Origin of the sequence: Streptosporangium sp. NPDC050284 (assembly GCF_044459525.1) — a bacterium.
Taxonomy (GTDB): domain Bacteria; phylum Actinomycetota; class Actinomycetes; order Streptosporangiales; family Streptosporangiaceae; genus Streptosporangium.
Genome location: NZ_JBITIZ010000005.1, coordinates 378,338 through 434,410 on the forward strand (window position 1 = coordinate 378,338; position 56,073 = coordinate 434,410).

General features: G+C 70.7%; 52 protein-coding genes and 1 tRNA gene (1 of these 53 running past the window's edge). 27 read left to right on the plus strand and 26 right to left on the minus strand.

All coding sequences use genetic code 11. The annotated features are described in order from the left end of the window. Positions 1-12, plus strand: partial view of a hypothetical protein gene (locus ACIBH4_RS15030; protein ID WP_350945315.1) — the end only. 213 nt of this gene lie to the left of the window's left edge; the window shows 12 of its 225 coding nt (coding positions 214-225); its start codon lies beyond the left edge, outside the window; it ends in the stop codon at positions 10-12. A 107-nt stretch (positions 13-119) separates the two neighbouring features. On the opposite strand, the gene ACIBH4_RS15035 is transcribed toward ACIBH4_RS15030, so the two are convergent. From ACIBH4_RS15035 to ACIBH4_RS15050, 4 genes are all read right to left on the minus strand, one after another. Further along, positions 120-1,259 (minus strand): XRE family transcriptional regulator, encoded by a 1,140-nt coding sequence (locus ACIBH4_RS15035; RefSeq protein WP_362766219.1) that lies wholly within the window; start codon positions 1,257-1,259, stop codon positions 120-122. An 84-nt stretch (positions 1,260-1,343) separates the two neighbouring features. Then, positions 1,344-1,793 (minus strand): DUF779 domain-containing protein, encoded by a 450-nt coding sequence (locus ACIBH4_RS15040; protein ID WP_362766222.1) that lies wholly within the window; start codon positions 1,791-1,793, stop codon positions 1,344-1,346. Beyond that, positions 1,793-3,310: an aldehyde dehydrogenase gene (gene adh, locus ACIBH4_RS15045; protein ID WP_362514615.1), complete on the minus strand. Its 1,518-nt coding sequence runs from the start codon at positions 3,308-3,310 to the stop codon at positions 1,793-1,795. Before adh ends, ACIBH4_RS15040 begins: the two co-directional genes overlap by 1 nt. A 98-nt stretch (positions 3,311-3,408) precedes the next feature. After that, on the minus strand, positions 3,409-4,674 hold the full coding sequence (locus tag ACIBH4_RS15050; protein ID WP_362514618.1) for a GAF domain-containing protein: 1,266 nt from the start codon (positions 4,672-4,674) through the stop codon (positions 3,409-3,411). A gap of 143 nt (positions 4,675-4,817) precedes the next feature. Between ACIBH4_RS15050 and ACIBH4_RS15055 the strand changes: the two genes are divergently transcribed. Continuing rightward, the gene (locus tag ACIBH4_RS15055) at positions 4,818-5,039 is read left to right on the plus strand and encodes a hypothetical protein (RefSeq protein ID WP_350945322.1); all 222 of its coding nucleotides are present in this window, start codon (positions 4,818-4,820) and stop codon (positions 5,037-5,039) included. Positions 5,040-5,183: 144 nt separating this feature from the next. Further along, on the plus strand, positions 5,184-7,421 hold the full coding sequence (locus ACIBH4_RS15060; RefSeq protein ID WP_362514623.1) for a family 2 encapsulin nanocompartment cargo protein terpene cyclase: 2,238 nt from the start codon (positions 5,184-5,186) through the stop codon (positions 7,419-7,421). Here the strand turns inward: ACIBH4_RS15060 and ACIBH4_RS15065 are convergent. The 4 genes from ACIBH4_RS15065 to ACIBH4_RS15080 all read right to left on the minus strand — a co-directional run bounded on the left by ACIBH4_RS15065 (position 7,392) and on the right by ACIBH4_RS15080 (position 11,340). Next, positions 7,392-8,648, minus strand: coding sequence for a YihY/virulence factor BrkB family protein (locus ACIBH4_RS15065; RefSeq protein ID WP_362766225.1), 1,257 nt, complete (start codon positions 8,646-8,648; stop codon positions 7,392-7,394). The genes ACIBH4_RS15060 and ACIBH4_RS15065 overlap by 30 nt on opposite strands. A gap of 224 nt (positions 8,649-8,872) precedes the next feature. Continuing rightward, positions 8,873-9,490 carry a TetR/AcrR family transcriptional regulator gene (locus ACIBH4_RS15070; RefSeq protein ID WP_362766228.1) on the minus strand — a complete coding sequence of 206 codons (618 nt, stop codon included), beginning with the start codon at positions 9,488-9,490 and terminating at the stop codon, positions 8,873-8,875. A 15-nt stretch (positions 9,491-9,505) separates the two neighbouring features. Then, entirely contained in the window at positions 9,506-10,216 is a 711-nt protein-coding gene (locus ACIBH4_RS15075; protein ID WP_362514638.1) for an ABC transporter ATP-binding protein, read from the minus strand. After that, on the minus strand, positions 10,213-11,340 hold the full coding sequence (locus ACIBH4_RS15080; protein ID WP_362514643.1) for an ABC transporter permease: 1,128 nt from the start codon (positions 11,338-11,340) through the stop codon (positions 10,213-10,215). Before ACIBH4_RS15080 ends, ACIBH4_RS15075 begins: the two co-directional genes overlap by 4 nt. Positions 11,341-11,514: 174 nt before the next feature. Between ACIBH4_RS15080 and ACIBH4_RS15085 the strand changes: the two genes are divergently transcribed. Next, positions 11,515-11,979, plus strand: a complete 465-nt coding sequence (locus tag ACIBH4_RS15085; RefSeq protein WP_362766231.1) for a hypothetical protein — start codon at positions 11,515-11,517, stop codon at positions 11,977-11,979. Between the two features lie 27 nt (positions 11,980-12,006). Here the strand turns inward: ACIBH4_RS15085 and ACIBH4_RS15090 are convergent, their stop codons facing one another. Then, positions 12,007-12,168: a hypothetical protein gene (locus ACIBH4_RS15090; protein WP_362766233.1), complete on the minus strand. Its 162-nt coding sequence runs from the start codon at positions 12,166-12,168 to the stop codon at positions 12,007-12,009. 186 nt (positions 12,169-12,354) lie between these two features. Here ACIBH4_RS15090 and ACIBH4_RS15095 point away from each other — a divergent pair, with 186 nt between their 5' ends. Further along, a complete protein-coding gene (locus ACIBH4_RS15095) occupies positions 12,355-13,869 on the plus strand; it encodes a family 43 glycosylhydrolase (protein ID WP_362766236.1) in 1,515 nt (504 codons plus the stop codon). Between the two features lie 231 nt (positions 13,870-14,100). Here the strand turns inward: ACIBH4_RS15095 and ACIBH4_RS15100 are convergent, their stop codons facing one another. Next, a complete protein-coding gene (locus ACIBH4_RS15100) occupies positions 14,101-14,412 on the minus strand; it encodes a hypothetical protein (protein ID WP_362766239.1) in 312 nt (103 codons plus the stop codon). A 455-nt stretch (positions 14,413-14,867) separates the two neighbouring features. Next, a tRNA-Arg gene (locus tag ACIBH4_RS15105) sits at positions 14,868-14,941 on the minus strand. Positions 14,942-15,297: 356 nt separating this feature from the next. On the opposite strand from ACIBH4_RS15105, the gene ACIBH4_RS15110 reads away from it, so the two are divergent. From ACIBH4_RS15110 to ACIBH4_RS15125, 4 genes are all read left to right on the plus strand, one after another. After that, the gene (locus ACIBH4_RS15110) at positions 15,298-16,104 is read left to right on the plus strand and encodes an aminoglycoside phosphotransferase family protein (RefSeq protein ID WP_362514665.1); all 807 of its coding nucleotides are present in this window, start codon (positions 15,298-15,300) and stop codon (positions 16,102-16,104) included. 49 nt (positions 16,105-16,153) lie between these two features. Continuing rightward, positions 16,154-17,122 (plus strand): cobalamin biosynthesis protein, encoded by a 969-nt coding sequence (locus tag ACIBH4_RS15115; protein ID WP_362514668.1) that lies wholly within the window; start codon positions 16,154-16,156, stop codon positions 17,120-17,122. Continuing rightward, positions 17,119-18,642, plus strand: coding sequence for a cobyric acid synthase (locus tag ACIBH4_RS15120; RefSeq protein WP_362766242.1), 1,524 nt, complete (start codon positions 17,119-17,121; stop codon positions 18,640-18,642). Before ACIBH4_RS15115 ends, ACIBH4_RS15120 begins: the two co-directional genes overlap by 4 nt. Positions 18,643-18,892: 250 nt before the next feature. Beyond that, complete coding sequence (locus ACIBH4_RS15125; protein WP_362514677.1) at positions 18,893-19,108, plus strand: SHOCT domain-containing protein; 216 nt, start codon at positions 18,893-18,895, stop codon at positions 19,106-19,108. Positions 19,109-19,272: 164 nt separating this feature from the next. On the opposite strand, the gene ACIBH4_RS15130 is transcribed toward ACIBH4_RS15125, so the two are convergent. Beyond that, positions 19,273-20,307: a 1-acyl-sn-glycerol-3-phosphate acyltransferase gene (locus ACIBH4_RS15130; protein WP_362514682.1), complete on the minus strand. Its 1,035-nt coding sequence runs from the start codon at positions 20,305-20,307 to the stop codon at positions 19,273-19,275. Between the two features lie 204 nt (positions 20,308-20,511). Then, positions 20,512-21,345: a patatin-like phospholipase family protein gene (locus tag ACIBH4_RS15135; RefSeq protein WP_362514685.1), complete on the minus strand. Its 834-nt coding sequence runs from the start codon at positions 21,343-21,345 to the stop codon at positions 20,512-20,514. A gap of 197 nt (positions 21,346-21,542) precedes the next feature. Here ACIBH4_RS15135 and ACIBH4_RS15140 point away from each other — a divergent pair, with 197 nt between their 5' ends. From ACIBH4_RS15140 to ACIBH4_RS15150, 3 genes are read left to right on the plus strand one after another with little or no spacing between them, the layout of a single operon-like run. After that, positions 21,543-22,475: an ABC transporter ATP-binding protein gene (locus ACIBH4_RS15140; RefSeq protein ID WP_362514688.1), complete on the plus strand. Its 933-nt coding sequence runs from the start codon at positions 21,543-21,545 to the stop codon at positions 22,473-22,475. Then, positions 22,444-23,247, plus strand: coding sequence for an ABC transporter permease subunit (locus ACIBH4_RS15145; RefSeq protein ID WP_362514691.1), 804 nt, complete (start codon positions 22,444-22,446; stop codon positions 23,245-23,247). The genes ACIBH4_RS15140 and ACIBH4_RS15145 overlap by 32 nt, the downstream gene beginning before the upstream one ends. Beyond that, the gene (locus ACIBH4_RS15150; RefSeq protein WP_362766245.1) at positions 23,247-24,356 is read left to right on the plus strand and encodes a helix-turn-helix domain-containing protein; all 1,110 of its coding nucleotides are present in this window, start codon (positions 23,247-23,249) and stop codon (positions 24,354-24,356) included. The genes ACIBH4_RS15145 and ACIBH4_RS15150 overlap by 1 nt, the downstream gene beginning before the upstream one ends. Positions 24,357-24,372: 16 nt before the next feature. Here the strand turns inward: ACIBH4_RS15150 and ACIBH4_RS15155 are convergent, their stop codons facing one another. The 7 genes from ACIBH4_RS15155 to ACIBH4_RS15185 form a co-directional block, all read right to left on the minus strand. Further along, complete coding sequence (locus ACIBH4_RS15155; RefSeq protein ID WP_362514700.1) at positions 24,373-25,335, minus strand: quinone oxidoreductase; 963 nt, start codon at positions 25,333-25,335, stop codon at positions 24,373-24,375. Positions 25,336-25,397: 62 nt separating this feature from the next. After that, positions 25,398-27,392 carry a protein kinase gene (locus tag ACIBH4_RS15160; protein ID WP_362766248.1) on the minus strand — a complete coding sequence of 665 codons (1,995 nt, stop codon included), beginning with the start codon at positions 27,390-27,392 and terminating at the stop codon, positions 25,398-25,400. Between the two features lie 37 nt (positions 27,393-27,429). After that, complete coding sequence (locus tag ACIBH4_RS15165; RefSeq protein ID WP_362514706.1) at positions 27,430-28,092, minus strand: HAD family phosphatase; 663 nt, start codon at positions 28,090-28,092, stop codon at positions 27,430-27,432. Next, on the minus strand, positions 28,082-29,221 hold the full coding sequence (locus ACIBH4_RS15170) for an ABC transporter ATP-binding protein (RefSeq protein ID WP_362514708.1): 1,140 nt from the start codon (positions 29,219-29,221) through the stop codon (positions 28,082-28,084). Before ACIBH4_RS15170 ends, ACIBH4_RS15165 begins: the two co-directional genes overlap by 11 nt. Further along, entirely contained in the window at positions 29,218-30,072 is an 855-nt protein-coding gene (locus ACIBH4_RS15175; protein WP_362514711.1) for an ABC transporter permease subunit, read from the minus strand. Before ACIBH4_RS15175 ends, ACIBH4_RS15170 begins: the two co-directional genes overlap by 4 nt. Continuing rightward, on the minus strand, positions 30,060-30,938 hold the full coding sequence (locus tag ACIBH4_RS15180; protein ID WP_362514714.1) for an ABC transporter permease: 879 nt from the start codon (positions 30,936-30,938) through the stop codon (positions 30,060-30,062). Before ACIBH4_RS15180 ends, ACIBH4_RS15175 begins: the two co-directional genes overlap by 13 nt. Continuing rightward, a complete protein-coding gene (locus ACIBH4_RS15185) occupies positions 30,935-32,053 on the minus strand; it encodes an extracellular solute-binding protein (protein WP_362514717.1) in 1,119 nt (372 codons plus the stop codon). Before ACIBH4_RS15185 ends, ACIBH4_RS15180 begins: the two co-directional genes overlap by 4 nt. 387 nt (positions 32,054-32,440) lie before the next feature. On the opposite strand from ACIBH4_RS15185, the gene ACIBH4_RS15190 reads away from it, so the two are divergent. Both ACIBH4_RS15190 and ACIBH4_RS15195 read left to right on the plus strand, forming a co-directional pair. After that, positions 32,441-33,196, plus strand: a complete 756-nt coding sequence (locus tag ACIBH4_RS15190; RefSeq protein WP_362514720.1) for a GntR family transcriptional regulator — start codon at positions 32,441-32,443, stop codon at positions 33,194-33,196. Between the two features lie 71 nt (positions 33,197-33,267). Further along, positions 33,268-33,534: a DUF6504 family protein gene (locus tag ACIBH4_RS15195; RefSeq protein ID WP_350945361.1), complete on the plus strand. Its 267-nt coding sequence runs from the start codon at positions 33,268-33,270 to the stop codon at positions 33,532-33,534. A 55-nt stretch (positions 33,535-33,589) separates the two neighbouring features. Here ACIBH4_RS15195 and ACIBH4_RS15200 read toward each other — a convergent pair whose 3' ends face one another. Both ACIBH4_RS15200 and ACIBH4_RS15205 read right to left on the minus strand, forming a co-directional pair. After that, positions 33,590-34,438 carry a DUF4328 domain-containing protein gene (locus ACIBH4_RS15200; RefSeq protein WP_362766251.1) on the minus strand — a complete coding sequence of 283 codons (849 nt, stop codon included), beginning with the start codon at positions 34,436-34,438 and terminating at the stop codon, positions 33,590-33,592. An 85-nt stretch (positions 34,439-34,523) separates the two neighbouring features. Further along, positions 34,524-35,174 (minus strand): response regulator transcription factor, encoded by a 651-nt coding sequence (locus tag ACIBH4_RS15205; protein ID WP_362766254.1) that lies wholly within the window; start codon positions 35,172-35,174, stop codon positions 34,524-34,526. A gap of 360 nt (positions 35,175-35,534) precedes the next feature. Between ACIBH4_RS15205 and ACIBH4_RS15210 the strand changes: the two genes are divergently transcribed. Both ACIBH4_RS15210 and ACIBH4_RS15215 read left to right on the plus strand, forming a co-directional pair. Then, the gene (locus ACIBH4_RS15210) at positions 35,535-36,053 is read left to right on the plus strand and encodes an RNA polymerase sigma factor (RefSeq protein ID WP_362766257.1); all 519 of its coding nucleotides are present in this window, start codon (positions 35,535-35,537) and stop codon (positions 36,051-36,053) included. After that, complete coding sequence (locus tag ACIBH4_RS15215) at positions 36,050-37,234, plus strand: hypothetical protein (protein WP_362766259.1); 1,185 nt, start codon at positions 36,050-36,052, stop codon at positions 37,232-37,234. Before ACIBH4_RS15210 ends, ACIBH4_RS15215 begins: the two co-directional genes overlap by 4 nt. Positions 37,235-37,314: 80 nt before the next feature. On the opposite strand, the gene ACIBH4_RS15220 is transcribed toward ACIBH4_RS15215, so the two are convergent. Continuing rightward, positions 37,315-38,334, minus strand: coding sequence for an LLM class F420-dependent oxidoreductase (locus ACIBH4_RS15220; protein WP_362766262.1), 1,020 nt, complete (start codon positions 38,332-38,334; stop codon positions 37,315-37,317). Positions 38,335-38,445: 111 nt separating this feature from the next. On the opposite strand from ACIBH4_RS15220, the gene ACIBH4_RS15225 reads away from it, so the two are divergent. Then, a complete protein-coding gene (locus ACIBH4_RS15225; protein ID WP_362514743.1) occupies positions 38,446-39,939 on the plus strand; it encodes a sulfatase in 1,494 nt (497 codons plus the stop codon). Here ACIBH4_RS15225 and ACIBH4_RS15230 read toward each other — a convergent pair. Further along, complete coding sequence (locus ACIBH4_RS15230) at positions 39,868-40,623, minus strand: FCD domain-containing protein (protein ID WP_362514746.1); 756 nt, start codon at positions 40,621-40,623, stop codon at positions 39,868-39,870. The genes ACIBH4_RS15225 and ACIBH4_RS15230 overlap by 72 nt on opposite strands. 70 nt (positions 40,624-40,693) lie before the next feature. Here ACIBH4_RS15230 and ACIBH4_RS15235 point away from each other — a divergent pair, with 70 nt between their 5' ends. From ACIBH4_RS15235 to cobA, 7 genes are all read left to right on the plus strand, one after another. Continuing rightward, positions 40,694-41,611 carry a heterodisulfide reductase-related iron-sulfur binding cluster gene (locus ACIBH4_RS15235; RefSeq protein ID WP_362766265.1) on the plus strand — a complete coding sequence of 306 codons (918 nt, stop codon included), beginning with the start codon at positions 40,694-40,696 and terminating at the stop codon, positions 41,609-41,611. Positions 41,612-41,735: 124 nt separating this feature from the next. Continuing rightward, positions 41,736-43,142, plus strand: a complete 1,407-nt coding sequence (locus ACIBH4_RS15240) for a lactate utilization protein B (protein WP_362766268.1) — start codon at positions 41,736-41,738, stop codon at positions 43,140-43,142. Beyond that, on the plus strand, positions 43,139-43,903 hold the full coding sequence (locus ACIBH4_RS15245; protein WP_362766270.1) for an LUD domain-containing protein: 765 nt from the start codon (positions 43,139-43,141) through the stop codon (positions 43,901-43,903). The genes ACIBH4_RS15240 and ACIBH4_RS15245 overlap by 4 nt, the downstream gene beginning before the upstream one ends. 231 nt (positions 43,904-44,134) lie before the next feature. Next, on the plus strand, positions 44,135-44,677 hold the full coding sequence (locus tag ACIBH4_RS15250; protein WP_362766273.1) for a GNAT family protein: 543 nt from the start codon (positions 44,135-44,137) through the stop codon (positions 44,675-44,677). A 407-nt stretch (positions 44,678-45,084) separates the two neighbouring features. After that, the gene (locus ACIBH4_RS15255; RefSeq protein ID WP_362514762.1) at positions 45,085-45,996 is read left to right on the plus strand and encodes a sirohydrochlorin chelatase; all 912 of its coding nucleotides are present in this window, start codon (positions 45,085-45,087) and stop codon (positions 45,994-45,996) included. Positions 45,997-46,071: 75 nt separating this feature from the next. Then, positions 46,072-47,154, plus strand: a complete 1,083-nt coding sequence (gene cobT, locus ACIBH4_RS15260) for a nicotinate-nucleotide--dimethylbenzimidazole phosphoribosyltransferase (protein WP_362514765.1) — start codon at positions 46,072-46,074, stop codon at positions 47,152-47,154. A 229-nt stretch (positions 47,155-47,383) separates the two neighbouring features. Beyond that, complete coding sequence (cobA, locus tag ACIBH4_RS15265; RefSeq protein ID WP_362514768.1) at positions 47,384-48,616, plus strand: uroporphyrinogen-III C-methyltransferase; 1,233 nt, start codon at positions 47,384-47,386, stop codon at positions 48,614-48,616. A gap of 22 nt (positions 48,617-48,638) precedes the next feature. Here cobA and ACIBH4_RS15270 read toward each other — a convergent pair whose 3' ends face one another. Then, positions 48,639-49,061, minus strand: a complete 423-nt coding sequence (locus tag ACIBH4_RS15270; RefSeq protein ID WP_362514771.1) for a hypothetical protein — start codon at positions 49,059-49,061, stop codon at positions 48,639-48,641. Positions 49,062-49,845: 784 nt separating this feature from the next. Between ACIBH4_RS15270 and ACIBH4_RS15275 the strand changes: the two genes are divergently transcribed. From ACIBH4_RS15275 to ACIBH4_RS15285, 3 genes are all read left to right on the plus strand, one after another. Continuing rightward, positions 49,846-52,293, plus strand: coding sequence for a dynamin family protein (locus tag ACIBH4_RS15275; protein ID WP_362766276.1), 2,448 nt, complete (start codon positions 49,846-49,848; stop codon positions 52,291-52,293). Then, positions 52,290-53,927: a GTP-binding protein gene (locus tag ACIBH4_RS15280; RefSeq protein WP_362766279.1), complete on the plus strand. Its 1,638-nt coding sequence runs from the start codon at positions 52,290-52,292 to the stop codon at positions 53,925-53,927. Before ACIBH4_RS15275 ends, ACIBH4_RS15280 begins: the two co-directional genes overlap by 4 nt. Positions 53,928-54,203: 276 nt before the next feature. Beyond that, positions 54,204-55,100, plus strand: coding sequence for a single-stranded DNA-binding protein (locus ACIBH4_RS15285; RefSeq protein WP_362514779.1), 897 nt, complete (start codon positions 54,204-54,206; stop codon positions 55,098-55,100). Positions 55,101-55,344: 244 nt separating this feature from the next. Here the strand turns inward: ACIBH4_RS15285 and ACIBH4_RS15290 are convergent, their stop codons facing one another. Next, on the minus strand, positions 55,345-55,872 hold the full coding sequence (locus ACIBH4_RS15290) for an ATP-binding protein (protein ID WP_362766282.1): 528 nt from the start codon (positions 55,870-55,872) through the stop codon (positions 55,345-55,347). Positions 55,873-56,073 lie beyond the last annotated feature (201 nt).

The following is a 56,073-nucleotide window of genomic DNA, read 5'->3' on the forward strand; positions in this document are numbered from 1 at the left end:
GAGGGCGAGTGAGCGGGTGGCGAGCGACGCGGGGTGGTCGCGGAGGGAGACTCCGCGAAGCGGTCGCGACGAGCGTCACCGCACGGCGCGACCGGCGGCCGGTGCCCGCGAAAGAGCGGTCAGGGCACCGGACGCAGCGCCGGGCGACGGTCGTCGAGCAGTTCGCGCACCCGTGAGACGGGCCAGGCCAGCTGGGTGGCGAGCAGCTCCATGGTCAGGCCGGTCTGCGAGACGGCCAGCTCGAAGGCCCGGTGCAGCAGCACGGGCTGCTCGTCGGGGTGGCCGCTGATCGGCTCGGCGGCGAATCCCGGTTGGTCGCGCAACGTCTTGAGCCGCTGGTGGGCGCGGCTCGCCGCAGAATCGGAGATCAGGCCGACCTCGCGGCAGCGATACAGCAGGGAGTCGACCGGCACGCCCCAGGTGCGCTTGAGCTCGACCAGCCTGCGCAGGTCGAGGCGGCCTGGCAGCTCCGGCAGGATGCTGTCGCGAGGGGTGAGGAACTCGGCGGCGAAGACGTCGGCCTCCCGCTCCTGCCGGACGTCTCCCGAGGCCGTGTCGCCGTGCAGCACCAGGTGGCCGAGCTCGTGGGCGGCGGTGAACCGGTAGCGGTGAACGTCGTCGCACCGGTTGGCGGTGAGCACCACGATCGGGCGGGGCAGCCGGGAGGTGGAGAAGGCGTCCACCGTGACGGCGTCCTCGTCGGGTGGCAGGAGGACCACGACGATCCCGTGGGCCTCCATGTGCCGGACGATGTGCGGCAGCGGGCCGGTGCCCAGCCCCCAGAGCCGCCGCAGCGCGCGGGCGGCCTGGGCGGGGTCGCCGGGTGGCTCCACGCCGGAGTGGACCTCGTCGCCGGAGAGACCGGGAAGGACGACGTGGGGCAGCCTGACCTGCCTCTCCAGTGCGTGGGCCAGCTCCCAGACCTGCTCGACGAAGGCCGCCGCCTTGGCCCGCTGGTACGCGCGGGTGGAGCGCGGACTCCCGAAATGCGGGATGGAACCGTCCAGCCTGCCGTGCGGGCGGCCCAGCAGGAAGAACGCCGGTGGCACGCCGAGAGCGTCGGCCAGGCGGGGAACGAGGTCGGGCCGGGGACGGCTCATGCCCGTCTCGTACTGTCCCACCGCCGCGGGGGTGACCCCGATCCGCTCGGCGAGGTCCTTCTTCGTCATCCCCGCCAGCTGCCTGGCCTGGGTGAGCCGCCCCTGGTCGAACGCGTCGACGACGGCCTGTGGGCTCTGTGGGGAGTTCCGCCGGTCCATGGGCGACCTCCGCTCACGCTTCGCCCGGTGTCAGGCGATCACCGCCGACACTTCATTTCCGTGCATCGTACTCCCGCTGTGACCCTATTTGATGTTGTATGTCCCCGTATCATCGTCGGCGCCGCTCGGCGGGGGAGGCTCCACCAGGATCCGCTCGGCCTCCTCGTCGGTGAACAGCCGGGAGCGGATGAGGAAACGCACCCCCTCGGGGGCCTCCAGGGAGAATCCGCTGCCGCGGCCGGGAACCACGTCCACCGTGAGATGGGTGTGCTGCCAGTAGGCGTACTGGGAGGCGCTGATCCAGAACGGGGTGTCCAGGGCCAGCACGCCCAGCAGCAGGTCCACGCCGCCGACCCGGAACTCGCCCCGGGGGTAGCACATGGGTGAGCTGCCGTCACAGCAACCGCCCGACTGGTGGAACATCAACGGGCCGTGTCGCCGGTGGAGCACGGTCAGCAGTTCCTCGGCGGCGGGGCTGAGCCGCACCCGCTCCACTCGGAGCGGGTGCGGCTCACCGGCGGGGCCGGTCGGCATCAGAAGAAGCCCAGTCTCTTGGGCGAGTAGCTGACCAGCATGTTCTTCGTCTGCTGGTAGTGGTCCAGCATCGCCCGGTGGTTCTCGCGGCCGATGCCCGACTGCTTGTAGCCGCCGAACGCGGCGTGCGCGGGATAGGCGTGGTAGCAGTTGGTCCACACCCGCCCGGCCTTGATCGCCCGGCCGAACCGGTAGGCGGCGTTCACGTCGCGGGTCCACACTCCGGCACCCAGGCCGTACAGGGTGTCGTTGGCGATCTTCAAAGCCTCGTCCTCCGAGTCGAAGGTCGTCACCGAGACGACCGGCCCGAAGATCTCCTCCTGGAAGACACGCATGTCGTTACTGCCCTTGAAGATCGTCGGCTCGATGTAGTAGCCGCCCTCCAGGCCGGGAACCGTGCGCGGGCCGCCGCCGGTGAGCAGCTCGGCCCCCTCCTTCAACCCGATGTCGATGTAGGACAGGATCTTCTCGTACTGGTCGTTGCTCGCCTGCGCGCCGATCATCGTGGCCGGGTCCAGCGGGTCGCCGCCGACGATCGCCTTGGTACGGTCGAGCGCCCTGCTCATGAACTCGTCGTAGATGGACGCGTGGATCAGGGCCCGCGAGGGACAGGTGCACACCTCGCCCTGGTTCAGGGCGAACATCACGAAACCCTCGACGGCCTTGTCCAGGAAGTCGTCGTCGGAGGCCGTGACGTCGGGAAGGAAGATGTTGGGGCTCTTACCGCCGAGCTCCAGCGTCACCGGGATGATGTTCTCCGAGGCGTACTGCATGATCAGCCGCCCGGTCGTGGTCTCGCCGGTGAAGGCCACCTTCGCCACGCGCGGGCTGGAGGCGAGAGGCCGGCCCGCCTCCGCGCCGAACCCGTTGACGACGTTGATCACACCGGGCGGGAGCAGATCGGCGATGAGCTCCATCACCAGCAGGATGCTGGCGGGAGTCTGCTCGGCGGGCTTGAGGACGACGCAGTTGCCCGCGGCCAGGGCGGGGGCGAGCTTCCACACCGCCATCAGGATGGGGAAGTTCCACGGGATGATCTGGCCCACCACACCCAGCGGCTCGTGGAAGTGGTAGGCGACGGTGTCCTCGTCCAGCTGGCTGATCCCGCCCTCCTGGGCGCGGATCACCCCGGCGAAGTAGCGGAAGTGGTCGACGGCGAGCGGCAGGTCCGCGGCGAGCGTCTCGCGTACCGGCTTGCCGTTCTCCCAGGTCTCGGCGACGGCGAGCCGCTCCAGGTTCTCCTCGATACGGTCGGCGATCCGGTTGAGGATGTTCGATCGTTCGGCGGGCGAGGTCCGGCCCCAGGAGTCGGCCGCGCGGTGGGCGGCGTCCAGCGCCAGGTCGACGTCGGCCGCGGTGGAGCGGGCCACGCTGGTGAAGGTCTGCCCGGTGACCGGGCTCGGATTGTCGAAGTACTCCCCGTTCACCGGGGGCACCCACTCGCCGCCGATGAAGTTGTCGTACCGGGAGGCGTAGGTGACGATGCTTCCTTCGGAACCGGGTGGTGTGTAGACCATGACTCCGCCTTCCTTCACATGGCTGTAACAGAGCCAACGATGGAGGGCCGAGGTTGGTGAAAGGTTGGCGCCCGGCCGATGCCGAAGGAGGGGCGAGGTCAGTCGCTCCGCGCCGTGCGATGGCGGGCGAGCGCCACGGCCCTGCGCGGGTCACCGGCCCCGAGGACCGCGAGGGTCCGCTCGTGTATCTCCAGGTCGTACGGGTGCAGCTCACCGAAGCGGAACACCGGTCCCGGACCGGGCCAGCGCAGCACCGCCTCACGCAGCGCGACCTCGATGTGCTCGCGCCAGGTCCTGATCCCCGGCGCGTCGGACCACGGCAGCAGGGGGCCGCCGTAGAGCCGCGCCGCCGTCTCCACCCGCCCGGCGCCCAGGGCGGCGAGCACCTCGGCGGCGTCGCAGTCCAGGGGCGCGGTCAGTTCGTACCGCCGGGTGGCCAGCGCGCCGGAGAGCGCCCGCCGCAGGTGGGAGACCTCCGCCTTGAGGGTGGTCGCGGCGACGTGCCGCTCGCCGTACAGCTCGTCCATCAGCCGCTCGGGGGACATCCCGGGGCCCTGCGGTCCCGAGAGAGCGAGCAGGGTGAGGATCTCCAGCTGGCGAGGGGGCAGCTTCAAGGGAACGCCGTCACGGGTCAGCTCGGCGCCGCCGAGGGCGCGCAGCCGCAGGCCGCTCTTCTTGTCGGTACCTCCGGTAAAGAAGCTCTGAACGGAGGGTCCGCTCGCGGACGGAGGGCTCATCCGTTCGGCCAGCCGGCTCTCGATGGCGCCGACCAGGGTGTGCAGCGCGGGCATGGCGAGGGGATGCGAGCGCTCCCAGGTGCTCGACAGGTCGAGCACGCCGAGAACCCGGCCGCCGGGGGACCGGATCGGAGCGCAGTAACAGACCCACCCGTGCAGGGCACGCACGAGGTGCTCGGCCGAGAACACCTGGGTCGGGCGTCCGGTGCGCAGCGCGAGGGAGAGGGCGTTGGTGCCCATGGCCTGCTCGTCCCAGCGCCCTCCTGGGGCGAAGTTCACCGCCTCGGCCCGCCGTCGCATGACCCGGCCGCCGCAGGTCCACATGATGGTGCCCGTCTCGTCGGTGACCGCCGCGATGAAACCGCCGTCCTCGGCGATCCCGCGCAGCTCGTCGGCGACCGTGGCCAGGGGCTCGCGCAGCGGTGAGGCTCTCCAGCGCTGAAGGGCCTCGCCCTCCTCGGGGGCGCTGTCCTGCTCGGGTCTCACCGTCGCGATGGACCGGCCCCAGGAGTCGACGATCTCCTCCCTGAGCCGCTCGCGGTCATGCGGACGCCCGCCCTGGACCCAGCGTGCCCACTCCAGCTCCAGGTTGGTGCGATGCCGGCGTAGCGCCTGGCTTCCTTCCATGCCTGCCTCAAACCCGTTGACGCCTACCGTGATGATGCCTCACCGTGCGCCAGGACGCACCCCTTCGGGACACGCGTTCACATCTCGGGCGGGCGTAAAAGGACCTGCGAATTGTCGGTGGGGCAGGGAAGGATGACCCCATCATGGTTATCACCCCCTCCCTTCCTTTCGCCGCCACGACCTCCCCGAGCGGGGACATCGTGGTCTTCTACGTCGGTGTCGAGCCCCGCATGACACCGGAGCAGGCGCTCGCGTTCGCCGACCGGCTCCGTGACCTCGCGACCGCCGTGTCGCGCCCGGGTCGCGAGGAGCACCGGTCGGCGGGCGCCGGATGTCCTGATCGTGCCATGGCCTATTCGGGGTAATCCCTTTCACTCTCCGTGGTCGTTGCGTAGCGTTCTGCCTGTCGTGGCTCCAGGGAAAAAGGGAGCCGCCTCATCGACTCGTCGTGCCCCTTGATGCCCAGGGCGCTCCCGGACGCGTTGATATCGGATACGGAAGGACAGAACATGCAACCCTTCGAGCTTCCTGACTTCTATCTGCCGTATCCGGCCAGGCTGAACCCCCACGTGGAGACCGCGCGAGAGCACACCAGGGCCTGGGCGTACGACATGGGCATCCTCGACCCCGACCTCGGCATCTGGGACGAGCGCAAGCTCGACGCCATGGACTACGGCCTGCTGTGCGCCTACACCCACCCCGACGCCCCCGCCCCCGAGCTCGACCTCATCACCGACTGGTACGTGTGGGTGTTCTTCTTCGACGACCACTTCCTGGAGACCTTCAAGCGCAGCGGTGACCTGGCGGGGGCGAAGGAATACCTCGACAGGCTGGCGGCCTTCATGCCGGTGCGTCCCACGGGGCCGCCCCCCGAGCCGGAGAACCCGGTGGAGCGCGGCCTGGCCGACCTGTGGGCCCGGACGATCCCGGCGATGTCCGCCGACTGGCGGGCACGCTTCGTCGAGAGCACGAAGAACCTGCTCGACGAGTCCCTGTGGGAGCTCGCCAACATCAACGCGGGACGCGTCGCCAACCCGATCGAGTACATCGAGATGCGGCGCAAGGTCGGCGGCGCCCCCTGGTCGGCGAACCTGGTCGAGCACGCCGCGGGCGCCGAGGTCCCGGCCGTCATCGCCGCGAGCAGGCCGATGCGCGTGCTGAGAGACACCTTCTCCGACGGGGTGCACCTGCGCAACGACCTCTTCTCCTACGAGCGGGAGGTCGGCGACGAGGGCGAGCTCAGCAACGGCGTCCTGGTCTTCGAGCGATTCCTGGGCTACGACACCCAGCGGGCCGCCGACGCGGTCAACGACCTGATCACCTCCCGGCTGCACCAGTTCGAGAACACCGCGCTCACCGAGCTGCCCCCGCTCTTCGAGGAGCACGGCCTGGACCTGAAGTCCCGCCTCGACGTCCTCGCGTACGTCAAAGGACTCCAGGACTGGCAGTCGGGCGGCCACGAGTGGCACATGCGCTCCAGCCGCTACATGAACGGGGCCTCACGTGCGGACCCGGTGGCCCCGGCCCTCCTCGGCGGGCCCACGGGCCTGGGCGTCTCGGCGGCGCGCATCCGGCTGGCGCCCGGCATCACGGGCCCGGGGGGCGTGCGAAGCCACACCCACGCCCCCCTCAGGAAAGTGGGACCGCTGCCACTGCCCGAGATCTACATGCCGTACACGGCCCGGATGAATCCCAACCTCGACAGCGCCCGCCGCAACACGGTGGAATGGGCGCGCGAGATGGGGATGTTCGAGCAGCTGCCCGGCTTTCCCGGGCTGGCGATCTGGACCGAGCACAAGCTCGACACCTACGACTTCGCCATCTGCGCGGGAGCCATCAACCCGGACGCCCCCGGCCCCGAGCTGGACATCTCGACCTTCTGGCTCACCTGGGGAACCTACGCCGACGACTACTTCCCGGTCGTGTTCGGGTCCCGCCGCGACATGGCGGGTGCGAAGGTGTTCAACGAGCGGCTGTCGGCGTTCATGCCGCTCGACCTCTCCGCCACCCCGCCTCCGGTCAACCCGATCGAGCGGGGCCTCGCCGACCTGTGGTTCCGTACGGCGGCTCCCATGACGGAGAGCGCGCGCGCCCAGTTTCGCCGGGCCGTCCAGGACATGACGGAGAGCTGGCTGTGGGAGCTGGCCAACCACATCCAGAACCGGGTCCCCGACCCGGTCGACTACATCGAGATGCGCCGCAGGACCTTCGGCTCCGACCTCACGATGAGCCTCTCGCGCCTGGCCCACGGCCAGGTGGTGCCGCCCGAGATCTACCGCACCCGGACGATGCGCGGGCTGGACGACTCGGCCGCCGACTACGCCTGCCTGGTCAACGACCTCTGCTCGTACCAGAAGGAGATCCAGTTCGAGGGCGAGCTGCACAACTGCGTGCTCGTCGTCCAGGACTTCCTGAACTGCGATCCGCCGAAGGCGGCCGACATCGTCAATGACCTGATGACGTCGAGGATGCGGCAGTTCGAGCACATCGTCGCCACCGAGCTCCCCGCCCTCTTCGACGACTTCGACCTCGAAGGGGAGGCGAGAGAGACGCTCGACGGATACGTGAGGGAGTTGCAGGACTGGATGGCGGGTGTGCTGCTGTGGCACATGAAGACCCGCCGCTACGACGAGGCCGAGCTGCACCACCCGCCCGCGACGACACGCCCTCTCGTCCTCTCCGGGCTGGGCACCGCGGCCGCGCGCGTCGGATCCCCGCTACGGGCGGTGCCGGCCTCGCTCTCCTGACGCGACAGGGGGTTCGGGGCCGGAGCCTTCCCACTGTCTCACCGGAGGTGCCGGCGGGCTCACCGGAGGTGCCGGCGGGCTCACCGGAGGTGCCGGCGGGCGAGGAGCGGCCGTCTGGGCTCGACGGCCTTCAGGAAGGTCTCGGCTGCTCCTCGCCAGGGAAGGCGCCCGTCGGGATCCGAAGTCGTACCTGCGGGGCACGGGTCGCGGCCGCGCCCACGCCTGCGGTTCCGTCTCCGGTTCTGCTCGCGGGTCCGTCTGTGCCGATGGCCCCGTCCTGATCTCGGGGATCGCCGGTGCGGTGACGACCTCGGTGCGAGGCTCGCCGACGGGTCGCCGCGTGGCCAGATCGAGGACCGTGCCGTGGCGGCTGGTCGCGGCGTGCGAGGCGGCGAACAGGATGAGCACGTTCACCAGCTTCAGGAAGAGCAACATGCCCACCGCACCCGCGACGACCTTGTACGCGGGATTCGCTGAACTGATGTTGAAATAGACCTGTCCGATCGTCTTCAGCAGCTCCAGGCCGATGGTGATGACGAGGGCCGGTCCGACGACCCGCCGTGGCGACAGGCGCAGCCGAGGGGGCAGCGTCAGTAACGCCGTCGAGAGCAGGAAGTTCACGCAGATGCCGAGCACGAAGGTGGTCGTGGACAGTGCCCAGCGCGCCGGTAGCGCCTCGACCCCGATCGTATGCTCGGCCAGCCAGATGACCGCGCTCTGGGTGCCGAAGGAGAGGGTGAGTGAGATCGAGAGCAGCAGCCCGAGCGCGACCATCACGGCCAGGTCGATCAGCCATCGCAGGAAGAAGCCGCCCGGATACTGCTCCAGGCCCCAGACCGCCCGTATGGAGGAGCGCATCGAGTCGATCCAGAACACGCCGGTCAGCGGAAGGCCGAAGAAGGCGATCAGCCCAGCCGTGTCCCGCGCGTCGCGCAGTGCCTGCACGTCCAGTCGCGGGAACGTGTCGCTCAGGTAGTCCTCCACCTGACCGAGCGCGGCGGGGGTGTCCAGCACATGACCCATGATCACGAAGGACAGCAGGGCGAGCGCGAAGGTGGCGTAGAACGCGTAGTAGGTCATTCCCGCGGACAGGCGGCCCGCGTCGGTGCGGTCGTAGTGGACGGCCGCCCGGACGAGATGGTCGAACCAACCGCACCGGTTCCGTACCGCGGTCCATGCCCCGACGAACCCGCTGGTCCACCGGCTCGCCCCGGAGGTGGCCTTCATGACTGGGCACCCTACCCTCAGGCGGGCGTTTCACCGCTGGTGAGTCGGGCGACGTCGCGATTCCTGTGACAGCGGAACGTCTTCACCGAGGAGGAGCCGCGGCGGCAGACGGAGAGGGGGCGCGAGCGCTTCGACGAGAAATGACCTCGTTAGCGGCCAACGCCGGCCGAGGTACGAAGGCGCCGGAAAACCCCTGGTCCCGCGCTCCTGCCCTGATCGGCCGGTCAGGTGTGGTCGCTCCTCTCCCGCGGACCGGCCGGTGCGGAGGAGGCGGTCAGGTAGGGGGCGAGGAGTTCCCGGGTCCGCGCGCGGATGTCGCGCTCGTCCGATCCGGACTCGATCATCTTGGAGGCCGCGTACACGACGGCGTTGATCAACTCGGCGGTCGTCTCCGGAGCGGGCGCGCCCATCTCGGCGAGCGCCCCGACGAGCGGGTCCAGCATCTGCCGGTGCATGATGCCGCTCTTCTCGTCCAGTTCTCTGCCGGGGGCGACGACGGTCAGGGCACGGGCGATGGCGTGCTCACCCTCGAAGACCAGGCACAGGTTCGTGTCCACGTAGGCCAGGACCCGCTCGCCGGGGGTGGGGGCGACGCGCATCGCCTCGGTGACGCGCTCGGACCAGCGGGGGAAGACGTCCTGGATCAGGGCGTCGAGCAGATCCTGCCGCGAACGGAAGTACTGGTAGACCGACGAGCGGGCGAGCCCGGCACGGGCCGCGACCTCGGCCAGGGCCGGGGCCTGCTCCGCCCCCTCGGCGAGGATGGCCCGGGTGGCGTCGAGGAGGGTCCGCAGCTGCGCGGCACGGTGCTCCGCGACCGTGGGAGCACTGATACGTGGCACGGACCCTCCTCGCTTTCAGCCGGACAGCCGCCCGTCGGTCATCTCCACGATCCGGTCGCAGTGCTCAAGCACGTCATGGTCGTGGGTGACCATCACGGTAGCAACCGCGGACTGCTTGGTCTCCTTGGCCAGCAGGGACACCACCTCGTGGCTGCGGGCCCGATCCAGCGCGGCCGTCGGCTCGTCGACCAGCAGCAGGGACGGGGACGCCATCAGGGCACGGGCGATACCGATTCGCTGGCGCTCGCCACCGGAGAGCTGGTGGGGACGCCGGTTGGCCTTGTGCCCCATGCCGACCTCCTCCAGCAGCTGCCGGGGATCACGGTGGTTCTCGCCGCCCCCCGTCAGATGTGTCACCAGACGCAGTTGGTCGAGCGCGATCAGCGCGGGCAGCAGGTTGCCACTCTGGAAGACGAACCCGATGTGGTCGCGGCGGTAGGCGGCCCGGCTCGCGGAGCTCATGGCGGCGATGTCGTGCCCGTCGATGGTGACGGTTCCCTCGTCGGGGGTGGTCAGCGCCCCGGCGACGGCGAGCAGGCTCGACTTCCCCGCTCCAGAGGGGCCGACGACGGCGACGAACTCGCCCGGTTCGACGCTCAGGTCGACGGCGTCGAGAGCCGTGACGGTGCTGTCGCCGTCCCCGAGACGCAGGGTCACCCCGGCGAGGACGAGCCCGCTTCCGGTCTCGGCGGCAGGACGGTCCTTGGCGCTCTTCGTGCGGGTCATCGTTGTCCTCCCAGGGCGGCCAGCGGGTCGACGGCGGCGATGCGGACAATGGCGGCGGCCGCGCCGAGCAGGCCGAGGACGACCAGCAGCACGCTCGCGAGGCCCACCGCGGGGGCTTCGAGAGTGAAGGGGATGCCGCCGCCGATGGCGCTGCCGAGGCCCACTCCGACCGCCACGCCGACGCCGGTGGAGGCCAGCAGGACGACGAAGGCCTGGAACAGGCCGTCGCGCAGCAGGTAGGGCTTGGAGGCCCCCATGGCCCGGAGCACGGCGAGCTCGTGCTTGCGCTGGATGGTCCACACGGTGAAGAACGCGCCGACAACGAGGGCCGAGATGGCGTACAGGAACACCTGGATGAGACTGAGTGTCGAGGTCTCGGCGGTGTAGCCGGGCGAGGCGCCGAACGACTCGGTCAGGGTGACGCTGGTGGTGCCCGCGGCGCCGTCTCCGGCCGCGAGGTTCAAGGTGGCGCCGCTCTCGGCCCGGATGGCGACGGCCGTCGCCTCGGTCATCGCCTCGGGGCGTACCTCGTCGTCGGGGCCGGCACCGGTGTGCAGCCGCTGCCAGGTGGCCAGCGGCAGGTAGGCGACGTCGACGTGACCGAAGGTGTGCTGGTCGGCCGTCGCGCCGATCACGGTCAGCTTGGTGCCGATCCGGTCGACGGTCACGACGTCCCCGACGCGCAGGCCGTCGTCCAGCGCGCTGGCCGACACGACGATCCCGTCCGCCGCTCCCAGCCCGGCGCCCTCGGCGACCTCGGGGGCGAGGAACGAGTCGGGGTTCACCCCGAACAGGGCGAGGTCGATCGGCAGGTCACGGTCGCTGCGGGTGTTCACCAGGAGGTTGCCGAAGGGCTCGGCCTCGGCGACGCCCGGCTGGGTCCTCCAGGTGTCGACCTGCTTGACGTCGACCACGCTGCGAGAGAACGCCGCGTCCAGCTTGGTGCCCTCGCCGAACGCGAACGCGGTCACCGGGAGGCGCTTCAGTCCGGAGACACCGTCGTTCACCAGGCCGGACGAGAGGCCTGACAGCAGCACCATGAGCACGGCGATGAGCGCGACCACACCTCCCATCAGGATGAAACGGGAACGCGCGAACCGTAGTTCGCGCATGGCAAGAAACATTTTTCCTCTCCTTTCTCGGTGGTCACACAGCTTCCCGACACAGTGTCGGCAACTATATCGACAGCGTGTCGGGAACATGTCGCGGGCAGTGAGAAGCGGTAGGGACGGCGCCGGGTCGGATCACTCCGAGGTGTGCGAAGCGGCTCGGCTGGTCGCGACGGTGCGGCAGCGCATATGTTTGGGGCGACCGTCGCCGACGAAAGCGCGGAGATCGTGGCAGAAGATGGCGTACCCCCTGTCCCCGGCACCGTGGCCACCGCCCGGATCGGTGTGGCTCTGGCCGTGGCGTCTGCGTTGAACTACCTCCTCTGGCTGGGCTGGGACCGGGAACGGGTTGTCGAGCCGGACGGGAGTCTCAGCGGCCCCTATGAGGCGTGGCAGGTGGTCGGCCTGGTGGCCGGCCTGGGAATCCTCGCCGTGCTGGCCGGCAGGCTCGGCCTCCCCAGGATCGGCACGCTCGGCGTCGCGGGTGTGATGTGGCTGTGCTGGTCGATCGACGCCGCGATGTCGGACGACGGCGGTCTGTGGGTCGTGGGCGCGGTGATGTTGCTGCCCGCCGTCCTGCTCGGTGTCGGTCTGGTCGCGTTCCTCGCGGCTTCCGGTAAAACCGCCGGTCGGAAGGCCCGGCCTGGGGAGTGACCCGCGCGCGGGACTCGCCGACCCCTCTCACCTGCGCGGTGGCGGTGGCCGGTTCTGCCGAGGGTGCGGGTCCGTCGGTGGTGCGATCGCCGCGTCCTTGTCGTAGGAGCGTCCTTGCGGAACGCGCTCCTTGAGGTCGCGACGGCCGGCGTCGATGACGGCGACCACCGTCCCGCTGCCTCCGAACAACCGGTGTGCCTGCTCGATCCGCGGCGTGCTCAGGTGCCAGAGGCGGCGGGAAATTGACGCTCGCTCTTGACGGCAGCAATGTTTGCGTTAACGCTTTGGGCGGAAACCTCCGCGAAATCCCCTCGTGACTTTCGCGGCTCGTCATCCGTTTCTTGTTAGCGTTAACATTTGTGAGGAGACGCGAGCATGCTGCGCATCACCCCCCGCGCGGCGGTCGATACCGTGACGATCCGGCGAGCGGGCAGCCGAAAGCTCCTGTGCCGCCCGTCGCGGTCGGCGGTGACGGCCGTCATGGTCGTGCTGAGCCTGATCGCCACCCTGCTGACCGCTCCCGCCGCCCATGCCGCACCGGCCGTCCAGTACACCAACCCCCTGGTCGCGCAACGAGCCGATCCCCACATTTTCCGGCACACCGACGGCTACTACTACTTCACCGCCACCGTCCCCGAGTACGACCGCATCGTGCTGCGCCGGGCCACCACCCTGCAGGGCCTGTCCAGCGCGCCGGAGACGGTGATCTGGCGCAAGCACACGAGCGGTGAGATGGGAGCGCACATCTGGGCGCCGGAGATCCACTTCATCAACGGCAAGTGGTACGTCTACTTCGCCGCCGGCCGCGCCGACGACGTCTGGCGGATCCGGATGTACGTCCTGGAGAGTAGTGCCGCCAACCCGCTGACCGGCAGCTGGACCGAACGCGGCCGGATCGTCACCCCCTGGGACACCTTCGCGCTGGACGCCTCGACGTTCGTCGCGGGCGGCGTCCGGTACCTGACCTGGGCGCAGCAGGAACCCGGCATCGCCACCAACTCGAACCTGTACATCGCCCGGATGGGAAGCAACCCGTGGACCATCACCGGGACGACGACCCGGTTGACCGTGCCGACCCTGGCCTGGGAGACGCGCGGATACAAGGTCGCCGAAGGGCCGTCGGTGATCCAGCGCAACGGCCGGATCTTCCTCACCTACTCCGCCAGCGCCACCGACGCCAACTACTGCCTCGGCATGCTGACCGCCTCGGCCTCGGCCGACCTGCTCAACGCCTCCTCCTGGACCAAGAGCCAGAATCCGGTGTTCGCCACCAACGCCGCAACCGGCCAGTACGGGCCGGGGCACAACTCCTTCACCGTCTCCGAGGACGGGCAGAGCGACATCCTCGTCTATCACGACCGCAACTACCGGGACATCTCCGGCGACCCGCTCAACGATCCCAACCGGCGTACCAGGCTCCAGAAGGTGCACTGGAAGGCCGACGGCACCCCCGACTTCGGCATCCCGGTGCCCGACGGGATCTCGCCGGTGCGGCTGAAGTCCTACGACCAGCCCGACCGTTTCGTCCGGCACTGGGAGTATCGGGCCAGGATCGACGCCAACGTCGCGCCCCTGGCCGACTCCCAGTTCAGGATCGTCCCCGGGCTGAACGGTGGGACGACGGTGTCGCTGGAGTCGACCAACTTCCCCGGCTACTACCTGCGGCACCGTAACCACCAGGCGTGGGTGGAGCGCAACGACGGCTCGGCGATCTTCCGCGCCGACGCCACCTTCACCCGCCGGGCCGGCCTGGCCGACGGTTCGGCGGTGTCGCTGGAGTCCGTCAACTTCCCCGGCTACTACCTGCGCCATCGCGACCTCCAGATGTGGGTGGAGCGCGACGACGGCTCGGCGACCTTCCGTGCCGGCGCCACCTTCACCCTGGAGTGACCCGCACCGTCATCAGCATCTGATCATCTAGGAGCCGACGGCCGGCATGGTCGACTCCGAGCACAACCTGTTCCTCGTGGCGGTTCTCTTTCGGCGCCGGTGCGCCGAGAACCTTCACCCGGGTAGGCGGCACCCACGGACGGCGAAGAGCTCCCATCACACCTCATCGTGATGGGAGCTCTTCACCGACGGCACCGCCGGCCACGCCCCGGCGGTGCCGCCATACCCGCGTCAGGAGAGCGGACGCACGTCCACGCCGTAGCCCAGGCGGTCGATCCACGATGGTCCGCAGCTCGCTGTGCTCCACTGACCGCTGTTGGTCGTCACCCATCCGCCGTCCCTACGGCCGTTGCTGCACTGGACCCACGCGCGGAACTCGTAGGCAGGACCGTTCGTCGCGCATCGGGCGGAAAACGAGTTCTGGCCGAAGGTGTAGTCACAGCCGTCGGCCCCTGCCGACGCCGGGCTCAGCGCACTCGACCCGACGGTAACGGCTCCCACCGCGAGCACGGTCGCGGCGAGGACACGCAGGGTTCTTCTCATACCCTCTCCTAAACACTGGTGACAGCTGGCCGTTCAACGTTCCGTACGCCCCGGTTCGCGCATTGCTCCGGGGATGTGCAACGGAGGGAGCTCTTAGGAAACTTTCCTAAATAAAAGATACGTCCGAGGCGGAGCGCGTCAACCCCGCGCGTACCGACAACCTCATCCGCCCAGCGGGCGTCTGTTGGGGCTCTCAACGCAGTGGGCACTCGACCGCTCGGGCGAGTGCTGCGAGGCGCCGGCGGCGGGAGTCGGTCGTGGTTCGCGAGTCGCTGAGCGCGAAGGTGGTGAGCGTTCAAGGAGAGGCAGGGCATGCTCACATCGGCGCCCCCGGCCGGTGGAAATACGGCGGTCTGGTCGAGGGCCGCGTGGCAGGTGCCCTCGGCGACAAGGATCGCGCAGGCCCCGGACAAGCAAAAGACCAGGTCAGCGCGTGGATGACCTGGTCTTGGCAGCGCACCCTGCAGGATTCGAACCTGCGACCGTCGGATTAGAAGTCCGGTGCTCTATCCAGCTGAGCTAAGGGTGCTCCCGCTTAATTGTGCATGATCCGGGGAGTGCTCATGTATCGGTTTCCTGGCTGTGTCGTGAGGATCACCCTGCGAACCCTCCGGATCCTGTAGGGAGCGTCGCGGATGCCGGGTGTGGGCGAGCGGTGGCCGTGACCTCTTCACCCGCGTGGTGGCCCGTCTCGAAGGTGCGCCCGGCTGGACCGGGGCGCGAGGCACGGCCTGTGATCGGGTAGGGGCGCGGGCTGTCGACCGGCTCCACGATGAGTCGCCGGGGGGCATCCGGTGAGAACGGCTTCCGGCTGTCCCGGCGTGTGAAGATCGGTCTGTCCGAATCGTTCTCCTGAGGAGACGGAGCGGTCTAGGCTCGTATGCCATGTTCGTCGCGACGGCCCAAGAGGAGATCCCCCTTCTGGGCGGTGATGTCACCGACGGGGTGGTGCGGGTCGGGGATACCGTCCGGCGGCCCTGCAGGGCCTCCACGGCTTCGGTGCACGCGCTCCTGCGTCATCTGGAGCGCTCCGGGTTCGAGGGGGCTCCCCGGGCGCTGGGGGTGGACGAGCGGGGCAGGGAGATCCTGAGCTATGTCGAGGGGGAGTCCGCGGCCAGGCCGTTGCCCCCGTACGCGCTCACCGAGGAGTCTCTGGCCGGGCTGGCGCGGCTGCTGCGCGCTTTCCACGACGCGGCCGAGGGGTTCGTCCCGCCGCGAGGGGCGGTCTGGGAGGCCGGGTCCAACGACGACGCGGCGCCGCGGCTGATCGGGCACTGCGACGTCAACCTCGACAACGTGATCTTCCGTGACGGGCTTCCCGCCGCGCTGATCGACTTCGACATGGCCCGGCCGACGACCCGGCTGTTCGACGTGGTGACCACGCTGCGGCACTGGGCGCCGATCGCCGACCCCCTCGACCTGGAGCCGCTCCAGCGTCGTCTCGACATCGGTCCCCGGCTACGCCTGTTCTGTGACGCGTACGGCCTGGAGCCCCGTGATCGTCGTCGGCTGCTGGATCTCGCCCGGCTCCGCTTCGACCGCTCCTACCAGGCGATGCGGGCCAAGGCCGAGGCGCAGGGCGGGAACGGCGGGTGGGCCCGGATGTGGGCCGGTGGGGCGGGGGAGCGCATCCGGCGGGCCTGCGTGTGGCTGGAGACCCACCAAGATGAACTCCATGAACACCTCATTTAGTCGACTGATCGCCAAAGTGGGACTAAAGAGACCTGGAGTTGCCGAAGGGGTGGGGATGCTCGCCGGGGTCGCGATCGACGCCGTGCTCGCCGATCCCCGGCGCGGGCATCCGGTCGCGCTGTTCGGCACCGCCGCCGCCGGGGTGGAGGGGCGGGTGTACGGCGACAGCCGGGCGAGAGGTGTGCTCCATGTGGCCCTGTGTGTCGTCCCGGTGGCGCTGCTCGGTCATGTCGCGACCCGGCCGCGCGACCCGGTGGTGCGGGCAGGGCTGAGCGCGGCTGCGACGTGGGCGGTCATCGGCGGTACGACGCTGGGCCGCGAGGGTACGGCGATGGCCGGATTCCTGGAGGACGGCGATCTCGCGGGGGCGCGGGGGAGGCTGCCGCACCTGTGCGGGCGCGACCCGTCGGGGCTCGGGGAGTCCGGGCTCGCCAGGGCCACCGTCGAGTCGATCGCGGAGAACACCTCGGACGCGGTGGTGGCGCCGCTGTTCTGGGGGGCGGTGGCCGGGGTGCCCGGCCTGCTCGCGTACCGGGCGGTCAACACGCTGGACGCGATGGTGGGGCACCGGAACGCGCGCTACCAGCGCTTCGGGTGGGCCGCCGCCCGCCTCGACGACGTCGCCAACTTCGTGCCCGCCCGGATCACCGGGCTGCTCGCCGCGCTCGGCGCCCCCCTGGTGGGCGGTTCGGCGCGGCGGGCGGCGGCGGTGCTGCGCAGGGACGGCCACCGCCATCCCAGTCCCAACGCGGGTCGCTGCGAGGCCGCCTTCGCGGGGGCGCTGGACCTCACCCTGGGAGGGGTGAACGTGTACGGCACCAGGGTGGAGCACCGGCCGGAGATGGGCGAGGGGTCCGCGCCCTCGGTCGCGGACATTCGCAGGTCGGTACGGCTGGCGCGGGCGGTCGGCCTGGCCGCGGCGGGGCTCGCCGTCCTGGCCGCCGTTCGGGGTTCATCCGGGCGAGGTTCACGCGGGCCAGGTTCAGGCGGGGCGGGCTCGTACGGGAGGAAGGGGTGAAGGGGGCGCTGCTGGTCGCGGGGACGACCTCTGACGCGGGCAAGAGCGTGGTCACCGCCGGGATCTGCCGCTGGCTGGCCAGGCAGGGGGTGAGGGTCGCGCCGTACAAGGCGCAGAACATGTCGCTCAACTCCTTCGTCACCGCCGACGGCGCCGAGATCGGCAGGGCCCAGGCGATGCAGGCGGCCGCGTGCGGGCTGGAACCCAGTGCCGACATGAACCCGATCCTGCTCAAGCCGGGCAGTGACCGGCGCAGCCAGGTCGTGGTGATGGGCAGGCCGATGGCCGAGGTCGACGCGATGGAGTACTGGGACGTCAAGGAGCGGCTCCGCCAGGTCGCGGTCGACGCGCTTGAGCGGCTGCGGGGCGCGTACGACGTGGTGGTCTGCGAGGGGGCGGGCAGCCCGGCGGAGATCAACCTGCGCAGGGGCGACATCGCGAACATGGGCCTGGCCCGCGCCGCGAACCTGCCGGTCATCGTGGTCGGCGACATCGACAGGGGCGGGGTCTTCGCCGCGCTGTACGGGACGGTCGCGCTGCTGGAGCCCGCCGACCAGGCGCTGGTCGCCGGGTTTGTGATCAACAAGTTCCGGGGGGCGCCCGAGATCCTCGAACCGGGGCTGGACATGATCAGGGAGCTGACCGGCCGCGAGGTGTACGGGGTGCTGCCCTGGCTGGACGGCCTCTGGATGGACGTCGAGGACTCCCTCGCCCTGGACAACCGGCCCACGCCCGGTACGTGTGCCCCGTACGGCGGGCAGACCCTGCGGGTGGCGGTGGTGCGGCTGCCGAGGATCTCCAACTTCACGGACGTGGACGCGCTGGCCTCCGAGCCCGGGGTGGTGGTCCGCTTCGTGACCTCCCCTGGCGAGTTGGAGGACACCGACCTGGTGGTGCTGCCGGGCTCCCGGGCCACGGTCTCCGACCTGGAGTGGCTCCGTGCCACCGGCCTGGCCGCCGCCCTGCCGGGACGGGCGGTGCTGGGCATCTGCGGTGGTTACCAGATGCTCGCCAGGACCATCCGCGACGACGTGGAGTCGGGGGCGGGCCTGGTCGAGGGGCTGGGGCTGCTGCCCGCGTCGGTGGAGTTCGCCGGGGACAAGACGCTGGGCCGTCCGGTCGGCGCCGCGTACGGCCACCCGGTCTCCGCGTACGAGATCCACCACGGCGTGGTGACGGCCGACGGTGGCGAGCCCTTCCTGGACGGCTGCCGTGACGGCTCGGTGTGGGGTACCACCTGGCACGGCGCCCTGGAGAACGACGGTTTCCGCCGGGCCTTCCTCGCCGACGTGGCCGCCGTCTGCGGCCGTGACTTCACCCCGGCGCCGGACGTGTCGTTCGCCGCGCTGAGGGAGGAGAGGCTGGACGCGCTCGGTGACCTGATCGAGCGGAACGTCGACACCGGTGCCCTGCTCCGGCTGCTGGAGGGCGGGGCTCCCGTGGGGCTGCCGTCGCTGCCGCCCGGCGGTGTCTCGCGTGAGGCCCCGGATTTCTCGGCGGGCGCTCCCTCCGCGGGGTGAGGCGCGCCGGAGGCGACCGGCGAAGCGACCAGAGCCGGGGGTTCCCTCCGTTGGGTGAGGCGCTGGTCTTTCCGTCGGCTGAGAACGGTGTCCGTTCCGGTGGGTTGGGAGGTGATTTCTTATCCGCGCTGCTTCCTTTGAGGGACGAAGGTGGATAAATCACTTCAGATGGCGGAAAGGGGGAAGGTCTCCTGCCGGGTAAACTCGATAGTCCCCGGCGAATCCAATGGGGAGGTAGGGGAGGCCGACGATGTTCCGCATCCTGGTGTTGCTCTTCGTCATCGCGGTGATCGTGGTGGTGATCCTCGGCGTGACCAGGACGGTCCGCGCCACCGCGGCAGGCGGGGCGAAACACGAGCCTGTCGCCGACAGCCCCCGCGAGATCCTCAAGCGCCGCTACGCGGCCGGTGAGATCGACGAGGACGAATACCTCCGCCGTATGTCGGGCCTCTCCCAGGACTGGTAGTCCCACCGGCGTCGCGAACCGATCCGCGGCCAGGTCGGCGTCGTGGCGACGTGGTCAGGCGGGCATGGCGAACCGGCGCCCTCGGCCCTGAGTCGCGAACCGAGGTGGCCGGACCCGCGTCACGAGCCGACGTGTTCGGACGCACATCGCGGCGCCGACGTGCGTCAGGTCGCGGGGGCGGGGGCCGGCTGGTTCTCGGTGATCCAGGCGTCGATCTCCTCCCAGTGCTCGAAGAGCCAGCGGATCTGCTCCTCGCGCTCGCGGGGCACGTCGGCGGCCTGGACCCGCCACCACTTGGCCTTGATCTGGGCGCTGAGCGGAAGACGGGTCCAGATGTCCCCGAAGGTGATCAGGTCGTCGAGACCGGTGTGCGCGACGAAGATCACGTCCGCCTCGGGGCAGGCCTCGATGGCGGCGATCGCCCCGTTGGGTCGGGGGGCCATCAGGTGCTCCAGCCTGCGGGCCCGCGCGGCCTCCTCGGTCAGGCCCTTCTGCTCCAGCCTCAGGATGGCCCGCCAGCGGCGCTTCGGGGTGAAGTTGCCACCCTCGGGGAAGATCACCAGGGCGTCGTCGGCGTCCATCCCGGCGGACAGGCGGCGGATCTCGCCGAGGATGCCGCTCTCGGCGGTCTTGCGGTGGACGAAGGCGTTGGGGAGACGGTTGATCACCACGTCCAGCGAGGGGACGAACTGCAGGGCCGCCTTCATCACGATCCTCGGGCGCCTGTGGTACCGGGCGAGAAGGTGGTGGACGAGCAGGAAGGAGTCGCCGGGACCCGCGTGGCGGGACAGGACGATGACGGGGCGGGTGAGGCGCCGGGAGGTCTCGTCGGAGGTCGGCGACGGCTCGTCGACCTCGACGGTAAGGCGGAAGATCCGCACCGCGGCCTCGTAGATCTTGGACAGGAACCACTGGATCAGCTGGTAGTGCTGCTCCTGGTACTCGTCACGGCTGAGCCTGCCGCCCAGGCCGTTCGTCACCCACAACCACAGACAGGCGCACAGCGCCATCGACTCCAGCGTCAGCCACGCCATCGCGAACCAGACCAGCCGGGTGCCGCGCCGCTGCGGGGGCGGCAGGCGCAGCGAGGCCGCGGTCACCACCAGCAGCCAGATCGGGAGCGTGAGCACCGCGAGGACGGTGAGCACGATGACGAGAGGTGCGAGGACCAGGCGGCGGATGATGCGAGGAGGCAGCACGAGCGGCTCCTGCCTGTGTGGATGTGCGGTGTGTAGGCGTGTGGGTGCCGGTGTGACTCAGACCGGTGTGACTCAGACCGGTGCGACTCAGACCGGCGTGACTCAGTTGGGCGCTGATGCGGACATGTCCCCGTGAGGTACCCAGATGTATACGTACAACGCGATGTGGTTCATATCCATGCCAGGGCGGACGGTTGACGTGGCTCAGGAGGGCGAGTGCCGGGCCAGGTAGTCGGCCGAGGCCCGGTACGCGCGATCGATGTATTTAGATATATGCGAAATATCCCGATATCGCAGCTGGGAGAAGTCCATTCCCGGCCGGGACTCGCCCCCCGAAGGCATCACGTGGACCTCGATGTCGTCCGGCAGGGTGGCCATCTCCTCGGTGAAGCGGTGTCGCCGGGCGATCTCGAAGGCGGTCATGCCGACCTCCCACGGGCGCCGCGGCACCGTCAGGGGACGCTCGATCCTGCCCACGTGCAGCACGTAGACGCGCCGGGCGCCGAGCGCGACGGCCCGGCCGACCGGGATGCTGTGCACCAGCCCGCCGTCGAGGTAGTGGCCCTCGCCGACGCGGACGGGCGGCAGCAGCCCTGGAACGGCGCAGGAGGCGAGGACCGCGTCGACGAGCGGCCCCTCGGTGAACCAGTGCGCGGCGGCGCGCTCGACGGAGGCGGCCACGCACTGGAACGACACGGGAAGGTCCTCGATGCGGGAGACCGGGAGCGTCCTGGCCAGCAGGTCGCGCAGCGGCTCGGAGGAGTGCAGGTGGGTGCCGCTTTTCGCGAGGGTGGACAGCCGGGTCACCCAGGACCCCGCGAACGCCGTACGGACGATGTCGGAACTCCACAGCGTGTTCAGACGCTCGACCGCGTCACCGGGGGAGGCGGCGAACACGACGCCGTTCAGCGCGCCCACGGACGTGCCGACGATCACGTTGGGCTTGATACCCGCCTCGTCGAGCGCACGCAGCATGCCCACCTCGTGAGCGCCGAGAACGCCCCCGCCACCCAGTACGAAGGCAGTGTCCAGGCTCATGGGCTCACAATATCCCCGCCCCGGAGCGCCGGGTTCCCGCCGAGCCCGAGCAGGTTCGGGATCCCCGCGACGAACCCGGCGGGTTCCAGGTCTCCGCGACGAACCGGGCGGGTTCCGAATTCCCGCAAAGAAAGGGCGGCCAGTTGTCCGGGTCCTGACATGACCTCAGGCGCCGGCGAGAGGGCACGATCTGACGCATGACAAGTGTGGTGGAGACCGAAGGGCTCACCAAGTTCTACGGCGGGCGCCGAGGACTTGAGGATCTCGACCTGGAGATCCGACCGGGGGAGGTGTTCGGGTATCTCGGCCCGAACGGAGCGGGAAAGACAACGACCATCAGGCTGCTCCTGGACGTCATCCGTCCCACCAGGGGCCGGATGACGGTCCTGGGCAGGGATCCCCGCGAGGCGGGTGTGCGGAGCCGGATCGGTTACCTGCCCGGCGAGCTGGCCCTGGAGGGCAGGGAGAAGGCGGGGGAGTTCCTCGCCTTCCTCGGCGCGATGCGCGACGGCGTGCCCAGGGGGCGGATCGAGGAGCTGGCCGAGAGGCTGGAGGCCGACCTGTCGGTGCCGATGGGCAAACTCTCCAAGGGCAACAGGCAGAAGGTCGGGCTCATCCAGGCCTTCATGCACGAGCCGGAGTTCCTGATCCTCGACGAGCCGACCAGCGGCCTGGACCCGCTGATGCAGCAGGAGTTCCTCGCGATGGTCCGCGAGGTCCGCGCCTCGGGCCGTACCGTGCTGATGTCCTCCCACGTGCTGGCCGAGGCCGAGGACGTGTCCGACCGGGTCGGCATCGTGCGCGCCGGCAGGCTGGTCGCGGTGGAGGACGTCTCCGCGCTCAGGGAGAAGGCGGTGCGCCGGGTGGAGTTCCACTTCGACGCCCCGGTGCCTCCGGAGGCGTTCGAGAACCTGCCCGGCGTACGGGATCTGCGGGTGGAGGGGGCCGGGGTGCGCTGCACCATCGACGGCCGCCCGGACGCGCTGATCAAGGCGGCGGCGAGGTTCACCGTGGTGCACATGGTCAGCGCCCAGCCCGACCTGGAGGAGATCTTCCTCACCTACTACAGCCGGCACGAAGAGGAAGGGGAGGCGCGCGATGCCCGCACTGGTGTCGAAAAGCCTGCGTGACTACCGCAGACCGCTGCTCGGCTGGACCATCGGGCTCAGCGCCTTCTTCGCGCTGTACCTGGCCTTCTACCCGAACATCCAGAGCAACCCCGACCTCTACGGGGAAGTGGCGCTGACCAAGTTCCCCGGGGCGATGCGCGACCTCATGGGCGGCCTGGAGGAGGGATTCACCAGCGGCTCCGGCTATCTGCAGACCCTCGTCTACCAGCTGTTCGGGCCGCTGCTGTTCATCATGTGCGCCGCCGTGATCGGCAACCGGGCGATCGCCCAGCCTGAGGAGTCGGGCACGCTGGAACTCGTCCTCACCCTCCCGGTCGACCGCAGGCGACTGGTCCTGGAGCGCTTCGCCGCCCTCGCCCTCGCACTGCTCGGCGTGGCGGCGGCCACCTTCCTCGTCGTGCTCGGCCTGGCGGCCGCCGTCGACATGGGCGTACCCGCCGGCAGGATCCTCGCCGGTCACGTCGGTGTCTTCCTGCTCGCCCTCTTCTTCGGCACGCTCTGCCTGACGGTCGGCGCCGCGACGGGTCGCAGGGGGGTCGCCCTCGCGGTGGTCGGGGTGGTCGCCGTGGCCGGATACGTGGTCGAGACCATGGGCAAGGACGTGGACGGAGTGTCCTGGCTGCGCTGGATCTCGCCGTTCCACTACTACCTCGACGGGCGTCCGATCCAGCTGGGATTCCCGGTGGGGGACTATCTCGTGCTGGCCGGGGCGACCGTCGTGCTGCTCCTGATCGCGATGCCGGCCTTCGACAGGCGTGACGTGGGAGTCTGATGGACGAGCTGCTCGGCGGCCATCTCCGGATGTTGCGGGAGGCGGCCGCCACCGGCAGGCTGCCAGGGCGGGCCGAGCTCGACGACTGCCGCGCCGCCGGTGCGCTGGCCGCCGAGCGGGGCGTGTCCGTGCGGGCACTGGTCGAGGCCGCGCTGGCGACGGCCGAGTCGGTGACCCCCACCCCGCTCCCGGCCCTGCGGCGTACGGTCTCCGCCCTGATGGAAGGGTACGAGAACGCCCAGCGGGCGGCGTTGCGCCGGGAGGAGACGGCGCGCAGGAAGTTCGTCGACGACCTGCTCCAGGGCCGTGCCGACAGGCTCGCCGAACAGGCCGAGCACTTCGGGCTCCGCATGGCGGAGACGTACGTGGTCGCCGTCGCCCGCCCTGCCACCGGAGCCGCCGCGGCCGTCGCTTCGGGGGACGGCGGGTTCGAGGGGCGCGGAGGGTTCGAGGGGCACGGAGGGGAAGAGGAGGTCCGCGGGCTCGCGGGCGAGGCCGAGGGGACGGCCAGGAGGATCGAGGAGGCGCTGGTCGCCAGGTTCGGCTCGCACAACGTGCTGGTCACGGTACGCGACGGGATGCTCGTGTGCGTGGCGCCGGGCAGCCTCGGCGTCGTGAACGGAGAGTTCACCCATCACGTGCGCCAGATGTTCGCGCCCGGCTGGCGGGTCGGGCTCGGCAGAGCGCACCGGGGCCCCGGCGGGGTGGTCACCTCCTATCGGGAGGGGATCAACGCCATCGGGTTCGGCGACAGGCTGGGGCTGCGCGCCCCGGTGCTCAAGGCCGCCGACCTGCTGGTCTTCCCGGTACTGCTGCGGGACCGAGCGGCGATCGAGGACCTGGTGACGAGCGTGCTCAGCCCGCTGCTCGAGGCGCGGGGCGGCCCCGAGCCGCTGCTCGCCACGCTGGAGGCCGTCTTCGCCTCCCAGGGCAACCAGACCGCCGCCGCGCGCAGGCTCGACATCAGCACCCGGGCGGTGACCTACCGGCTGGAGCGGATCCGCCGCCTCACCGGGTTCTCGCCGGACGATCCCACCCAGCGTTTCACCCTGGAGACGGCGGTCCTGGGCGCCCGGCTCCTGGACTGGCCCGCCCAGCCGGCGCACTGACCGGACCTCCGCGCCGTTACGGGATCAGGAGCAGCTTGCCGGTCGTACGGCGGGCTTCGAGGTCCTCGTGGGCGCGGGCGGCCTCGGCGAGGGGGTAGCGCTCGGAGACGTGCACCCGCAGCTGCCCGGAGGCGACCCAGCCGTAGAGGTCGGAGGCGCGCCAGGCGAGCTCGTCGCGGGTGGCGATGTAGGAGCCGAGCGTCGGACGGGCGAGGAAGAGGGAGCCGTTCCTGGCGAGGATCTGCGGGTCGAACGGCGGGACCGGGCCGCTGGCCTGGCCGTACAGCGCCATCATGCCGCGCGGTCGCAGCGAGGCGATGCTCTCGTCGAAGGTGGCCGCGCCCACGCCGTCGTAGACGACGTGCACGCCGGAGCCGGTCAGCTCGCGGACCGCGTCGGCGAAGCCCTTGTAGCGGAACACCTCGTCGGCGCCCGCCCGGCGGGCCAGGGTCTCCTTCTCCTCGGTGGAGACCGTGCCGATGACCCGGGCGCCGCGCAGCTTGGCGATCTGGGTGAGCAGCAGGCCCATCCCCCCGGCGGCGGCGTGCACCAGGACGTCGTCGCCCGCCTTCACCTCGTACGTGGAGTGCGTCAGGTAGTGGGCGGTCAGTCCCTGGAGGGTGACGGCCGCCGCGGCCTCGGCCGTCACCCCCTCGGGTACGGCGAGCACCTTGGAGGCGGGCACCACGATCCTGGAGGCGTAGCTGCCCGGCACGTTCGCCCACGCCACGGTGTCGCCGACGGCGACGTCGCGCACGTCCTCGCCGACGGCGACGACGGTGCCCCCGCCCTCCTCGCCGGGAACGAAGGGCAGGGAGAGCGGGTAGCGGCCCATCCGGTGGTAGACGTCGATGAAGTTCACCCCGGAGGCGGTGACGTCCACCAGGACGTCACCGGGGTTCATCTCGGGGTCCGGGTGATCGTCGGTGTAGGTGAGAACCTCGGGTCCACCGGTGGCGGAGACGACTATGGCGCGCATCGTGCTGAACTCCTTTGGTCGGTCGGATGCCCCGTTCCCCGCAGGGTGCGGATCACTCGCCGTCAGGGCTGTGTGGCGGGTGCGGGGCCGTGCAGGGTGAAGTTGTCGAACGCGGTCCGCAGGACGGCGTCACTGCTCTCGCCCACCCGGGCGATCACGCCGACGAGCCCGTTGGGCAGCGGGTTGGTGTCGAGGAACGACTGGGTCTGCTCGTCGTTGACCCACATGGTGAGCCGCACACCGCCCTCGACGCCTGCGCACTCCGCCGTGAGCCGGACGGCCTCGCCCTTGGGCAGGTCGACCTTGACGGGCTTGGTGAGCTCGCCCCCCGCGCTCTTGACGGTCTTGCGGATGCGGGCGTTGCCCGAGGTGTCGAGCAGAAACTCGTACCGCGTCGCCTTGTTGTCGTCCTCGCCCCGGCAGAACAGCCCGTACTCGCCCATACCGACGGTGCCGGAGCGGATCGTGATGTCGGAGCCGAGCAGGATTCGGCTCGGAGTGATCGGTATGGGGCTCGCCGTGGGGTCGGGGGTGGCCGGGGGAGCGGAGACGAAGGGGATCGGGGCCTGCTCCCGCCTGATGGGGGAGTAACCGCTGACGTCGACGGCGTAGTAACCGTTGGGGGAGTAGCCGTACGTGCCGGTCAACGGGCTGTAGGTGCCGCCGCTCCAGCCGGTGCCGCTCTGGGTGAAGTCGTCCTGGTAGAGCAGGGGGAGGTCCTCGGGGGGGCCGCCGGGAGCGAGGGTGAGGCGCAGCCCGATCCCCGCTGCCGCCACCAGCAGGGCCGCCACCGCCACCCCGACGGCGAGGTTGCGCCGCCCGCCCGCGAGGCCGCGCGGGAAAGGCCAGGTGCCGCCCTCCGGCGGCCCGGGGAGGGTGTGGCCGGGGCCGTCGTGGGAGGCGCCGGGCGAGGAGTGGCCGCCGCCCGGCGGCGAGGCGCCGGAGTCGGCGTGACCGCCCCGGGCGGACTGCGCGGTGTGAGCCGCGTCCCCCTGGGCGGGGTCGGGATTTCGTCCCGGTTCGTTCCAGCCGGGGTCGAGGTTTTGTCCCGGGTGGCTCCAGGCGGAGTCGGGGCCCTGTCCCGGGTGGCTCCGGGCGGGGTCGGGATTCTGCTCGGGGTGGCTTCGGCCGGGGACGGAAGGCGTACCCGCGGGACCGGCGGGACCTGTGCCGCTCCAGGGGGCGCCGTCCGGCGTCTCCCCGGGGCCCTGCCAGGAGGCCTGGACCGAGTGGGCGGCCTGTTCCGGCGCGGCGGAGCGGCCCACCAGGTGGTCGAGGAGCTGCTGTGAGGTGGGCCGGTTGCGCGGGTCCTTGGTCAGGGCGTAGGTGACGAGCTCGCGCAGCGCGGGTTCCATGCCCTCCAGAGAGGGTTCGGTGTTGAGCACCTGGTACAGCACGGCGGGGAGCGCCTCGCCGCCGAACGGCGCCCGCCCGCTCGCGGCGAAGGCCATCAGGCAGCCCCACGAGAACACGTCGCAGGCGGCGGAGACCGGCTCACCGCGCAGCACCTCGGGCGCCATGTATCGGGGGGTGCCGAGGATCTCGCCGGTCCCGGTCATCCCGCCGAGGGTGTCCAGCGCGCGGGCGATACCGAAGTCGATCACGCGGGGGCCGATGGGGGAGAGCAGCACGTTGGAAGGCTTGAGGTCGCGGTGCACGACTCCGGCGCCGTGGATGGCGGTCAGCGCGGTCGCCACCCCGACGGCGAGCGCGTCGAGGCTGGAGCCGCGGAGCGGCCCGTCCGCGTCGACGGCCTCCTCAAGGTTGGGGCCGGTGACGTACTCGGTGACGACGTAGAGCTGGTCGCCGTCGAGCGCGGCCTCGACGACCGCGGCCGTGCAGAACCTGCGGACCCGCTGCGCCGCGTCGGCCTCCCTGCGGAAGCGCATCCGGAACCGTTCGTGCCTGCTGTACTCCGGATTGATGACCTTGATGGCGACCTGCTGCCCGTCAGGGGACTCGCCGAGATAGACCGTGCCCATCCCGCCCCTGCCCAGCTGGCTGAGCACGCGGTATCGGCCTATCTGCAGGGGTTCGTCGGGACTGAGGTCGCTCACCTTTGTGCCTAACCGCCTACGCCGTCACATGGGTGTTTCAGCCTATCGATCTTCTGCCGCTCACCAGCAGACGCAACAGCGGCACGCCGACTTTTTCCAGGCCGTCCACGGTCAGCACGTCCTCGGGCGCCGGACCGCCGGAGACCGACACCACCAGGCACCCCGCCGCGCGGGCCGCGGCGAGCCCGGTCGGGCTGTCCTCCACGGCCACGCAGTCGGCGGGGTCGAGGCCCAGCACGGAGGCAGCCCGCAGGTACGGGTCGGGCAGCGGCTTGCCGCGAACGGTGTCCTCGGCGGCCACGACCAGGGCGAAGCGCTCCGCCCCGACGGTGCGCAGCACCATCTCCACGATGAGTCGTGGTGAGGCGCTGACCAGCGCCGCGGGCACGCCTTCCTCCCTCAGCTCGTCCAGCAGCCGGATCGCGCCGGGCAGCGGTGTCACCCCGCCGGAGATCCGCCCGGCGAAGGCCTCGGTGAGCCGAACCCCGATCCGTTCCACGCCGGGCGGGGACGGTGCGCGCCGCGCGAGGTAGCCGGCCACGTCCTCGACCATGCGGCCCAGGACGTGGCCGGCGTCGGCCCCCGTCAGCTCCAGGTTCAGCTCGGCGGCGACCGCCACGCACGCCTGCCACCACATTCCCTCGGTGTCGACGAGCGTGCCGTCCATGTCGAACAGGACGGCTTTGAGCTCACCCGACACCCGCGACGTCCTCGGACTCTGATGCCCCGGACGACCCGGAGGGCGTCGCGGAGTCCGGCGACCCCGGGGACTCAGGGGAGTCCTCAGGGGTGAGGGCGGGGGCGGTGCGCGCGGCGACGAGCACGGGCCGCTGCACGAGGGAGACGTTCACCCGCGTGCCCGGCGCCAGGCGTACCGCGTCGTGTCCCGGCACGTCGCTGAGGACCTCCAGCTCGCCCACCCGCACCCGCAGCCGCGCGGTGGAGCCACGGAAGGACGACGCCACGACCGTGGCGTTCCCTTCCGGGGAGGGCGTGACCAGCACGGCCTCCGGCCGTACCAGCACGTCGACCTCGGGCGAGGACGGCACGGAGCCGTCCACCGGCATGAGTTTCCCCATCACGGTCACCTCCCGGCCGGACAGGTGGCCGGGGACGTGGTTCATCGCGCCGACGAACTCCGCCACGAACGGGGTGGCGGGCCGGTCGTAGACCTCGGCCGGTGGGCCGCACTGCTCCAGCCGTCCGGCACGCAGCACCGCGACCTTGTCGGCGACCGAGAGGGCCTCCTCCTGGTCGTGGGTGACGAAGATGGTGGTGATGCCCAGTTCGAGCTGGAGGCGCCGGATCTCCTCGCGCAGCGAGACGCGGACCTTGGCGTCCAGCGCGGACAGCGGCTCGTCGAGCAGCAGTACGCGTGGTTCCAGCGCCAGTGCCCTGGCCAGGGCGACACGCTGCTGCTGGCCGCCCGACAGCTCGTGCGGGTAGCGCTGGGCGTGCGTCGGCAGGCCGACCAGTTCCAGCAGCTCATCCGCCCGTGCGTGCCGTTTCGCGGTCGGCACCTTGCGCACCCGCAGCCCGAAGGCCACGTTGTCCCGCGCGTTGAGGTTGGGGAACAGGCTGTAGGACTGGAAGACCATGCCCGCGTCCCGCCGGTTGGCGGGCACCCGGGTGATGTCCTTGCCGTCCACGAGCACCGCTCCGGCGTCGGGGTGCTCGAAACCGGCGACGCAGCGCAGCGCGGTGGTCTTCCCGCAGCCGGAAGGGCCGAGCAGGGCCATCAGCTCGCCCTGCTCGACGGTGAGGTCCAGGCCGTCCAGGGCCACCGTGCGGCCGAACGCGCGACGCAGCCCCCGGAACTCGACGGTCATCGGCGTTTCCTTCCCGCACCCGAGAGGGTGAGCAGCAGCAGCCAGATGAGGAGCAGGCTGATGATCGACAGGGCGACGGAGAGTTGTCCGTCGTTCCCGGAGATGGTGACGATCCAGACGGGGAACGTCTGGTAGCCGAGCAGGGCGGCGACGGTGTACTCGCCGAGCACCAGCGCGAGGGCGAGAAAGGAGGCGCTCGCGATGGAGGAGCGGATGTTGGGGATGATCACGCGGAACAGCACGTAAGGCCACGAGGCACCCAGGTTGCGTGCCGCCTCCACCAGCGTCCGCACGTCGATCGCGCGCAGCCCGGCGTCCAGCGACCGGTAGACGAACGGCAGCGTCAGCATCACGTACGCGAGCACGAGGACGAAGGGGAACCTCTGGTCCTGGATGGCGATGAGCGTCGCCCAGAACGGTGTGGCGGCCAGCGCCTCGACGCCGTCACGCAGCGCCGTGCTGATGCCGACCACGTAGGTGATCGGCGGTACGACCAGCGGGAGCGTGGAGAGCACCTCCAGCACGGGGCGCAGCCGGGGCGCGCCGAGCCGCACGGCGAGCATGGCGGGGAGGGTGAGCAGCAGCACCGCGACGATGGTCGCCGCGGCCAGCGCCAGGGAGAGCAGCAGGCTGGGAACGAAGCCGGGCGCCGACAGGATCCGCCCGTAGGCGGCGAGTGAGAAGCCCTGGCCCTCGGAGTAGACGGTGAACCAGAAGGACACCGCCATCGGTACGACGAAGTAGACCGCCGCGACGACCAGCACGATCCCGCGCCAGGCCCGCCGAGCTCCGGGACGGGCGGTGGCGGCGGGACCCGGAGTGACGTCGGGCAGGGTCGCTACCGCAACCATCGGGAGCTCCTCTTCTGCAGCGGCAGGTAGACCGCCATCACCAGCAGCGCGACGACGATCATGTCGAGGCTCAGGGCGAGCGCGACGTTCTCGTACCCGATGAGGACGTCCCCGGTGAGTGCCTCGGCGATCTGCAGGGTGACCAGGGGGACCGTGCTGCCGACCATGGCGTAGGCGGTGGCGTAGGCGGCGAAGGCGCCGCCGAACAGCAGGACGACGCCGCCGAGCAGGGCCGGGGTGAGCACCGGGATGCCGACGTAGCGCCAGAACTGCCAGGTGGTGGCGCCGTTGTTCTGTGCCGCCTCCCGCCACTGCGGGCGCAGGCCGTCCAGCGCCGGGGTCACGACGAGCACCATCAGCGGCACCGAGAAGTACATGTAGACCAGGGCGAGGCCCCAGAAGTTGTACAGCACTCCGGGGCCGAGGCCCAGCGCGGTGGTGATCACTCCCGAGTTGCCCAGGGTGGCGATCCAGATGAAGGCGAGTGGCACGCCGCCGAAGTTGGCCAGCACGCCGGAGAAGGTGAGCACGGCCTCGCGCAGGGCCGTGAACCGGGAGGTGACGACGGCCTGGGCCAGGAACGTCCCGGCGACCGCGGCGGCGACCGCCACCACGGCCGACAGCTGAACGCTGCTGATCAGGGCGTTGAGGTAGGGGCCCTGCAGGCTTCTGGACAGGTTGGCGGTGCCGAGGGAGGAGACCTTGGTCACCGGGTCCTTGACGGTGAACGCGCCGACCAGCAGCGTGAGCGCCGGGATCCCGAAGGCCACCGCCGTCACGACGAGCAGCGGCAGGGCTCCCACCCAGTTCTTGGAGCGAGGACGGCCGCCGCGCGGGGCGGCGGCCGTGACAGCCGGGACCGTCATCCCGAGACCGCGGCGCCCCAGCCGTCGGCCAGGACCTCCTTGGCCTTGTTGACCTGGGCCTCCGTCGGGAAGGTGGGGTCACCCTCGACCGGCGGGAGGTTGGCCTCCGCCGTCGCGTCGACCGTGCCGTCGGCCTTCATCGCGGGCAGCAGCACCGGGCGGGCGAAGCCGCCGAGGTAGAGGTTCTGGCCCTCGGTGCTGTAGAGGAACTCCTGCCACAGGCGCGCGGCGGCCGGGTGCGGGGCGTCCTTGTTGATGGCCTGGGCGTAAAGCTGGAAGTACTTGCCGTCGCCGGGGATGACGGTCTTCCAGTCGATGCCCTTCTCGGCCATCTTGGGGGCGTAGGCGGCGTTGTTGTAGTCCCAGTCGATGCTGATCTGGGTCTCGCCCTTCTCGATGGTGGCCGGGGTGGTCTCCACCGGGTTGAAGTTCCCCGTCTCCTTCAGCTTCTTGAAGAAGTCGAGGCCGGGCTTGATGTCGTCGAAGGAGCCGCCGTTGGCGAGGGCCGCCGCGTACACGCCCGCGAACGCCGAGCCCGACTTGGTGGGGTTGCCGTTCAGTGCGACCTTGCCCTTGTACTCGGGCTTTAGTAGGTCGGCGTAGGTCTCCGGGCACTTGTCGATCTTCTTGGCGTCGCAGCCGATGGAGATGTAGCCGCCGTAGTCGTTGAACCAGAGGCCGCTCGGCTCCTTCTGGTTGTCGGGGATCTTGTCCCAGCTCTCGACCTTGTACGGCGCGAACAGGCCCTCGGCGGCGCCGCTGATCGCGAAGGACTGGCCGATGTCGAGCACGTCGGGGGCGCGGTCCTGGCCCTTGCGGGTCTTCACCGCGTTGATCTCGTCGGCGCTGGAGGCGTCGGGGGTCTCGCTCTCGATCTCGATGCCGTACTTCGCCTTGAAGGCTTCGATGATCTTTCCGTAGTTGGCCCAGTCGGGCGGGAGGGCGATGACGTGGAGCTTGCCCTCCTTCTTGGCGGCCTCGACGAGCTTGTCCAGCCCGCCGAAGTCGGCGGCGGAGGTGGCGGTTCTGGCGTCCACTCCGGCCGCGGAGCCGCCGTCGGCGCCCGCCGAGGGGGCCGTTGTGGTGGGGGCGGCTCCGCACGCTGTGGCGCTCATCAGGAGGAATGCGGCCAGGCCTGCAAAGCGAACTCGGGATGCGATCACTGTGTCTCCCAAGGGGGTGTCGCGCAATATTTCACGAAAGTAGACGAACTTGTACAAACAAGCTAGGCCTCCTATGTCGTGAATCAGTTGCTGTTTGGTGAACGGGCCAAGTACAAGGGTGAAATGCGGGAACTTGGGCTATGTGTGGCAATAACGCTTGTTTAGGGTGGGGTTCAGTCGGACACACGGTGCGCGCAGTGAGGGATTCCGTTGACGCCTGCCGGGCCGGATGCGAGCGGGCGGCTTGAGAGGCGAGGCGAGATTGCGTGGTCACCGGGCGTGCGGGGATGCATGGGAGAGAGCCGTGGGGTTCGCGGGTGCGCCGGAAGGGGGGCGGATGTGACGGCCCGGTACATGGGCATCGCGGAGGAGCTACGCGACGCGATCATGCGAGGTGAGCACCCCGTGGGCGCCCAGCTCCCCTCGGAGTCCGAGCTGGCCACCCGCTTCGCGGCCTCGCGCGGCACGATCCGCCAGGCGGTCGCCGTACTCGCCACCGAGGGCCTGGTCGGGTCCCGCCAGGGCGCCAGGCGCATCGTGCTCGGCCGTGAGCGCAGCCAGAGCTTCGCCGAACTGCACAGCTTCGCCCAGTGGGCGCGGGTGATGGGCTATCGGGTGAGCGGGCGGGTGCTGGAGCAGCGCCGCAGGGGCGCCGGCGTCACCGAGGCCGCCAGGCTCGCGCTTCAGCCGGGCGATCCGGTGCTTTTCGTGCTGCGGCTGCGCTCCCTGGAGGGCGAGCCGGTGATGCTGGAACGCACGGTCTACGCCGGGTGGATCGCCCCGGCCGTCGAGCGCATCGAACCGGGCTGCGAGTCGGTCACCCAGGCCCTCTACGAGAGTGTCGGCCTCGTCTTCGCCTACGGCGAGCACCTCATCGACGCGGTGGCCGCGGGCGTCGAGGACTCCAGGCTGCTGGCCGTGCGCAGGGGCAGCCCGCTGCTGCGCCAGCGCCGGGTCACCACCACCCACGAGGGGCGGCCCGTCGAGTGGTCCGACGACCGCTACCGCGCGGGCAGCGTCACCTTCAGCATCCGCAACTCGGTGGACGCCAATCCGCTCGTACGGCAGGTGGGGGACTTGCGCCCGGCCCGGTAAGAACGTATGTTCGATACGCCAGGCCCGTCTTCCCCCGGGTGCTCATCGGAAAGCCGCGGGAGAAGAGCGTCTTGAGCAGACTTTACGGCGACCCCGTCGAAGTGTGGATCCGCGACGGGCAGCCCGTCCAGTTCGTCTGGGGCGATCGCCTCCACGCCGTCGGCAGGGTTCTCGACCACTGGGTCGTCGCACGCGAGTGGTGGAAGACCTCCGCCGGTGATCCCGGCGAGCGCCGGTTCTGGCGGGTCGAGGCCGCCTCGGGAGGCCGGGCCGGCACCTACGAGCTCAGGTTCGACACCGCGGGCGAGGGCTGGCTGCTGATCAGGGCATGGGAGTGACGTCCCGCCCCGGCGTGCCTCCCGCGTGCCTTCCATCGGGCGGGGCGGTGCTCGCTCACTGTCCGGCGGGATGGACCTCCTGGGGCTGCTCCTGCCCGGAGACCTCCGGCGAGGGCGCCTCGGAGAGGGAGGGCGCGGGGTCGTCCGCGAGCGGGGTCGGGACCGATCTCACCGGGTTCCGCTTCACCCGGTCCTGCTGCACCTGGTCCTGCTGCACCGAGGTCGGTTTCACCGGGACCGTCTCCGCCGCCTGCGCCGGGAGGCGGCGCTCAGGCCTGGTCCGCCGCCGGTGCCCGCCGCCCGCGGCCTGGATCCCGGTGATCTGCCGCACGGTCGTCGCGCACAGCAGGGAGGCGGTCGCGACGGCGACCAGCTCGGTCAGGCCGAACCCGGTCAGGCTCGCGCCTCCCTGGGGCGCCCCAGGCCACAACCGGGCCAGCACCAGCGCGGAGGCGACGAGCCAGCTCAGCCACCAGGCGGTGAGCAGCGCCTTCCAGCGCAGGCGGCGATCCAGCGGCGGGCGGGAGGCTCGCCACAGCCGGTCGACCAGCACGGGGGGCGCGGCCAGGTTGACCACGGGCACGAACCAGCTCACCAGGACCGGCGCCACCGCGGTCCGGTCGGCGCCCTGCCGGGCGCGAAGCAGCCAGTTCAGGTAGGCGGCGACGGCGGCGATCGCGGATGCGGCGAAGAACATGATCAGAATGGCGAAGACGGTGACCGCGCCGAAGACCGCGTCGGCTCCGGGGGCGTGGGGGTCGCCGTTGAGCTCGGATATCTCCAGGACGAGGCGCCGACCGCGGACCTGTTCGAACACCGCCAGGGCGGCGACCGCGACCACCAGTGCGGTGAGCGTGACATAGACGGCCGAGGCCGATTTTTGTAGAGATGGGATAGAGCGCATGTATATCTCCCCCCCGCCATGCGCTGAGGACCTGCCCCTTTTCCTATCCCGTCAGCGCTCCCGCTAATCAGCGCGGATGCCCTGCTCAGCCGACGATGCCGGACTCCCACGCCCAGGCGGCGATCTCCACCCGATTCCTCGCACCCAGCTTCACCTGGATGCTCCCCAGGTGCGTCTTCACGGTCGACAGTGAGACGAACAGCTCGGCGGCGACCTCCTGGTTGGTCCGCCCCCTGGCGACCAGGCGCACGACGTCCAGCTCACGCTCGGTGAGGGGCTCGCTGGGCGGGCGTACGCCACCGGCCCGAGGGTGGGAGAGGTGTTCGAGCAGGCGCACGGTCACCGAGGGCGACACCAGTGCGTCCCCGGCCGCCGCGGCCCGGATCGCCTCGATGAGCAGCGTCGGCCCGCTGTCCTTGAGCAGGAAACCGGTCGCCCCCGCGCGCAGCGCGCCGTAGACGTACTCGTCGAGGTCGAAGGTGGTGACGATCACCACCCTCATCGGGTCCGCCACCCCCGGCCCCGCGAGGATGCGGGTGGCCTCCAGGCCGTCCAGCTTGGGCATGCGGATGTCGAGCAGGCACACGTCCGGCCGTAACCGTCGTGCCAGCTCGACGGCCTCGGCCCCGTTGGCGGCCGTCGCCAGGACCTCCATGTCCTGCTGGGCGTCCAGAATCATCTGGAACCCGGTCCGCACCAGTTCCTGGTCATCGGCGATGAGCACCCGAATCGTCACCTGTTGGATTGTGCCAGCCCTGAGGCGGTCACGGATCGGGCATCCGGCCGATGTGCCGGTAAGCGACGGCGAATCGTCCTTTCGGCCGACCCCGTCCGGGGGACGTGGAGACGATCGGTCGATCTGCCGCCGTCCTCCGCACGGGAAAGTGCTCGCGTGAACGTTGTCCTTGAGGGATCCGGGCTGGTCAAGCGCTTCGGAACGACCGTGGCGCCGGGCGGTGTCAGACCGGCGATCCATGCGGGCGAGGGCGTGGAGAAGGCAGGGGCAGGCCGAGGCGGGTGGGTGGGGAAACGGGGTGCCGGATAACTTTTCTCTTCCCGGCCGGTGATCGGGGGGCCGGGAAAGGCACTCCTTGGTGTGGATGATCCAGAAGCGCGATTCACCGCGCTGTACGACCAGCACTATCGCAGCGTGCTCGGCTACACGCTGCTGCGCGCGGAGCGGCAGGCGGCCGAGGACATCGCGAGCGAGACGTTCCTGATCGCCTGGCGGCAGCTGGAGGAGCTGCCGGAGCCGTCGCTGCCCTGGCTGCTCGGCGTCGCCCGGAACCTGCTGCGCGGGCAGCGGCGTTCCGGGCTGCGACGGCGGGCACTGGTGGAACGGCTGGCGGAGCTGTCCTCGGAGGGCGACGTGACCGAGCGGGTGGCCGAGCAGGTCGCCGAGCGCGAGGCGGCTCTCGCGGCGCTCGCCGGGTTGTCCGAGCTGGACGCCGAGGCGGTGATCCTGGCCAGCTGGTACGGGCTGGCTCCGGCCGACGCCGCCAAGCTCGCCGGCTGTTCCGCCCGGGCCTTCACCGTTCGCCTGTATCGCGCCCGCCGCCGCCTGTCCCAGGTACTCGACCTCACCCCGACCACTACCCTGCAGGAGCAGCCTTGAACGACGTCAACGAACGTGTCCGCGCGCTGCGCCCGGACGCACTCACCGAGGACGCCCACCGGCGGCGCCGCGAGGCCGATCTCGCCCGTGCCTTCGCGACGGCCGTGTCCGGGCCCGATCGTGCGTCCGGTCGCGCTCCCGATTCCGTGTCCTTCCGCGTGCCCCTCGACGCCTCCCGCCCTCTGTCCCGTCTCCGCCTCACCCCCGGGATCGTGCTGACCGGCGCCCTCGTCGGGCTGGCCGCCGCCGTGACGGTGCCCGCCGTCATGACGGGGACGGTCGGGCTGCGGGGGCCGGGCGGGGGCCGGACCGCGGCGATCGCCTCCCCGGACCCGGCCTCGGGCACCTCCCCGGTACGGCACCCCGAGGCCCAGGTGCCGCCCTCCGAGACCTCCGGCTCGCTCCCGGTCGCGACCCCCGGCACGCGGGTGGTCACGCTCGACGCCCGGTCGTTCCTGCTGACGGGTGCGGAGACGGCGGCGCGCACGACCTCCCCGGAAGGCCGGTACTGGTTCGAGCGCACCAGGACCTTCGAACCCGCCGGGTCCGGCGCGACCGTCGCCCACACTGACGAGTCCTGGTATGACGGCCGGGCCGGGCGGATCGTGTCTAACCAGGATGTAAATATCACTTTCGCCACTGAAGCCGCGAAGGCGGCATGGAGGGCGAAAGGGGCCCCGGCACTGTGGCCCAGGCCGCGTACCGAGGACTTCTCCCGGCTCTCGCTGCGATGGCGGGTCGGGAGCGAGACGCTGACCATGGACGAGGTGCGGGACCTGCCCGGTGACGCCGAAGAGCTGGAGCGGTGGCTCCGCTCGGCCCACCGGGACGGGCCGTTCCCGGCCTTCGTCTTCGACGCCGCGCGGTACCTGCTCGCCTCACCCGCGAGCCCGGCCACACGTGCCGCGACGTTGCGCGTCCTCGCGGCCCAGCCCGGGATCGTCCTGAAGAAGGACGTCCTCGACCCGCTCGGGCGCACCGGCTTCGCCGTCATCACGGCCGAAGGCCACCACACCCTGGTCGTCGACGAGTCGGGGGCGCGCCTGCTGGCCTTCGTCTACACGGGCCCGGACGAGAGCCCCCGTACCGGTGACCGTTCCGCGCACCTCCCCTTCCGCAAGGGCCTCAGGATCGCCTACGAGGAGTCCGGCTGGGTGGGGGAGGTCGGCGTTCGGAGGTGACGTCCGCCCCGCCGCACGGCGAGACCGGCGGGCGGCGGGGCGGTCCTCGCGCGAGGAGGAGCGGCGTCGCCCGGGACGGGTCAGCCCAGGACGAGGTCCCTGATGGTCTTCAGGGAGGCCTCGTCGCGAGGGCCCATCACCAGGAGGTTGCTCACCGGGCTGTTACGCCACAGCTCAAGGCGTTCGCGGATGCGGCCCGCGGGGCCGACCAGGGAGATGCCGTCGGCCAGCTCGTCGGGGATCGCGTTGAACGCCTCGTCCCTGCGTCCGGCCAGGTAGAGGGCCTGGATCTCCTCGGCGGCCTCGGCGTAGCCCATCCTGCCGATGATGTCGGCGTGGAAGTTGCGGCCCTTGGCCCCCATGCCGCCGATGTAGAGGGTGAGCATCATCTTCACCCCGTCCAGCGCCGCTCGGACGTCGTCGGTGATGAGGGTCATGACCATGGCGGCGATGTCGAAGCCGGGGTCGGCGCCGGCGAGCGAGGGGCCGTACATCCGCTCGATCTTCTCGGGGAACACGAACAGCGGCAGCCAGCCGTCGGCGATCTCGGCGGCGAGCGCGACGTTCTTCGGCCCCTCCGCACCCAGGTAGAGAGGGATCTCGGCGCGCAGCGGGTGGGTGATCAGCTTCAGCGGCTTGCCGAGGTTCGCGCCTCCCGGGTAGGGGAGGGGATAGTGCTCACCGTCGCTGGTCACCGGCTCCTCGCGGCGCCACACCTTGCGCATGATCTCGACGTACTCGCGGGTGCGGGCGAGCGGCCTGGGGAACGGGTTTCCGTACCAGCCCTCGACGACCTGGGGCCCCGACGCGCCGATGCCGAGCAGCAGCCGCCCGCCGGTGAGATGATCCAGGGTCATCGCGGTCATCGCGGTCGCCGCCGGGGTTCTGGCGGAGATCTGCACCACGGATGTGCCTAGTTTGATCCGGGATGTCTGCGCGCCGTACCAGGCCAGGGGGGTGAAGGCGTCGCTACCGTAGGCTTCCGCGGTCCAGACGGACTCATAACCCAATCGCTCCGCGGTCTGGACGAGTTCGGTGGCGTCGTCGGCGTTCCGTTGCCAGTAGCCGAGGTTCAGGCCGAGCTTCAGGTCGGTGCTCACGGGGTTCTCCTCGCGACGCGGCGCCGGACGGATCCCGCAATTAGAACACGTTCTATATTGGTCGGTCGAGTGTGAGGTGTCGAGATTCTGTCTTTCGGGAAGCGTGTTTCTGTGCTCAACGCCGCTCGCAAACTCCTCTCCCTGGTGTCGCTGCTCGCCCTCGCCGCCATGGGAACGATCCCGGCCGTGGCGCACGCGCAGGGACGGCCCAACATCGTGTTTGTCCTCGTCGACGACCTGGAGGCGGGTGATCTGCGGAGATTTCCCAACATCTGGAATCTCCTCGCGCAGGGCGGCACCGGCTTCGACAGGTTCTTCGTGCCGAACTCCTGGTGCTGTCCCTCACGTGCGTCGATCATGCGCTGCCAGTACGTGCACAGCCACGGCGTGCTGACCAACACCGCCCCCGAAGGGGGGTTCACCAAGTACTACACATCCGGCCTGGAACGCTCCAACATCGCGACCTGGATGAAGTCGGCCGGATACCGCACCGGGCTGATGGGCAAATACCTCAACCACTATCCCGGCGGCGCCACCTCCGCCACCCACGTGCCTCCCGGCTGGGACGAGTGGGACGTGCCGGTGCGCAGGCTGTACGAGGAGTACGGCTACACGCTCAACGAGAACGGCATGCTGCGGAAATACGGCTTCGCGCCGCAGGACTATCTGACCGACGTGCTCAGCGCGAAGGCGAGGGCGTTCGTCTCCCAGCCGAGCCAGGATCCGTTCTTCCTGTATCTCGCCCCGGTCGCCCCGCACAACCCGGCCAACCACGCCCCCCGGCACGAGGCCGCCTTCGCCGGGGTGGTGGCCCCGCGCACCCCGTCCTTCGACCAGGCGGATGTCAGTGCCGAGCCGCTCTGGCTCAGGTCGCTCCCGCCGTTCGACGCTGCGAGGATCCGCAAGATCGACCGGCACTACCGGGACCGGCTCCGGGCGATGCTCGGCGTGGACGACATGGTGGGCGCCCTCGTCGAATCGCTCAGGGTCTCCGGCAAGCTCGATGAAACGTATATCTTTTTCTCCTCCGATAACGGGTTCCACCTGGGCCAGCACCGGCTCGGCCAGGGCAAGACCACGCCCTTCGATGAGTCGATCAAGGTGCCGCTGCTGGTGAGGGGACCCGGTGTGCAGGCGGGCCGCGTCGTCGGCGACATGGCCGCGAGCGTGGACCTCGCCCCGACGTTCGCGCAGCTCGCCGGGGTCACGCTCCCCGACTTCGCCGAGGGGCGCTCCCTGCTGCCGCTCCTGCGGGGTGAGACACCGCCCTCGTGGCGCCAGAACGTGCTGCTGGAGTTCTACCGCCCGACCAGCCCGGATTCGGCCCGCCAGACCCCGGTCCCCGCCTACCAGGGGATGCGGACCGCCCAGAGCACCTTCGTCCGCTACTCCACCGGCGAGTACCAGATCTACGACGTCGTCAGGGATCCCTACCAGCTTCACAACCTCGCCGCGGAGATCCCGCTCCCCGTGATCGCCGAGTTCAACCGGCAACTCGACGCCCTGGTCTCCTGCTCGGGCGCCTCCTGCCGCTCAGCCGACTCGGTCAGGCCGCCCCTGTTGCCCTTCAAGCCCCTCATCATCCTCAGCCCGTGGGGGACGTGAGATGCCGGGGTAGGCCCGTCGCAGGTGGTCCTCGACGGCGGACGAGGCCTCCGCCGCGTCCCCGGCGGCGATGGCCCGGTGGATCCGGCGGTGGTCGGCCATGAGCCCCGCGGTGTCGCCCAGGCGCTCGACCGCCTCGACCGCGTAGCGGCGGAGCGAGTCGCGCAGGGAGAGCATCATCGCGGTGGTCAGCCTGTTGCCCGAGGCCTCGGCGATGGCGACGTGGAAGTCCGTGTCGTGCTCGACGAACTCCTCGGCCGTCGTCGTGGCGTCCATGCGCTCCAGTGCGGCGGTCAGGGCGGACAGGTCGGCCCCGTGGACGGCGGCGTGCGAGACCGACCACTTCTCGATCATCAACCGGGCGTCGACGACCTCCTCCAACGACAGGTTCGCCAGCCCGAGGTGGAGCCTGAGCAGGTCGCTCAGGGCCTCGGCGGGCCTGGAGATGAGGAGGGCCCCCGCGTCGGGACCTCGTCCGACCTGCGAGGAGACCACTCCCAGCGTCTCCAGCACCCGCATCGCCTCGCGTACCGACGACCGGCTCACCCGTAGCTGCTCGGCGAGTTGCCGCTCGCCGGGCAGGCGATCCCCGACCCTGAGGCCGTCGTCCGCGATGCGGCGCTCGATCTGGGCGATCACCTCCTCGAACGTCCGGGTGCGCCGGACCGGCTGCCAACCGCTCAAGGGGACCTCCTCTTGTGGAGAAATATGGTCAGACCATACTGTGGTCAGGCCATTGAAAGGAAGGAGCGCCGTGCGCGTCGCCCTCTTCGTCACCTGCGTGAACGACACCCTGTTTCCCGGCACCGGGCGGGCGGTCGTCACGCTGCTGCGCCGCCTCGGATGCGACGTCGACTTCCCCACCGCCCAGACCTGCTGCGGCCAGATGCACGTCAACACGGGATATCCCGAGGAGGGCAGGAGGCTCGCGCGGCACTTCGTGGACGTCTTCGCCCCCTACGACGCGGTCGTCGCGCCGTCGGGATCGTGCGCCGCGATGGTCCGCGAGCAGTACCCCCGGCTCGCCCGCACCGCCGCCGCCCCCGCCCAGGTCAGGGCCGGGTCCCCCGGGGGGCTGATCACCGGGACCGTCGGGGCCTCGGCGCCCCGGACGGCTCCGCCGAGAGGCTCGGGCCCCGCTCCGGCGCCTCTCGCGGGCGAGCCGGAATCGCCTGCTCCGCCGAAGGACCCGCGCCCCGGTCCGGCGTCCCGAGCGGACGAGTCCGGATCCTTCGCCGCCGAGGTGGCCGAGCTGGTGCCCAGGGTCTACGACCTCTCCGAGTTCCTCGTCGACGTCCTCGGCGTCACCGACGTGGGCGCCTACTTCCCGCACCGGGTGACCTACCACCCGACCTGCCACTCGATGCGGATCCTGCGCGTGGGAGATCGGCCCACCCGGCTGCTGGAGCAGGTCAGGGGGCTGGAGCTGGTCCCGCTACCCGGTGCCGACGAGTGCTGCGGCTTCGGCGGCACCTTCGCGGTGAAGAACCCGGCGATCTCCGCGGCGATGTGCGCCGACAAGGTGCACAACGTCGCGACCACCGGCGCCGAGGTGCTGTGCGCCGCCGACAACTCCTGCCTGATGCACATCGGCGGCACCCTGAAACGCCAGCGCACCGGTGTGCGGATCATGCACCTCGCCGAGATCCTCGCCGCCACGGAGACCACCTGATGAGCGGCCCGGCCGTCGGTGAAAGAGCCGCAGGGGAGAGAGCCGTCGGCGAGAGGGGCGTCGGTGGGAGGGGCGTTGACGAGAAGAGCGTCGATGAGAGGACTCACGTGAGGGAGGCCCACCGGTGAGCGGCACGTTCCTGGGCATGCCCGCCTTCCCGGCGAACGCCGCGGTCGCCGTGCGGGACTCGCAGCTCAGATACAACCTCCGCAGGGCCACCCGCACGATCCGCGGCAAGCGGGCCCTCGTGGTCGACGAGCTGCCCGACTGGGCCGAGCTCCGCCGGGCGGGCAAGGAGATCAAGGACCACACCCTGCGCAACCTGGAGCACTACCTGCTCCGCATGGAGGAGGCCGTCACCGCCGCGGGCGGCCACGTCCACTGGGCGGCCGACGCCGAGGAGGCGAACAGGATCGTCACCGACCTGGTCAAGGCCACCGGCGAGACCACCGTGGTCAAGGTCAAGTCGATGGCCACCCAGGAGATCGGCCTCAACGAGGCACTCCTGGCAGAAGGCATCACCGCCTACGAGACCGACCTGGCCGAGTTGATCGTCCAGCTCGGTGACGACTGGCCCTCGCACATCCTGGTCCCGGCGATCCACCGCAACCGTTCGGAGATCCGCGAGATCTTCCAGGAGAAGATGGCCGACTGGGGCCGCGCGGCGCCCGAGAACCTGACCGACGAGCCCCGCGCTCTCGCCGAGGCCGCCAGGCTCCACCTGCGCGAACGTTTCCTGTCGACCAGGGTCGCCGTCTCCGGCGCCAACTTCATGATCGCCGAGACCGGCACGCTGGTGGTGCTGGAGTCCGAGGGCAACGGGCGGATGTGTCTCACCCTGCCCGAGACGCTGATCAGCGTGGTCGGCATCGAGAAACTGCTGCCGAGCTGGCAGGACCTGGAGGTCTTCCTCCAGCTGCTGCCCAGGAGCTCCACCGGCGAGCGGATGAACCCCTACACCTCCACCTGGACGGGCGCGACCGAGGGCCAGGAGTTCCACCTGGTGCTGCTCGACAACGGCCGCACGAACGTGCTCGCCGACGAGGTGGGCCGCCAGGCGTTGCGTTGCATCCGCTGCTCCGCCTGCCTCAACGTCTGCCCGGTCTACGAGCGCGCCGGAGGCCACGCGTACGGATCGGTCTATCCGGGACCGATCGGTGCGATCCTCACCCCGCAGTTGCGCGGGACCGCCTCGGAGCTGGACGCGTCGCTGCCGTACGCCTCGACTCTCTGCGGCGCCTGCTTCGACGCCTGTCCGGTCGCGATCGACATCCCCGAGGTCCTGGTCCACCTGCGCGGCAAGGTCCGCCACGCGCGCGCCGAGCGCCTGGGCATGCGCGCCGCCGGGTGGGTGTTCGACCGCCCCACGCGGCTGGCACGCGCCCAGCGGTTCGGCGGACGCCTGCGCAGGTTCGTCCCCGGCCGCCTGCCAGGGCCGCTCTCCGCCTGGACCGACACCCGCGACATTCCCGACATCCCCGCCGAGTCCTTCCGCGACTGGTGGAACCGTACCGACGGAGGTGCCCGATGACCGCCGGAGCAGCATCCCCCGCGCCCGGTCCCGGGCGCCCGTCCGGTGCCTCCTCGGGTGCGGGCGACCTCCCCCACAAGAGCGGTTCCTCGGCTGCGGGTGGTCTTTCCGGTACGGGCGGCTCCTCGGGTACGGACGACCTCTCCGGTACGGGGGCCAAGGAGCGGATCCTGGCGAGGATCCGCTCCGCCGTGGCCGGAGCTCCCGACGTCGAGATCACCCGCGCCTACCGCACGTCACCGGGGCCGGCGGCCCCGGAGGGCGCGGTGGAGCTGTTCGCCGAGCGTGTGGCCGACTACCGGGCCGTCGTCCACGTGGTGGACGAGGCGGAGGTCGCCGCGACGATCGCGGCGGCGCTGGCCCGGCGGGGCGCCGCCCGGCTGGTCGTCCCTGAGGGACTGCCGCCGGAGTGGGCGCCGGACGATCCGGTCACCGACGACCCTCCGCTGAGCGCGGTGGAACTGGACGGGGTGGACGGGGTCGTCACCGGATGCGCGGTCGCGATCGCGGTGACCGGCACCATCGTGCTGGACGCCGGACCCGGCCAGGGGCGGCGGGCACTCACCCTGGTCCCCGACTACCACCTGTGCGTGGTGCGGGCCGGGCAGATCGTGGCAGGAGTCCCAGAGGCCGTCGGCAGGCTCGACCCCACCAGGCCGCTGACCTGGATCAGCGGCCCCTCCGCGACCAGCGACATCGAGCTGAACCGGGTGGAGGGCGTGCACGGCCCACGCACGCTGGAGGTCGTCATCGTCCGCTGAGCCGTCACACCTCCAGCCGGTTCGGCGGGGACGATCCTCGCCGACGGAGGTCGTCGTCCGCTGAGCCGCACCCCGAGCCGGCCCGGTCTGGATGATCACCACCGACTCGTCGTCCGTTGAGCCGTTCCCTTCGGATGCCGATCCGGCCCGTCCGGGCAGGATCGGGATCTTGCGCGGGCGGGTCCCGCCGAGGTGAGGTTGGGACCACACATCCCCCGGCAAGGAGGGCGCGTGACCGCCTTCGTACCCGATCCGCCGATCCTGACCGGCCGGCTCGTGATCCGGCCCTTCCGCCCGGGTGACGCCCCTCGCGTCCGCTCGGTGATCAGGGCGCGTGACAGGTTCCTGCCGCCAGGCGCCCCCGGGCACCCGTCGGGCATCTCCCAGTGGCTCTCCCACGGCGTGCACGAGTTGCACCGCTCCGGCCAGGGCGTGCACCTGGCGATGGAGGCCGACGGGCTGATCGTGGGCGCGATCAGCCTCTTCAGGACCCTCTGGGGTGCGGGGACCACCGAGGTCGGGTACGGGGTGCATCCGCTGCACCGGGACCGGGGTTACGCCACCGAGGCCCTGCTCGGTGTGGCGCGCTGGGTGTTCGAGACCACGGAGATGCGCAGGATCGAGCTTCGCGCCGCCCTGGACAACACGGCCTCCCTGCGGGTCGCGGAGAAGGCCGGTTTCGTCAGGGAGGGCGTACTTCGCGCCGCCGACCTGGGGGAGGACGGCCCGCGCGACATCGTGGTGTTGGGAATGCTCAGAAGCGATCTGTCCTGATCCACGCGGGATTCTCGTGTCGCGGGCGGCGCGATGGACGTCATGCCTGGTCGGGAGGGGGGAACGGGCGGGGAGGGTACGCGGGATGTGGAACGGCGGCGTGGCCGTGCCGGACGTCTCCCGCGAGCCTGGTTGACGCGCCAGGGCGTGTGATCCACATGGGCCGACCCGCTGGGGAGCGTCGCCCGCCGCGGTCGATCCGATCTTCGTCATCCGCGGGATCAACGGGAAGAAAAGATAGAATTTACCGATCCGTTACCTGTTCATGCGGTGCCGAAATCGGATATGGTCGCGATTCGCTACTGCGTAGTCCCAGGTCAAGGTCATTGGAGTCCTGTTCCATGATATTTAGCGAGGGGACTGCCGGATTTACCCGGCAGGTGAATTGCTTCCCTGCTATGGTTCCGATGTCTGAAGCGGTCAGGGCTTGGCCGTCGCCTACCTCCGTCGAGGGAAGCGAGAAGCCGCTCCCCTCAGGGGGCGGAGGAGTCACGAAACCGCCGCTGCTGCTCATCGGGCAGGGCTCGCACGACGACAATGGATCCGCTGAATTCGGCAGGTTCATCCATCGGCTCCGCTGCCGCCTGGATCAGACGGCAGTGGACGTCTCCGGTGGTTACATCGCCAGGGCCAGACCGCGCCTCAGCGACTCCGTCGCCTCGCTGGTCGCTCGCGGGCACCACCGGATGGTGGCCCAGCCGATGAGCCTCGCCGGAGACGTGTGGCTCGGCGCGGACATCCCTTCGGCGATGGCCCGCGAGCAGGAGAGGCACCCCATGCTGACCTGCGACTACGGCCGTCCCCTCGGCTCGGACCCGCGCATCCTCGCGCTGCTCGCCGAGCGTCTGGCCGACGCGGCGGCCGAGGTCGCCAGCCTCCGGCTCGTCCCGGCCGCCGCCGGGGTGTTCGACGACGAGCCCGAGCACATCGAGATCGGTGAGACCGCCGTGGTCCTGGTCGGCGACGGCTCCACCAGTCCCGAGACGAACGCCGACGTGCACCGGGTCTCCCGCCTCTTCTGGGAGACCCACGCCCACGAGTACATGACCGTGGAGACGGCCTTCGTCTCCCTCACCCCGCCCGGCGTACCCGGCGGCATCGAGCGCTGCCGCCGCCTCGGCGCCAAGCGCGTGATCGTCGTCCCCTACCTGCTGTTCGCCGGTGGCCTGCTCGACCGCGTCTGGGCACAGGCGATGGCCTACGCGGCCGGACACCCGAATCTGGACGTCCGCTGCGCCGACGTCATCGGCGACTGCGAGGGCCTGGCCGACGTGGTCATCGAGCGTTACGAGGAGGCGCTCAGCGGCATCGCCTGGTGATCCGTCGATCCCCGGCAGCTTGGTATGACTTTTCGGTATTTTCCCGAAAATCCGTATTCAAGGGAGAATGATCATATGACCACCCTTGAGGAGACCATCGCGGCGATCCGTCCCGCGGACCCGGCGGCCGTCGCCGAAGCCCGCGCCCACCAGGACCGCCTGACCAAGCCCCGTGGCGCGCTGGGCGCCCTGGAGGACGTGGCGGTACGACTGGCGGGAGCCGCGGCGGTGAGCCCTCCGCCCCTCCCCGCCCCCGCGGCTCTGGCGATCTTCGCGGCCGACCACGGCGTCCACGCCAGGGGCGTGAGCCCGTGGCCGAGGGAGGTCACCCTGCAGATGGTCGGCAACTTCCTCGCGGGCGGCGCCGTGGCCAACGCCTTCGCCGTCCAGGCCGGCGTCTCGGTGACGGTCGTCGACGTCGGTGTGGCCGCCGACCTCGACCCCGCGCCCGGCCTGACGATCAGCAAGGTCGCGTACGGCACCGCGGACCTGTCCGCCGGACCCGCGATGACCCCGGAGCAGGCGGTCGCGGCACTGGAGGCCGGCATCGCCGTGGCCCGCGACCTCGTCGAGGGAGGCGCCCGCTGCCTGATCACCGGCGACATGGGCATCGCCAACACCACCGCCTCGGCCGCACTGATCTGCGCGTTCACCGGGCACGACGCGGCCGTGGTGACCGGCAGGGGCACCGGTGTCGACGACGAGACCCTCGCGCGCAAGGTCGAGGTGGTCCGCGAGGCCCTGCGGGCGAACGGCCTGGAGCTCGAACGGGACAGTGCCTCGGAGATGTCCGCGCTGCGGACGCTGGCCGCGGTCGGCGGCCTGGAGCACGCCGCGATCGCCGGATTCGTCCTCGCCGGGGCGGCTCTTCGCGTACCGGTCATCCTGGACGGTGTCATCGCCGGGGCGGCGGCGCTGGCGGCGGCGGCCCTCGCCCCCGACGTCGTCGACCACTGTGTGGCGGGGCACCGTTCGGCCGAACCCGGCCACGCCGTCGCCCTGGATCACCTCGGCCTGCGGCCCCTGGTCGAGCTGGAACTCCGGCTCGGCGAGGGTACGGGTGGCCTGCTCGCCCACCCCATCGTCTGTGCGGCCGTCAGGGTGATGCACGAGGTCGCGACCTTCGATTCCGCCGGTGTGACGGACAAGGAAACCTGATCCAACCGTCACGGTCGCGGCTTGTCCGCAGATCAGCCGCGGGAATCCTCCGGCTTCGGTCGCGGGGAGGAAGTCAAGTACGGAAGTCTTGGGGCGGCAGGTTGACAGCGGTCAGCCCTGTCTTGACAGCTGTTAACACGGGCGCAGTGAAGCGGGCGCCATTAGCCGGTAGGTTTACCTCCTAGCACGCCATGCTTCGCAATTCCTCGTGAATGGGAGATCGGTCGCCATGTCGCCGTACCTGCTTGGCTTGCGCCTCTCCGGGCGGCGAGTGCTCGTCGTGGGCGGAGGGCGCGTCGCCCAGCGGCGGGTGCCGGCGCTGCTCGACGCGGGCGCCCTGGTCACCGTCGTCTCGACGAGCGTCACGCACGCCCTCGACGACCTCATCGCCACGGGTCGCGTGACCTGGGAGGCGAGGCGCTACCAGGTCGGCGACGTCGACGGGGCCTGGCTGGTGCAGGCCTGCACGAACGACCGCGCGGTGAACGCCGCGGTGGCCGCGGAGGCGGAGGCCAAGCGCATCTGGTGCGTACGCGCCGACGACAAGGACGCCTCGGCGGCCTGGACCCCGGCCAGCGGCAAGGTGGACGAGATCAGCGTGGCGATCACCGCCGGAGGCGACCCCCGCCGCGCCGCCGGGATCAGGGACGCCGTCGTCGGAGCCCTCAGGGACGGCACGGTCGACGCCAGGCGCAACCGTACCAAGCCGGTCGGCGTCGCCCTGGTCGGCGGAGGGCCCGGCGACCCCGGCCTGATCACGGTCCGCGGGCGGCAGCTGCTGGCCCAGGCCGACGTGGTCGTCGCCGACCGCCTCGCCCCGCAACCTCTGCTCGACGAGCTCTCGCCGGACGTCGAGCTGATCGACGCCGCCAAGATCCCCTATGGTCGTTACATGGCCCAGGAGCGGATCAACGAACTGCTGATCGAGCACGCCAAACAGGGCAAGTTCGTGGTCAGGCTCAAGGGCGGCGACCCGTTCGTCTTCGGTCGCGGCGGCGAGGAGATGCTCGCCTGCGCCCGCGAGGGCATCCCGGTCACCGTGGTTCCCGGCATCACCAGCCCGATCGCGGTGCCCGCCGCGGCGAACGTCCCCGTGACCCATCGCGGCGTGAGCCAGGAATTTCACGTGATTTCCGTACATGTTCCGCCGGGTGATGAGAGATCCACCGTCGACTGGCCTAATCTGGCAAGATCCGGCGGAACACTGGTGCTTATGATGGCGGTCGAACGAATCGGCGCGATAACCGAAGCGCTGATTCGTGATGGCCGTTCGCCGGAAACTCCCGTAATGGTGGTACAGGACGGTACCCTTCCCACCCAACGCGCTCTTTACGCCACGCTGTCCACCGTGGCGGAGCGTGTGAGCGCGGCTGGGATTCGACCACCTGCGATCGTGATCGTCGGCGATGTCGTGAAGGTCGGCCAGGAGGTCGAGATGGTTCGAGCGGAGCGAGTACCGTGAAATCGGCGTCCAACAGGCCCCCTCAACCGGGTGGTGGCCGTGACCCTCGCCTCGCCGGCACCCCCCAGGAGCCGCCTGACGACACCTCGTCGGACGACAAGGAATCCCCCGGCGAGCAGACGGTGACCTTCGGCGCCATCCGTGCCGACGACGACGCGGCCTCCATCCGCGCCCGCACCCGACCTCCGGGTGCCCAGCCACCGGGGACAGCCGTTCCCAGGGCGGCCACCGGCCCCGCCGTGCCCCGGGGCCGGACACCGGGTCCCGCGACCCAGGCCGGAGGGGGCGGCTCCACCGCGCCCTCGGGCAGGACGGCGGGTCCGGCGGGAGGCGGTCCCGCGACCTCCGCCGAGGCGAGCGACCCCGCGGCCCCGCCCGCCTCCAAGGAGACGATGGAGGCCTTCCACGCCGCGGCCGCCGCCGCACAGGCCAAGATCGAAGCCATCACCGCCTCCCGTGCCCGCGAAGCGGCCGCCAAGCCCGCCTCCCCGGGCACCCAGGGCAACCGCCCGGCGAATCCCTCCCGAGGCGGCCCCGCCACGGCCCCCGGTCAGGGCGGTCCCGCTTCCCCCGGTGTCCCTCGCGGAGGCACTCCCTCCGCGCCCGGCGCGACTCCTGGTCAGGGGGTTCGTCCTTCCGCGGGTGTCCCCCGTGGAGGTGCTCCCGCCTCGCCCGGCGCGGCCCCCGGGACGCCCGCTCCCCGTGGCTTCCCCGCCTCACCGGGTGTTCCTGCTTCTCCGGGCGCTCCCCGTGGGGGCACACCCCCGACTGCTCCCCGTGGGGGCACGCCCGCGGCTCCTCAGGGTACCCCCCGAGGGCGGGGCGCCCCCGGTGGCACTCCGGGCGTCTCCCGCGGGGGTGCCGCAGCCGGCTCTCCCGGCGCCGCCTTCCGCCCGGGTGCACCCGTTCCTCCGAGCGCTCCGGGCGGTGCCGACGCCGCTCCCGGTGCGGCCTTCCGCCCGGGTGCTCCGGTGCCTCCGAGCGCGCCTGCTGGTGCGGACGTCGCCCCCGATGCGGCCTTCCGTCCCGGTGCTCCTGTCCCTCCATCCGCACCCGCTGGTGCGGATGCCGCTCCCGGTGCGCTTTTCCGTCCGGGTGCACCCGTTCCTCCGAACGTCCCTCGCACCGGTGGCCCCGCCAGGCCCTCGTCCGGTGCTCCCGCACCTCAGACCTCCGGGGCTCCAGCCTCCCCGGCCGAACCCGGCGCGATCTTCCGTCCGGGTGCTCCGGTGCCTCCGAGCGCGCCTGCCGGTGCGGATGCCGCTCCCGGTGCGCTTTTCCGTCCGGGTGCACCCGTTCCTCCGACGAACGTCCCTCGTACCGCCGACCCCGCCACCTCCCCGTCCGGAACCGGCGCCGAGGCCTCCGTCTCCGAGGAAGTCCCGGACCCCGCGCCGGAGACGGGATCTTCTGCCTCCGGCACCGCTGTAGAGGAAGCCCCCTCCCGGTCCGAGGGCGACGCCCCCGACAGCGAGTCCGGCACCGGAGGCGCTCCGTCCCTCCGCGCGAGCCGGGCGGAGGAGAAGCAGGAACGGTCCGACAAGGACGCGGAGCCGGACGAGGTCGTTCTCGGCACGATCTCGCAGGAACGTCGGAACGACTCCGAGGACGACGCGGAGAGCGACGGCAGCACACCGGACACCGGCCACGCCGAGGACGACGAGGCCAAGAGCGGCGAGGTTCGGAGCGACGCCACGGTCGCCACCGCCGACACCGGCATCGCCGACGAAACCGCGAGTGACGCCGAGCCCTCCGCGGCCGCCGACGAGACGCCAGGCGAGAACGAGGACGGGGGCGACGACGCGGCCGGTGACGATGTCCGGGACGAGGCCGGAACCGTCGACGGCGACGAGGAGAGCAAGAACGAGGAGGCCCAGGGCGAGGAAACCCAGGGCGAGAACGACGAACGCCGAAGTGAGGACGACGAACGCCGAAGTGAGGACGAGGAAAGCCGGAGCGAGGGCGAGGATGGAGCGCCGGATGGGATGCGGGAGACCCCGCTTCCCGAGGCCGTCTCCGAGGCGCTGAGCAACGCGCTCACCGCCGTACGCACCGGCGTCACCGACCTCACCTTCGGCCTGGACCTCCCCGGCGCGGAGGAGGCGAGGCGGGTCCAGAGCGAGATCCTCGCCCAGCTCGACGACTACGTGATCCCGCGCGTCCACACGAGCACCGCGCCCGCGCTCGTCGTGGTGGCGGGTTCCACCGGCGCGGGCAAGTCCACGCTTCTCAACACCCTGGCCAACGCCAAGATCAGCGCGACCGGAGTACGTCGCCCGACGACCGGCACGCCCATTCTGGCCTGCCACCCCGACGACCATGAGTGGTTCGCCGAGAGCGACCTGCTCGGCAGCCTGCGGCGGCTCGGCGAGCCCGACCCCGAGGCCGCCTCGGGGAGCCTCGTGCTCGTCTCCACCGAGCATCTCCCCTCCGGTGTCGCCCTGCTCGACACCCCCGACATCGACTCGGTCGTCGAGGAGCACCACGAGATCGCCCACCGCATGCTCGACGCGGCCGATCTGTGGATCTTCGTCACCACCGCCGCCCGGTACGCCGACGCCCCGGCCTGGCGGCTGCTGCGCCTGGCCAAGGAGCGTGGAGCCCGGCTGGCCATCGTGCTCTCCCGGGTGCCGCCCAGGTCCCGAGAAGTGATCACCAAGCACTTCGTCAGGATGCTCACCGAGTACGGCCTCGGCGAGGTCGAGCGGTTCGTCATCAACGAGAGCAGGGTCACCGACGGGATGCTCCCCGACACCGAGGTGAGCGAGCTGCGTCAGTGGCTCACGGATCTCTCGGTCGACGACCGGCGCCGCGCGCAGGCCGTACGGGCGACCCTGGACGGGGTGCTGAACAGCTTCCGCACCCGTGTCCCCGCCCTGGCCAAGCACCTGGAGATCCAGGTCGCCTTCCGGAGGGACCTTCGCGGCGACGTGGACGGCGCCTACGCCCGCGCGATGGCCGACATCGACAAGAGCACCGAGGACGGTTCGCTGCTCAGGGGTGAGGTGCTCGCCCGCTGGCAGGACTTCGCCGGGTCCGGCGACCTCATGCGTACTCTCCACCTGCGCAGGCCGAGCCGCTTCGGCGGCAAGGCGAACCAGCAGGCGCCCGAGCGGATCAGCGCGCTGAAGTCCGCGCTGCGGGCGGGGCTGGAGTCGGTGGTCGTCTCGGCGGCGCAGCGGGCCTCGGAGGAGGCCGCCTCGCGCTGGCTGAACCGCCCCGGCGCGCAGGAGGCCCTGGCCGCGACCCCCGATCTCGGCCGCCCGTCCGACGACTTCGCGCGCAGGACCGGCCGGGCCGTCGCGGCCTGGCAGGAGCACATCGTCGAGCTGATACGCACCGAGGGGGTGACCAAACGGGCGGTGGCGAGGGTGATCTCGTTCGACGACGAGTCCCTCTCGCTGATCCTGACCATCGGGCTGCTCGGTTTCGGTTCCTCGGACGAGCGGAACGGCGCCGGGGCCCTGCCGCAACGGCTGGTGCACGCGCTGCTCGGCGCGGAGTCGCTGCGCAACCTCGGCGTGAAGGCCCGGAGCGATCTCCGAGCCCGGATCGGCATGCTCTTCGACGACGAGATGGCGCGTTACGCCCAGGCTCTCGACGGTGCGGGCATACCTGACGAATCCGCCGCCACCCGCCTTTACCAGGCAACGTACAACCTTGAGGTCGCCCGATGAGTGTTGGCACCACCCAGTCAGGCCAGGGTCTCGGCAGCCGGCTCGCCGCGCTGGCTCGGATCGTGGAGCTGGGGCCGGGCAAGGTCGAGCCCAAGCTCCTCACCGAGTCGGGTCAGCTGCTGCTGCGCGCCGGTGACAGGCTGAAGCTCTCCTCCGAGCACACCGTGGTCGCGCTCGCGGGAGGTACGGGCAGCGGCAAGTCGACGCTCTTCAACTCGGTCTCCGGCCTGGAACTGTCGCCGACAGGGGTGCGCCGCCCGACCACGGCCCGCACGCACGCCTGCGTCTGGGGCCTGGACGGGGCGGGTCCGCTGCTCGACTGGCTGCAGATCCAGTGGCGGCACCGCTTCGCGAGGGCCAGCGCCCTGGACAAGGACGAGGGCCAGCTTCACGGGCTGATCCTGCTCGACCTGCCCGACCACGACTCCATCCGGGCGCTGACCGACACCGAGGCCGACCGGCTCATCCAGATCGCCGACCTCGTCGTCTGGGTGCTCGACCCGCAGAAGTACGCCGACGCCTCCACACACCGGCGCTACGTGACCGATCTGGCCGGGCACGAGGCCGTGACGATCTTCGTACTCAACCAGGCCGACAAGCTCGACCAGGAGGAACTCGCCGAGTGCGTCGAGGACCTGGACGGCATGCTCCGCCGTGAGGGGGTCGAGAACCCCGTGATCGTCACCACCTCGGCGATCATGGGCAGAGGCGTCGACGAGCTCAAGGCCGTCCTCGCCGAGACCGTCTCCAAGCGCAGGGCCGCGACCCAGCGGCTGGAGGCCGACCTCGACCGGCTGACGCTCCGCCTCGCGAAGGTCATGCCCGCCGACGGTGCCTCCCCACCCTCCTCCATCGACGACGCCCGCAGGATCGGTCTCACCGACGCGCTCTGCGACGCGGTCGGCGTCCCCGCGGTCGGCGAGGCGATGGAGAACGTGTACGCCGCGCGGTCCGGTGAGTGGGTCGGCTGGCCCTACACCCGCTGGGCCGCCAAGCTTCGCCCCGACCCGCTGAAAAGCCTGCGCCTGGGCAAACTGCGAGACGAGATCCATGGCCTGACCGGCGGTTCGGTCAGCGCGCAGCCCGCCGAGGTGGACACCGCCGTCCAGGCGCTCACCGACGGCCTGACCTCGGGCATGCACGAGGCGTGGCAGAACGGGATCAGGGACGCCGCGCGCTCCCGCTCCGCGCAGCTGCCCGAGGTGCTCTCCGAGGAACTGTCGGAGGTCGCGCCGAGACTGGACAGGGTTCCCGGCTGGTGGCGACTGCTTCTGGCCTGGCAGTACTTCCTGGTCCTGCTCTTCGTCGTGGGCCTGGCCTGGGTCGGTACGGCCCTCGCCTACGGCGTTTTCGGTCTGGGAACCCCGCCACAAGGGCTGGAGATGTTCGCCGACGCGGCCTCACTGCCGTGGGTCGGATTGATGATCTTCTCTGTCCTGGGGCTCGGTGTGCTCACCGCGACGGCGAGCCGCAACTTCGTCGTGCTCGGCGCGGGCAACGAGCGTGACGCGCTGGAGCGCGAGATGCGCCGCAGGGTCGCCGGGATCGCCGAGAACATGGTGATCGAGCCGGTGGAGCGGGAGCTGGCCCGTTATAGCGAGTTCAACTCGGCGATGCGGGGCCTGCGGGACTGACCCCTCCCCGCCGGGTTGTTCACGGCCTTCTCACGCGTGTCGTGAAGCTGTTTTCAGCGGGGGCGAAGTCGACAGACCTGGTTGTCCACAGCTTTCCCACGCATGTCGTGAACCTGCTTTCAGCGGGGATGAGGTCGGCGGGTCCGGTTGTCCACAGCCTCCTCGCGCACCCCGGGCTTTTCCACAGAGCGTGATTCGGTAATCCGTGCGAGGGGCGGACGGAGCGATCGTGTCCTTCATGCCGCCGGCGCTCGGCCGGCTCTCATGGGAGGCACGATGAACGACATCTACGTCACGCTGACCGGTAACGTCGCGGCTCCGCCGCGCCAGCACACCTTCCCCGACGGCTCCCGGGTGACCTCACTCAAGATCGCCTCGACGAGTCGTTACTACGACCGGGAGAACCAGCAGTGGCGCAACGGCGAGACGACCTACTTCGGCGTCCGCTGCTTTCGCGGGCTCGCCGACAACGTCGCCCAGTCGGTCCAGATGGGCCAGCCGGTCGTGGTCCAGGGGAGGCTGCGGATCCGCGAGTTCGCCCATGAGGGAGAGCGCCGGTTCATGCCCGAGGTGGAGGCGAACTCGCTCGGTCACGACCTGCGCTGGGGGCTCGGGAGCTTTTCCAAGCCGCAGCGCGGCGGGCCGGTCGCGGCTTTGGGCAGCGCGGAGCGGATCGAGCTTGACCGCGAGACCTCCGACTGGGCCATGAGCGGCGGCGCCCCCGTCGCGGCCGGGGCCCTCGGCGCCACGTCTCCGCTGAAGACCGGCTCCGACGCCGAGCCCTCCACGCCGCGCGAGGTGGAGATCACGCCGGACGGTGAGGCGACCGAGGCCGGCGCGATCTCCGCTGGCTCCACCGCTCACCCGGAGACCACCGGCCCCCAGGACACCACTCATGTCTGGGAGGCCGTCGAGGCCCCGCCGCGCCCGGCGGACCACGAGCTCACCGGGCAGGGCCACGGTCCCGCCAGGGAGGAAACGGCGGAGGGACAGGCCGTGACCGGGAGGACGAAGGCGGCGAGAAGCACGACGACGAGGCGGCGAGGCACGACGGGGGCGCGAGGCCCGAGCGTGGGGGAGGCGCCCGTCGGGAGCGGGCCGGGCACGATGAGGATCCACCCGGATACGAGCGACGAGACGCCCTGGCCGACCCGGGCACCCATCGCGGCCTGAGCCGCTTCAGGCGGAGAGGTCTGGGCTGCGGACCTTCCAGTCGACCGGGAACTCAAGGCCGGAGCGCGGACTGGAAGAGGTACAGGGTGGGGAGGCCGGCGTCACGGACGGGGATGGGATCGGGTCCGTGGACGCCGGCCTCCGGGTGCGGTCCACGCCCGGTGTGGGGGAGTGGTGGGCGTGGGCCGGCTCCGGGGCCAGGGGGATCGGGGGACGATCCTGGCTGCCCGGAGGTTGGGGGAGTTCAGGGGTGGTGTCGTCGGGGGGTGAGGTCGAGCTGGCATTGCTCGGTCGGGAGGTCGAACCAGACGGCGGTGCCGAGTTGGCCGGTGCCGCACAGCCGGGTCCATTGGGTGCCGCAGTGGCCGTGGGTGAGTTCGGTGACGATGCGCAGACCTCGGCCGCCGGGTTCGAGGTCGTCGAGGTGTTCGGGGACGGCCGGTGGGCGGCGTAGGAGGTGGTCGATGAGGGTGGTTCCTGCTCCGGCGTCGACGACCTCGGCGCGGACGGGCAGGTTGTGGTCGTGCAGGAGGCGTAGTTCGTAGGGGGCGGGGGCGTAACGGGTGGCGTTGGTGACGAGTTCGGAGACGACGATCTCCAGGTCGTCGAGCACGTCGGGGTCCGGGAGCTGTTTGGCCAGCTGGTCGCGGAACAGCTCCCGGGCACGGCGGGCGGCGTTGCCGAGAGGCAGGCACCAGGCGGTCATCCGGAAGCGGTTGTGGAGTCTGCCGTGCCCGTCGGGGTCCGGGACGGGCACGTGCTCGATGAGCATCGTCGCTCCTAACGGGTGGGAAATGGAGACGTTTCGCCGGCGGACGGAAACCGGTTTTGGGAAAGTCGCCTATGGCGGGATGGGGCGCTGTTCATTAGGGCTTTCGTGAAATTCCTGCCCTAATTATCCGTTGTGATGAGACGATTTCGGAGCGTAGTGTTGCGGGGGCGGAACGAACCGAACGGCCTCAAGAAAACCTGC

Bases quoted from the DNA above. Each gene is read 5' to 3' on its own strand.
- ACIBH4_RS15035 (WP_362766219.1), bottom strand. From the start codon at position 1,259: ATGGACCGGCGGAACTCCCCACAGAGCCCACAGGCCGTCGTCGACGCG.
- ACIBH4_RS15040 (WP_362766222.1), bottom strand. From the start codon at position 1,793: ATGCCGACCGGCCCCGCCGGTGAGCCGCACCCGCTCCGAGTGGAGCGG.
- adh (WP_362514615.1), bottom strand. From the start codon at position 3,310: ATGGTCTACACACCACCCGGTTCCGAAGGAAGCATCGTCACCTACGCC.
- ACIBH4_RS15050 (WP_362514618.1), bottom strand. From the start codon at position 4,674: ATGGAAGGAAGCCAGGCGCTACGCCGGCATCGCACCAACCTGGAGCTG.
- ACIBH4_RS15055 (WP_350945322.1), top strand. From the start codon at position 4,818: ATGGTTATCACCCCCTCCCTTCCTTTCGCCGCCACGACCTCCCCGAGC.
- ACIBH4_RS15060 (WP_362514623.1), top strand. From the start codon at position 5,184: ATGCAACCCTTCGAGCTTCCTGACTTCTATCTGCCGTATCCGGCCAGG.
- ACIBH4_RS15065 (WP_362766225.1), bottom strand. From the start codon at position 8,648: ATGAAGGCCACCTCCGGGGCGAGCCGGTGGACCAGCGGGTTCGTCGGG.
- ACIBH4_RS15075 (WP_362514638.1), bottom strand. From the start codon at position 10,216: ATGACCCGCACGAAGAGCGCCAAGGACCGTCCTGCCGCCGAGACCGGA.
- ACIBH4_RS15080 (WP_362514643.1), bottom strand. From the start codon at position 11,340: ATGTTTCTTGCCATGCGCGAACTACGGTTCGCGCGTTCCCGTTTCATC.
- ACIBH4_RS15085 (WP_362766231.1), top strand. From the start codon at position 11,515: ATGTTTGGGGCGACCGTCGCCGACGAAAGCGCGGAGATCGTGGCAGAA.
- ACIBH4_RS15095 (WP_362766236.1), top strand. From the start codon at position 12,355: ATGCTGCGCATCACCCCCCGCGCGGCGGTCGATACCGTGACGATCCGG.
- ACIBH4_RS15100 (WP_362766239.1), bottom strand. From the start codon at position 14,412: ATGAGAAGAACCCTGCGTGTCCTCGCCGCGACCGTGCTCGCGGTGGGA.
- ACIBH4_RS15110 (WP_362514665.1), top strand. From the start codon at position 15,298: ATGTTCGTCGCGACGGCCCAAGAGGAGATCCCCCTTCTGGGCGGTGAT.
- ACIBH4_RS15125 (WP_362514677.1), top strand. From the start codon at position 18,893: ATGTTCCGCATCCTGGTGTTGCTCTTCGTCATCGCGGTGATCGTGGTG.
- ACIBH4_RS15135 (WP_362514685.1), bottom strand. From the start codon at position 21,345: ATGAGCCTGGACACTGCCTTCGTACTGGGTGGCGGGGGCGTTCTCGGC.
- ACIBH4_RS15140 (WP_362514688.1), top strand. From the start codon at position 21,543: ATGACAAGTGTGGTGGAGACCGAAGGGCTCACCAAGTTCTACGGCGGG.
- ACIBH4_RS15145 (WP_362514691.1), top strand. From the start codon at position 22,444: ATGCCCGCACTGGTGTCGAAAAGCCTGCGTGACTACCGCAGACCGCTG.
- ACIBH4_RS15150 (WP_362766245.1), top strand. From the start codon at position 23,247: ATGGACGAGCTGCTCGGCGGCCATCTCCGGATGTTGCGGGAGGCGGCC.
- ACIBH4_RS15155 (WP_362514700.1), bottom strand. From the start codon at position 25,335: ATGCGCGCCATAGTCGTCTCCGCCACCGGTGGACCCGAGGTTCTCACC.
- ACIBH4_RS15170 (WP_362514708.1), bottom strand. From the start codon at position 29,221: ATGACCGTCGAGTTCCGGGGGCTGCGTCGCGCGTTCGGCCGCACGGTG.
- ACIBH4_RS15175 (WP_362514711.1), bottom strand. From the start codon at position 30,072: ATGGTTGCGGTAGCGACCCTGCCCGACGTCACTCCGGGTCCCGCCGCC.
- ACIBH4_RS15180 (WP_362514714.1), bottom strand. From the start codon at position 30,938: ATGACGGTCCCGGCTGTCACGGCCGCCGCCCCGCGCGGCGGCCGTCCT.
- ACIBH4_RS15185 (WP_362514717.1), bottom strand. From the start codon at position 32,053: ATGAGCGCCACAGCGTGCGGAGCCGCCCCCACCACAACGGCCCCCTCG.
- ACIBH4_RS15200 (WP_362766251.1), bottom strand. From the start codon at position 34,438: ATGCGCTCTATCCCATCTCTACAAAAATCGGCCTCGGCCGTCTATGTC.
- ACIBH4_RS15245 (WP_362766270.1), top strand. From the start codon at position 43,139: ATGACCGCCGGAGCAGCATCCCCCGCGCCCGGTCCCGGGCGCCCGTCC.
- ACIBH4_RS15255 (WP_362514762.1), top strand. From the start codon at position 45,085: ATGTCTGAAGCGGTCAGGGCTTGGCCGTCGCCTACCTCCGTCGAGGGA.
- cobT (WP_362514765.1), top strand. From the start codon at position 46,072: ATGACCACCCTTGAGGAGACCATCGCGGCGATCCGTCCCGCGGACCCG.
- cobA (WP_362514768.1), top strand. From the start codon at position 47,384: ATGTCGCCGTACCTGCTTGGCTTGCGCCTCTCCGGGCGGCGAGTGCTC.
- ACIBH4_RS15270 (WP_362514771.1), bottom strand. From the start codon at position 49,061: ATGGCTTCGATCTTGGCCTGTGCGGCGGCGGCCGCGGCGTGGAAGGCC.
- ACIBH4_RS15280 (WP_362766279.1), top strand. From the start codon at position 52,290: ATGAGTGTTGGCACCACCCAGTCAGGCCAGGGTCTCGGCAGCCGGCTC.
- ACIBH4_RS15285 (WP_362514779.1), top strand. From the start codon at position 54,204: ATGAACGACATCTACGTCACGCTGACCGGTAACGTCGCGGCTCCGCCG.
- ACIBH4_RS15290 (WP_362766282.1), bottom strand. From the start codon at position 55,872: ATGCTCATCGAGCACGTGCCCGTCCCGGACCCCGACGGGCACGGCAGA.